Source organism: Klebsiella sp. JN_Kp121 (genome assembly GCF_040062145.1).
GTDB classification, from domain to species: domain Bacteria; phylum Pseudomonadota; class Gammaproteobacteria; order Enterobacterales; family Enterobacteriaceae; genus Klebsiella; species Klebsiella aerogenes.
The window spans coordinates 1-56300 of record NZ_JBEAHX010000037.1; the positions used below are offsets into that span (position 1 = coordinate 1).

Consider the following 56300-nt stretch of genomic DNA (forward strand, 5'->3'; position numbering starts at 1 on the left):
AGTACTCGGCTACGAACCGAGCGGTCGGAGGTTCGAATCCTCCCGGATGCACCATATTCTCCTCAGTAACAGCAATCTCGATTGTTGCATGGTATGCGAAATTATCGCGAGTACCAGGAAGGATAACGTTGCGTCAGCAACGGCCCGTAGGGCGAGGCGCAGCCGAGTAATCCTCCCGGATGCACCATCTTCTTTTCAATAAAACTCTCCAATTTTCATCCCATCAGTACGACGCATTTTATCTCCTCGATAATCAACACATTTCTTATTGGCAAGTCGCTCTTTCCACTATAATTTATCCCTGTAGATCTACCTGAACCGGGTGTGATGAATGCAAGGAGAGAAATCAATGAAATGGTTCAAAGCAATACCTGCCTTTTGCGCAACGCTTCTGGTCGCCGTATCTTTGGCAGGCTGTGCCGGATCGTCCACCAAAGAAAGCACCGGCGGTTATATTGACGATACCGTGGTAACCACCAAGGTAAAAAGCGCGCTGTTTAACGAAAAAGATATCAAATCCTCAGAAATTAGCGTGCAGACCTTTAAAGGCCGCGTACAGCTGAGCGGTTTCGTATCGTCGGCTGAGAGCGCTAAACGGGCGGTAGAGGTCACCCGTCGCGTGCAGGGCGTGCGCGTGGTTGAGAACGACCTGCGAATCAAATAATACCGTTTTCGCTATCCCGAGTTGATTAAGGCGCCTGCAGGCGCCTTTGCTGTCTCTGGCTCCCCCGCGACAAAACCCGCCTTTTGCGATACAGTAACGTTTCCTTATCCGGTTTGTGAGAACACGATGTACCAACGTTACGCAGGACTGATTTTCGATATGGATGGCACCATCCTCGATACCGAGCCGACGCATCGTAAGGCATGGCGTGAAGTACTGGGCCGTTACGGTATGCGTTTTGATGAGCAGGCCGTGGTCGCGCTCAACGGTTCTCCAACCTGGCGTATTGCCCAGGCGATTATCGAGCTGAATCAGGCTGATTTAGATCCGCATCGTCTGGCGCAGGAAAAGACCGTCGCCGTCAAAGCGATGCTGCTGGATAGCGTACGCCCGTTACCGCTGATAGAGGTGGTAAAAGAGTGGCATGGCCGTCGCCCGATGTCGGTCGGTACCGGTAGCGAAAGCGCTGTTGCCGAAGCGCTGCTGGCGCATCTTGGCCTGCGCCACTACTTCTCCGCGGTGGTGGCTGCCGATCACGTGGCGCAGCATAAGCCTGCGCCCGATACCTTCCTGCTGTGCGCGGAGCGCATGGGCGTCGCACCGGAAACCTGCGTGGTCTTCGAGGATGCCGACTTCGGTCTGGAGGCGGCGAAGCGCGCGGGTATGGATGCTGTGGATGTGCGTCTATTGTGAGCGACGCGCTGTCGCTCCTGTCGCTTTTTGCCAGCAGCTTTTTAAGCGCCACTTTACTGCCCGGTAACTCAGAAGTGGTGCTGGTTGCTATGCTTCTTACGGGGGCAAGTCAACCGTGGATGCTGGTATTAATAGCAACAATCGGCAATAGCCTTGGAGGGGTAACTAACGTTATTCTGGGGCGCCTGTTTCCGCTGCGCAAGCAATCGCGCTGGCAGGAGAGGGCAACCGGCTGGCTTAAACGCTATGGCGCGGTGACATTATTATTGAGCTGGGCGCCTGTTATAGGCGATTTGCTGTGTTTACTAGCGGGATGGATGCGCATTTCCTGGGGACCAGTGCTCTTTTTTTTATGCCTTGGTAAGGCGTTGCGTTATATCGTCATAGCGGCGGCAACCCTTCAGGGCATGACGTGGTGGCACTAATTGGACTGATTGTTCAACCATTACAATTATGCTAATTCAAACGATTTCGACAGGCGGGAGGTCAAATTGATCCCGGATGTATCACAGGCGCTGGCCTGGCTGGAAAAAAATCCGCAGGCGCTGCAAGGCATTAAACGTGGGCTTGAGCGTGAAACGCTGCGCGTTAACGCCGACGGCACGCTGGCCACGACCGGCCATCCTTTAGCTTTAGGTTCGGCGCTGACCCATAAATGGATTACTACTGATTTTGCCGAAGCCCTGTTGGAGTTTATTACTCCAGTGGATGGCGATGTCGATCATATGCTGACTTTCCTGCGCGATGTGCATCGCTTCACCGCCCGCCAGCTCGGCGACGAGCGGATGTGGCCGCTGAGCATGCCGTGCTATATCGCGCCGGGTCAGGATATTGAACTGGCGCAATACGGCACCTCTAACGTTGGCCGGCTGAAAACGTTGTATCGCGAAGGGCTGAAAAACCGCTACGGCGCGCTGATGCAAACCATTTCTGGCGTGCACTATAACTTCTCGCTGCCGATGGCGTTCTGGCAGGCCAAGTGCGGTGTGGAAGACGCGGAAAGCGGCAAAGAGGCGATCTCGGCCGGTTATTTCCGCTCGATTCGTAACTACTACCGTTTCGGTTGGGTAATTCCGTACCTGTTCGGCGCGTCGCCGGCGATTTGCTCCTCGTTCCTGCAAGGCAAACCGACGACTCTGCCGTTTGAAAAGGCCGGAAACGGCATGTATTACCTGCCATACGCCACTTCTCTGCGTCTTAGCGACCTCGGTTATACCAATAAGTCGCAAAGCAATCTCGGAATTACGTTTAACGATCTGCACGAGTATGTGGCAGGATTGAAGCGGGCGATTAAAACGCCATCGGAAGAGTACGCTAAAATCGGGCTTGAGAAAGACGGCAAACATCTGCAGATCAACAGCAATATTCTGCAGATTGAAAACGAGCTGTACGCGCCGATTCGTCCGAAACGGGTGACCCGTAGCGGTGAAACGCCGTCCGATGCGCTGCTGCGCGGCGGCATCGAGTACATCGAAGTGCGTTCGCTGGATATCAACCCGTTCTCGCCGATCGGCGTGGATGAGCAGCAGGTGCGCTTCCTCGATCTGTTTATGGTCTGGTGCGTGCTGGCCGATGCGCCGGAGATGAGCAGCAGCGAACTGCTGTGTACCCGCACTAACTGGAACCGGGTGATTCTTGAGGGCCGTAAACCGGGCCTGACGTTGGGGATTGGCTGTGAAAGCGCGCAGTTCCCGCTGGCGCAGGTGGGTAAAGATCTGTTCCGTGATTTACGTCGCGTGGCGCAAACGCTGGACAGCATCCACGGCGGCGAGGCCTATCAACAAGTGTGCGATGAGCTGCTGGCGTGCTTTGACGATCCGGAATTAACGTTCTCAGCGCGCATTCTGCGTTCTATGATTGAAGAAGGGATTGGCGGTACCGGGCGTAAGCTGGCTGATGAGTATCGTACGATGCTGCGCGATGAACCGCTGGAAATTTTAAGCGAAGAAGATTTTATCGCCGAACGTGATGCGTCGGTCGCGCGACAGAAGAAAGTGGAAGCGGAAGATAGCGAGCCGTTCGAGGCACTTTTAGCACGACACGCGTAGTAAAAAGCGCTACAAAAGAAAAAGGCCACATCACTGTGGCCAAACTTTCATCTCTGATTCAGGGATGATGATGATAATAAATGCGCGTCTTTCATATACTCAGACTCGCTGTTGAACGAAGAGTTCATTTTATTTTAAAAAAAATCACTATCGGAGGTGAAGAATGCCGTTGTTAGATAGTTTCACAGTCGACCATACCCGAATGGAAGCGCCTGCGGTGCGCGTCGCGAAGAAAATGAACACGCCGCACGGCGATCAAATCACCGTTTTCGATCTGCGATTCTGCGTACCGAACCAGGAAGTGATGCCGGAGCGCGGTATTCATACACTGGAGCACCTGTTTGCTGGTTTCATGCGCGATCACCTGAACGGTAATGGCGTGGAAATTATCGACATTTCTCCGATGGGCTGCCGTACCGGTTTCTACATGAGCCTGATTGGTACGCCGGAAGAGCAACGCGTGGCCGATGCCTGGAAAGCGGCGATGGCTGACGTGCTGAAAGTCAAAGATCAGAATCAGATCCCTGAGCTGAATGTCTACCAGTGCGGAACCTACACCATGCACTCGCTGGAGGAAGCGCAGGATATCGCCCGCCACATCATTGAGCGTGATGTTCGCATCAACAGCAACGATGAGCTGGCGCTGCCGAAAGAAAAACTGCAAGAACTGCACATCTAGTGCGCATGCGTCGGCCCGGCCATCGCGTCGGGCCGCTCTCCGCTTATCATGTCGACAACGCTCTCCTTTTCCTTCCAGCACCGCGCGCTGGTGCCATTTGCCCATGATTACGCCCACGGCGATAGCGAACCAATGCATTGCCACGACTGCGCTCAGTTATTGCATATTCTCAGCGGCGTGGTTCGGGTGGAAACGCCGGTCGGATTCTGGGTCGTGCCGCCGGGGCGCGGCGTCTGGCTACCGGCACATACGCCGCACGCGTTGCGCATAACTGGCAATGTGGCCGCACGGACGCTATTTATCGATCCGCTGGCCCGTGCCGATCTGCCCTCTACCTGCCAGATCGTGCAGATCTCACCGCTGCTGCGTGAGCTTATCGTCGCGTCGCTGGCGCTGGAAGAGCGCTATTTCCCCGGCACCCGCGATGAACGTATCTATGAGCTGATGCTGGATGAAATTCGCGGGATGTCGGTATTACCTTTCGGTTTGCCGGAACCGCATAGCGATAGCCTGCGTCGGTTATGCCAGCGGGTGCGCGAAGCGCCCGGTGAACCGTGGGGCAGCCGTGAGGCGGCGCAAGCAGGCGGAATGAGCGAGCGTACGCTGAACCGCCATTTTCAACAGCAGACCAGCCTGACGTGGAGCGAATGGGTGCGCCGGGCGAAGCTGATGGAGGCGCTGGTTCGCCTGGCGCAGGGGCAGTCGGTACTACGGGTAGCGCTGGATCTGGGTTACGGCAGTCACAGCGCTTTTAGCGCCATGTTCCGCCGGGTAATGGGGACCGCGCCCAGCGACTATTTTCGCCCGTTGGATTAATCCCTGGCGTGAACGGCATTACACAACGCCTGTAAAGACGCGCGGGCAACGTCATTATCAATGCCGACGCCCCATCGACTTTCGCCATTGGCAAAGACGCAGCGAATATAGGCAACGGAGCGGCTGTCGCTGCGCGCCCCGAGGGTATGCTCGTGGTAGTCCTTGATAACGAAATGACGTTTTAACAGCGCGCTCAGGCCGTTGGCGGCGGCGGATAACAAACCGTTACCACGTCCGTTCAAGCGGCGGGTTTCGCCATTCATCCGCAGCGCAGCCTGTAACGTCAGTTCGCCATCCTGCTGGCCGTCGCTCTGATAGTCGAGTAACGCCAGCGTCGGCTGCGCCAGCAGGCCGTAACGGCTGCGAAACAGCTGCCATAATGCGTTATGGGTCATTTCTTTACCATGGCTATCCGTTTCTTGCTGAACGTACTGGCTGAAGTCCTGCTGCAACGCCCGCGGCAGCTTAAGACCATGGTTCTGCTCAATCAGCCATGCGCTGCCGCTTTTACCTGACTGGCTGTTAACGCGGATCACCGCTTCATAGCTGCAACCGATATCCTGTGGATCGATAGGTAAATACGGCATTTGCCAGCGATCTCCCGGTTTACGGGCATCAAACCCTTTTTTAATGGCATCCTGATGTGAACCCGAAAAGGCGGTGTAGGCCAGACTGCCTGCCCATGGATGACGCGGATGTACCGGGAGCTGGTTGCAGTTCTCGACGATCTCTACCACCCGATTCATCTGCGTAAAGCGCAACTGCGGATCCACGCCCTGGCTATAGAGATTCATCGCCAGCGTGACCAGACAGACGTTGCCGGTACGCTCGCCATTGCCGAACAGACAGCCTTCAACGCGATCGGCGCCGGCCATCACCGCCAGCTCGGCGCTGGCGACGCCGGTACCGCGATCGTTATGCGGATGCACGCTGATACACACATCCTGGCGGCGCGAGAAGTGGCGGCAAAAATATTCAATCCGATCGGCGTAGACGTTTGGCGTGTTGACTTCGACCGTTGCCGGGAGATTAATAATCATTGGCCGTTCGCCACAGGGCTGCCAGATTTCCGCCACCGCTTCGCAGATTTCAAGGGCGAATTCCGGCTCGGTAAAACAGAAGGTTTCCGGTGAATATTCATATTGCCAACGGGTGTCCGGCTGCTGTTCGCAATGCAGACGAATAAGCCGGGTGGCGCGGGTGGCGAGCTCGATCACTTCGGCCTTTTCCATGCCGAAAACCAGCTCGCGAAACAGCGGCGCGGTGGCATTGTAGAGATGAATGGTCGCCTGTCTGGCGCCGCGCAGCGCTTCAAAGGTTCGTGCTATGAGTTCTTCCCGCGCCTGAGTCAATACTTGAATGGTGACATCTTCAGGGATGCGTTGCTCCTCAATCAGCTGGCGCACAAAGTTGAAATCGGTTTGCGAGGCGGAGGGGAAGGCGACCTCTATTTCTTTAAAACCGCACTCCAGCAACAGATCCCAGAACTGCAGCTTACGCGCGGCATCCATTGGTTCGGCCAGCGCCTGGTTGCCGTCGCGCAAATCGGTGGAAAGCCAGCGCGGCGCGGTAGTGATTTGCCGCTCGGGCCAGCGGCGATCGGGCAGGGTGATAGGTGGATAAGGGCTGTATTTTTCGCAAGGATTGGTCAGCATGGTGTTCTCCTGTAGTCGGAGCTTTATCCTGCATGACATAACCCATCGGCGGCTTTAGCGAAATGGACAGAAGCTAGCGCGAAATGGACAAGGTCCGGCAATAAAAAAGGGACCCGCAGATCCCTTTTGTTAATACTTAGTGTGCGCCCCCGCCACCGCCGCCGGCGCTGAACGGCGGCCTGGCGAACCACACCAGGCCTAGCAGAAGGATAAAGATCCCCGCCGAAACCCAGAAGATTTCGTTGGCGGAGATAATCAACCCCTGGTTGGTTATCTGCTGGGCAATCCAGCCGGAAGCCTGCTGCTGGGTCATTCCCATACCCTGTAGTTGATCGTACATCTGCTGGGCGTTGGGGTTGAACGGCGTCACCGACTCGGTGAGCTGCGCATGGTGCAACGCCTCGCGGTTGGTCCACATGGTGGTGGTAATTGAGGTACCGATGGAGCCGGCAAGGGTTCGGGTAAAGTTCGACAAGCTCGACGCCGCCGCCAGCCGCTCCGGCGGGAGGCCAGAGAGAGTGATGGTGGTCAGCGGCATGAAGAAACAGGCCACCGCAAAACCCTGGATAAACTGCGGCCAGGCCGATGCGCCGAAGTCCATTCCCGGTTCAAAGGTCCACGCGCGCCAGTAGAAGCACACCGCATACATAATAAAGCTGAAGGTCACCAGCCGCCGCATATCGAGCTTATGAGCAAAGCGGCCGATAATCGGCGACAGAATGACCGGGATCACTCCGACCGGCGCCGAAGCCAAACCGGCCCAGGTGGCGGTGTAGCCGTATACCTCCTGCAGAAGCTGCGGCAGCAATACAATGGCGCCGAAGTAGAGCATATAGGCCAGGCTGATACACAAACAGCCGATGGTAAAGTTACGCGACTTAAACAGCGACAGGTCGACTATCGGGTTATCGTCGGTCAGCTCCCAGACGATGAGGAAACTTATCGCCACCACCGCCACGATGGTCAGGATGATAATCTCGTTGGAAGCGAACCAGTCGAGCTCTTTACCGCGGTCGAGCATCACCTGCAGGCTACCGATCCCGATAATCAGCAACGCCAGCCCGACGCCGTCGATACGCCGCTGCTCGGTGCGGGTTTCACGGCCGCGCAGGGTCTGCAGCGTCATGAGAACCACCGCCACGCCAATCGGCACGTTGATGAAGAAGATCCAGCCCCAGTGGTAGTTATCGCTGATATAGCCGCCGAGAATCGGGCCGCAAATCGGCGCGACGATGACCGTCATCGACCACAGCGCCAGCGCGATTGAGCGTTTCGCTGGCGGGTAGTTGCTGAGCAGTAGACTCTGCGATAGCGGGATCAGCGGACCGGCGACGATCCCCTGAATCACGCGGAAGAAAATCAGCATCGTCAGGCTGTTCGACACCCCGCAGGCCCAGGAGGCGATAGCGAATGCCACCGTCGACCAGACGAAGAGTTTCACTTCGCCGACGCGCTTCGCCAGCCAGCCGGTAATTGGGATGGAGATAGCGTTCGCCACCCCAAACGAGGTGATGACCCAGGTCCCCTGACTTAGCGACGAGCCAAGGTTACCGGCAATGGTCGGAATAGCCACGTTGGCGATAGTGGAGTCCAGCACCTGCATGAAAGTCGCCAGCGACAGCGCAATGGTCATGATGACCAGTTGCGCGCCTTCGAGCGGTTTTTGCTGTTGCATTACGCTCACCCCGAATTATCCGGCGTTGGCCTGGATGATACCGTCGATCAGTTTATTCACCGGCTCAAGGCCGATTTCACGGGCATTACTTTCATAGACCGGCGAGCTTCGTACCTGGCTTGCCAGCATCTCGCCTTCGCGATTACTGGTGTCTACTTCAACCAGCGTCGACAGGCCGATGCGCAGCGGATGTTGCGCCAGCTGTTTAGCATCTATCTCGATACGAACCGGCAGACGCTGGACGACTTTGATCCAGTTACCGGTGGCGTTTTGCGCCGGCAGCAGGGAGAAGGCGCTGCCGGTACCCATATCCAGGCCGACCACTTTACCGGTGTACTTCACGTCATCGCCGTAGATATCGCTGACGATGGTCGCCGGCTGGCCGATACGCATATGGGCGAGCTGGGTCTCTTTAAAGTTGGCGTCAACCCACAGGTTGGTGGCTGGAACCACCGCCATCAGCGGGGTAGTGGTACCGATCTGCGCGCCAGGCTGCACCGAGCGGCGGGAAACGTAGCCGCTAATCGGGCTGACGATTTGCGTACGCTGCAGCGCCAGCCAGGCGTTGCGGACTTCGGTCGCCGCCTGCAGCACCGCCGGCTGCTGTTCCAGTTTGGTGCCCAGTACGATTGCCTGATTGGCGTTGTACTGTTGAATGGCGACGTCGAGTTCGGCCTGCGCGCTGGCGACGGTGTCACGTGCGTGCTGTAGCTCTTCGCGGCCAATCAGGTTCGCGGCGCCCAGCGGGATACGACGATTAAGGTCTGCCTGCGCCTGGGCGAGGGCGGTTTTTTTGACGTCAATATTCGCCTGCAGCTGCTTGCTGTTGATCATCTGCTGGCGAGTCTGGCGCACGCTTGCCGCCAGCTGGGTTTTGGCTTTTTCAAACGCCTGCTGGGCGTCGGTCTGGTCGAGGGTGACCAGCGGATCGCCTTGTTGCACAAAGTCGGTGTTGTCGGCCCAGACCTTAGTCACGCTGCCGGAAACCTGCGCCATGATCTGTACCTGGTTCCCTGCCACATAAGCGTCATCGGTCTCTTCATAATGACGCAGGACTAAAAACCAATAAATGCCGTAGGCTACGGCCACAATAACAAAGAGCAAGGTCAGGAGCAGAAGGGCGCCTTTGCGTTTCCCTTTCTTGCTGCCTGATTGCTGCGGAGTTTGGCTCGCCGCATTTTCGCTCATCTGATTCTCCACAATTTTACATTCTTATTATTTCACATCGGCTGAGCCGACCTGTTTACCAGAAAGGCCAGCAGAAGATCTGCTGGCCTGACCGTGTTCCTTGCAACTCAAAATATTGTGCGGCTCCGTGCTTAGCGCAGGGATCCCGCCAGCGCGCCGTCTTCTTCCATTTGGTCGAGGCGGCCAAGCAGTTTACGGGTGATGTGCTCCAGCTGGTCTTTTTCCGCGGTGCTCAAAGAAGACCACAGCTGATGTAGACAGTTGTGCTGCGGAGGTAATACCTCGCGCAAGAATTGATGACCCTTGTCGGTCAGCTGCAGGTGCAGGCAGCGACGATCGTTATCGCTTTCACGACGTTCGATCCAGCCGCGTTTTTCCAGTTCGTCGGCGATGCGGGTGGCATTAGTGCGTGACGAACCCAGCGCGCAGCTCAGCTCGGAAGGTTGAATGCTGTGATTTTCCTGAGACTCAAGCGTTATCAGCGCCATAAATAATGTCTCGTTAATCCCTTGCGCTTTCAGCATTTTGTTACGGTTTTCCAGCAGCTTACCCTGCATGTGCATACAGAGACGGGTGAGGAGAATCTCCTGGAAAGGGAAATCTTCATGGCGGCTGGCGCGGAATTTGAGCATCTGCTCAATGGGAGTAAACGAACTATCCATTTGGGTATAACCTCATTAATTACAGCCGATATAATAACTATTGTGACAAATAAAGCAAATGAATTATTGGTCACTATTAATACTTAAAATCTCCGGCGAGTCGCCGATTTTCCATGCCAAACCATAGGCTAAAGCGCTGAGTTGCGTAGGGATAATAATGCTGTTCGCCACCTGTAAGCTCAACCTGAACGCGACGAAACCTACCCGTGTTGGTAGTCACGGGGGCTGACGTCAGGGAGCAGGAGTTTCCATATTGGTGACTTATTGATAACGTTGGTGAAAATTACGCCTGGAAAGAGTTATTCACCTTAGCAGACGGCGTGATGGCTTCACAATCGCTAAAATGGGAAATCAGAAAATACGCATTTTTATGCATATTCGTTTCATGTTGGTACAGGGGAAGGCAGTCCCCACGGCGATAAAACGCCGCGGGGAGAGGGAGAGATTACTTCTGCGCCGCCAGCGCTTCTTTCACCCAGCCATCGAACAACTGCTGGTGGGCTTTAATCCAACCATCAACGTGGCCGTTGATGTCGGCTTCTGAAGCATGGCCGGCATGCATCATCGCGTTTTCGGCGTTGATATCGGCAATTGGCAGCTTCATCAGGCTAAACAGCTTCGCCGCCGCCGGGTTTTTTTCGGCCCAGGCTTTGTTGGCGACGATATGCATGGTGTTCACCGGGAAACCGTAGTTGACGCCGTTCGGCAGCTTGGTGTCGATATCTTTCTGTTCTCCCGGCAGGGAGGAGAACGGTACCTGCAGCCAGACCACATCTTTACCCGGTTTCAGCACGTCGCTGACCCAGTACGGCGTCCAGGTGTAATAAAGAATCGGTTTCCCTTCTTTATAACGGGCGATGGTATCGGCCATCATCGCCGCATAGTTACCCTGGTTATGGACCACTTTATTGTTCAGCCCATAGGCATCAATCTGATGGTTGATGACCGCTTCGCAGCCCCAGCCGGGGGTACAGCCGGTGAGATCGGCTTTGCCATCGCCGTTGGTATCAAACAGTTTGGCGATCTTAGGATCTTTCAACTGGTCGATGGATTTAATGTGGTACTGCTCGGCGGTTTTCTTGTCGATCAGATAGCCCTGCGCCGCGCCGGTGACGAAGGTTCCTTCCCGATAGAATTTTTTATCGCCGCCCGCCGCCGCGTACATATCATCGTGCAGCGGTTGCCAGTTGGTGGCAATAAAGGTGGCATCGCCAGAGGCGATGGAGGTGTAGGCGACGTTATAGTCGACCTCGCTCGGCTTTTCGACGTTATAGCCCAGTTTCTCCAGCGCGCGGCTGACCAGCAGCGTCTGGAAGGTTTCTTCGGAAATAGTACTCTGCGCCGGTTTCACGGTGATGCCTTTACCCGGCAGCTCGGCAGCAAACGCGCTGGTCGTGACGAGGGCGGTAAACGCTGTGGCAAGGAGAGTTGTATGTCGCATCGTTATTCCTTCTCTTATTTACAGAAAGGGCGGGTAATCAGCCCCAGAGGTCCGGTGGTGTACCAGCGGCGGTTACCGCGGCTACGGGAATCGCGGCCGACGGCCTGCGTCAGGCGGTCAAGGATAATCGCGAGGATAACGATCCCGACACCGCCGACGCTCGCCAGCCCCATATCCAGTCGGCCAATACCGCGCAGCACCATTTGACCGAGGCCGCCGACGGCGATCATCGAGGCAATAACGACCATCGACAGGGCCAGCATCAGCGTCTGGTTGACGCCAGCCATGATGGTCGGCATCGCCAGCGGCAGCTGGACTTTGAACAGCAGCTGGCGCGGGCTGGCGCCGAAGGAGCGTGAAGCCTCAATGAGGTCTGCCGGCACCTGGTTAATCCCAAGGATCGTCAGGCGGACAATTGGCGGCAGGGCGAAGATAATGGTCACCACCACGCCCGGAACGTTGCCGATACCGAACAGCATGACGATCGGTACCAGGTAGACGAACGCCGGCGTGGTCTGCATCGCATCGAGTAACGGGCGGATGATTTTCGCCGCCCGCGGGCTACGCGCCAGCCAGATCCCCAGCGGCAGGCCGATTATCATGCAGAACAGCAGCGCGGTCAGCACCAGCGCCAGGGTGACCATCGCCTGCGACCATGCGCCGATAGCGCCGATGGCTACCAGCGAGATCAGGGTGGCGATACCCATGCCGACGCTGGAGATCTGCCAGGCGATCAGCGCGAAGAGAATAATCGCCACCGGCGCCGGCATCCCCAGCAACAGTTGCTGGAAGGCGCTGAGAATATAATCCACCGGCACGCGGATCCCCTGGAACAGGGGACGGAAGTGCAGCACGATCCAGTCGATGGCGTGGGTAACCCAGCTATCGAGCGGGATCAGCGTTTTATGGAACGGATCCATAATATTGAAATGTTCTGGCTGCGGCGCAGGCGCGCTGTTAAGCCAGTCGGCGCCGCCGCCGTCAGCGGGCGCCGGTGTTGGATTGCCCCAGGCGTCGGCGGACTGCGCTGCGTTATCCGCTGGCGCTGCGGTATCCCATGGGTTTGATTGATCAGCCATTGTTTGCCCCCTCGCGATCTAAAGCCTGTAGCAGCATGCGTTTTGAAATAATGCCGAGATACTGGTGTCCTTCATCCACCACCGGGACGGCGCACGGCGCCTGGCCAACGTGGGAGAGCAGGTCGCTGAGCGGCGTTTGTGCCTCCACCGCCTGCGGGGAGTCAATTAACGCCGCATCGAGCCCCTGATTTTCGCTCAGCGCGCTTTTCAGAGAGTCGATGGAGACAATGCCGACAAACTTATTACCGCGTTCAATGACGTAGCCATATTCACGGTCTTCATCCTGCAATAATTTCAGCGCCGAACGCGGGCCGAAACCGGGAGTTTTACGAATCAGGCCAACCGGGCTACGGCGGGCAATATCTTTAGCGCTAAATACCTGGCTAATATCGACGCCGCGGAAGAAAGTACGAACGTAATCATTCGCCGGGTTATTCAGAATTTCGTCAGGCGTGCCAATTTGCACCACTTCGCCATTTTGCATAATGGCAATACGATCGCCAATACGCATAGCTTCATCAAGGTCGTGGGAAATAAAGACAATGGTACGTTGATGCTTTGCCTGTAATTTGGTGAGCTCATCCTGCATTTCGGTACGAATTAACGGATCAAGCGCTGAGAAGGCCTCATCCATGAGCAGAATATCGGGGTTGATCGCTAATGCGCGGGCTAAGCCGACGCGCTGGCGCATCCCGCCGGAAAGTTCGTCGGGATAGGCGTGGGCGTAATTTTCCAGCCCCACCTGACGTAGCGCATCCAGCGCTTTCTGCTGGCGCTCTTCGGCGGAAACGCCGGCCAGTTCCATACCGAACGCGGTGTTATTCAACACGTTCATATGCGGCATCAGGGCGAATGACTGGAAAACCATCGCAATCTTTTTCCTGCGCACCTCGCGAAGCTCGGCATCTGAGATTTTGGCGATATCGACGCCGTCAATCAGCACCTGTCCGCGGGTGGGTTCAATCAGGCGATTGAGAAGGCGAACCATGGTGGATTTTCCTGAACCGGAAAGTCCCATGATGACGAATATCTCGCCTTCTTCAATGGCCAGACTGGCGTCTTTAACGCCAAGCGATAGCCCCGTTTTTTCCAGTATTTGCTCTTTGGTAAGTCCTTTTTCAATATATTTGAACGCGCGTTGCGGGTGCTCGCCAAATATCTTATAGAGATTCTTGATTTCTAATTTAATTGCCATGCAATAAATGATTTCCTGTCTTTAATTATATCGATATCGTACCTGGTGAAGATTATTATCTTTTTACACCCTAACATACTGAGATTCTGTGACAACCCTCGATGTGAATAGCTAGCCAAAATCTGAATAGGGATCTCTGGCTGAATTGCCCGTGATATAAGGGCTGAGCCATCATATACGGCTGGTGATATTTTTTGATTATGCATGAATAATGAATGGGAAAATTGGTGTAAATGAAGGAAATATGACACGAAAATGGCCAGAGGGTTATTTGTGTGATAATAGGAAATAATGTGAAATAGATCACTGGAGAATGTATTGATATATTCCCCAGCGATCGCGAGATTAAAAGTCCCAATCGTCGTCGGCGGTCGCTTCAGTTTTACCCATGACGTAAGAAGAACCGGAACCGGAGAAAAAGTCGTGGTTTTCATCGGCGTTTGGCGACAGCGCCGCAAGAATTGCCGGGTTCACGGCGGCCATTTCCGCCGGGAATAGCGCCTCATAGCCAAGGTTCATCAATGCTTTATTGGCGTTGTAACAGAGGAACGCGTTGACGTCGTCAAGCCACGGGCTGTCGGCATACAGTTCGCGGGTATAAGCCAGTTCGTTATCGTATAGATCCATCAGCAGATCAAAGGCGAAATTTTTCAACTCCTCACGCTTCGCGGCGCTGACGATTTCCAGCCCTTTTTGATATTTATAGCCAATATAGTAACCGTGCACCGCTTCGTCGCGAATAATCAGGCGAATTAAATCGGCGGTATTGGTCAGCTTGCCGCGGCTGGAAAAATGCATCGGCAACCAGAACCCCGAATAGAAGAGGAAAGATTCCAGGAACACGCTGGCGATTTTTTTCTTCAGCGGTTCATCGGCCTGGTAGTAATTGAGCATCAACTGCGCTTTGCGCTGTAGCGGAGCGTTCTCCTCGCTCCAGGCGTAGGCGGCATCGACATCTTTGCTCTGGCACAGGGTCGAGAATATCGAACTATAGGAGCGGGCATGCACCGCTTCCATAAAGCTAATGTTCGACAGCACCGCCTCTTCATGTGGAGTGAGAGCGTCGGTCATCAACGCCGGGGCGCCGACGGTATTCTGGATGGTGTCGAGCAGCGTCAGCCCGGTAAAGACGCGGATGGTCAACTGCTGCTCCTGAGTCGTCAGGGTCTGCCAGTGCGGAATGTCGTTGGACAGCGGCACTTTCTCCGGCAACCAGAAATTACTGGTCAGCCGGTTCCACACTTCGAGGTCTTTATCATCCTCGATTTTATTCCAGTTAACGGCGCTGATGCGCGATAAATGGGTCATCCTGTTCTCCTTACAGCGCGCAGGACACGCAGCCTTCGATTTCGGTACCTTCCAGCGCCAGCTGGCGCAGGCGAATGTAATACAGCGTCTTGATACCTTTCTTCCACGCGTAAATTTGCGCTTTGTTGATATCGCGCGTGGTGGCGGTATCCGGGAAGAACAGCGTCAGCGACAGCCCTTGATCGACATGTCGCGTGGCTTCAGCATAGGTATCGATAATTTTTTGCGGGCCAATTTCCCAGGCATCCTGATACAGCGCCAGATTGTCGTTAGTCATAAACGGCGCCGGATAGTACACGCGGCCGGTTTTACCTTCTTTGCGGATCTCGATTTTCGCCACAATCGGATGAATGCTGGAGGTGGCATGATTGATGTAAGAGATCGAACCGGTCGGCGGGATCGCCTGCAAATTGCGGTTATAAATGCCGTAGCGCATCACGTCGTCGCGTAGCTGGCGCCACATCTCACGATCGGGCAGGGTAATCCCCGCACGGGCGAACAGTTCGCGCACCGTGGCGGTTTTCGGCTGCCAGTCACCCTGCAAATACTGCTGGAAATAGTCGCCGCTGGCGTAACGCGACTGCTCAAACCCGGCAAAACGCACGCCACGCTCGCGCGCCATTGCCATAGAGGTGCGCAGGGCGTGCCAGGTGACGGTGTAGAAATAGAGATTAGTGAAGTCCAGCCCCTCCGGGCTGCCGTAGGCGATCCCCTCGCGGGCCAGATAGCCGTGCAAGTTCATCTGGCCAAGGCCGATGGCGTGCGATGCGGCATTACCCGCCGCCACCGATGGCACCGAGCGGATATCGCTCATATCGGAGACCGCCGTCAGGCCGCGAACCGCTACTTCGACGGTGCGGGCGAAGTCCGGCGAATCCATAGTGTGGGCGATATTCAGCGAGCCGAGATTGCAGGAAATGTCCTCGCCAACGGTAGCGTAATCGAGATTTTCGTCAAAGGTGGAGGCGCTATTGACCTGCAGGATCTCCGAGCAGAGGTTGCTCATATTAATGCGCCCGGCGATCGGATTGGCGCGGTTCACCGTATCCTCGAACATGATGTACGGATAGCCGGATTCAAACTGAATTTCCGCCAGCCGCTGGAACAGATCGCGGGCGCGGATCCAGCGTTTACGAACGCGGTCGTCGGCCACCAGTTGCGCATACATCTCGCTGACGGCGATATCGCCAAAGGCTTTGCCGTACAGTCGCTCAACGTCATAGGGCGAGAACAGCGCCATCTGCGCGTCTTCTTTCGCCAGCTGGAAGGTGATATCCGGAATGACTACCCCCAGCGACAGGGTTTTAATGCGGATCTTCTCATCCGCGTTTTCCCGCTTGGTATCGAGGAAGCGCAAAATATCGGGGTGATGGGCGTGAAGGTAAACCGCGCCGGCTCCCTGACGCGCTCCCAGCTGGTTGGCGTATGAGAAGGCGTCTTCCAGCATTTTCATCACCGGTACCACCCCGGAGGATTGGTTTTCGATACGTTTAATCGGCGCGCCCGCTTCGCGCAGGTTGGAGAGCAGGAACGCCACGCCGCCGCCGCGTTTTGACAGCTGCAGGGCGGAGTTCACCGCCCGACCGATCGACTCCATATTATCTTCGATACGCAGCAGGAAGCAGGAGACCAGCTCGCCGCGCTGCTGTTTACCGGCGTTGAGGAAGGTCGGCGTCGCTGGCTGAAAGCGCCCGGCGAGGATCTCATCGGCCAGCTGTCGCGCCAGGGTTTCATCACCCTGGGCCAGGGTTAGCGCCACCATGCAGGCGCGGTCGGCGAAATGCTCCAGGTAGCGTTTGCCGTCGAAAGTGCGTAAGGCATAGCTGGTGTAGAACTTCCACGCGCCGAGGAAAGTACGGAAGCGAAAACCGTGTTGATGCGCGTGGGCGAAGAGGGCCAGCACGAAACGTCGCTCATAGCGGGCCAGCACTGCCGGATCGTAATAACCTTCGTCGCTCAGCCATTGCAGTTTCTCCTCCAGCCCGGCGAACGGTACGCTGTTGGGGCGCACGTGATTATGGATAAATGCTTCGACCGCCTGTTGGTCCTTTTCCAGGGGAATACGGCCGTTGCTGTCGTATAAATTCAGCATCGCATTGAGGGCGTGGAAATCAGACGCCCCGGCGGTTACACGTTCTGCGGTTGTCGTTGCCAAAATTCGCTTACTCCTTTACGCACGTTGTCGACATCTTGCTGGGTACCCATCAGCTCAAAACGATACAGGTACGGTACGCCGCATTTCTGCGCGATGACCTCTCCCGCCCGGCCATAGGCCTCGCCGAAGTTACGGTTACCGGCGGCGATCACGCCGCGAATCAGCCGGCGATTATGCGGGTCGTTTAAAAAGCGGATCGCCTGGCGCGGCACGGCGCCTGCCGTCCCGCCGCCGCCGTAGCTGGGGACGATGAGAATATAGGGTTCGTCTACCTGAATTCGCTCACGCTCGTTGAGCGGGATGCGCACGGCAGGCAGCGCCAGACGCTGCACAAAGCGATGCGTATTTTCCGAGCTGCTGGAGAAGTAGACGATGAGGCTCATAGGCTGGCCGTAGCCGCGACGGGACGCAGGCGATTAATCATATCCGGGCGGAAGCCGGACCAGCGGGTTTCCCCGGCCATCACCACCGGTAATTGCTGGAATCCCTGCTCGCGCAGCATGTCGATGGCTTCAGGGTGTTGGTCGATGTTGACCATATCGAAGGCGAAACCGCGGCTCTCCATCGCGCGTTTGGTGGCATGGCATTGCACGCAGTCATTTCGAGTGTAAATAATAATGCGCATGATTCGTATTTCCATTTAAGATAACAAGACGGCGTAAAAAATCGTGCCGAACGTTATGGGCTTACTGTTCAGGAAATACTAGATGTAGTTATTTAAAACTTCAACCACGCAATATATAGAGTTTTTCGATAAGTTATCCCCCACCGACTAGCCTGGCGGGGGAGGGAAGTCGATACCCGAAAATTACATCCGCATCGCGACCGCAAGTCGGTTGAAGGCGTTCATCAGGCTGATGGCGAAGGTTAAATCGCTAATCTGGCGGGGGGTAAAATGCTCTTCTAAAGGCAGGTACACCTCATCTTCAGCGTGGCTGGCTGCGATATCAGTAACCGATTCCGCCCATGCCAGGGCCGCGCGTTCCGCGGCGCTGAAGTGGGCGCTTACGCGCCAGCCTGCCAGCGCATCCAGCTTGTCCTGGGCAACGCCGGCTTTGCGTAACGCTTTGCTATGCATCTCAAGGCAAAAAGCGCAGCCGTTAATTTGCGACACCCGCAAATAGACCAGCTCCACCATCGTGCTGCCCAATTCGCTTTTTTCCAGCGCTATGCTGGCCTGAACCAACCCCTTATAGATTTCCGGGCTCAGTTCGCTGTACGGCTGACGTAATGTGGTCATCTTGCAGTTCTCCTCTCTAAGACCCGGGCAAAATAGCACTATAATGGACTGCATAAGATAGCCATATTGTGATGAAAAAAGCAGACCATGATGGAAGCCAAAAAAGTGCCGCACTACCAGCGTATCGCCCGACAGCTGAAATCAGCGATTGAGAATGGCGAGCTGGCCCCGGGAAGCCGCCTGCCCGCGAGCCGGGTTTATGCGCAGGAGCTTGGCGTGTCGCGGGCGACGATTGAAAATGCCTGGGGCGAGCTGGTGGCCCAGGGTTGGCTGGAGCGCCGCGGCCAGGCGGGTACCTTTGTCAGCGAGCGCCTAAGCCCGCGGCAGGTCACGGCTCAGCGCCCGACGGCAGGCCAGGGATCCTCCGCGCCGCAGCCTTTTCAAATGGGGCTACCGGCACTGGATCTTTTCCCGCGCGGGGTGTGGGCGCGGGTGATGGGGCGGCGGCTACGGACGCAATCGCGCTTCGACCTCACGCCCGGCGATCCCTGCGGCGAACCGGTTCTCCGTCAGGCGATTGTCGACTATTTACGTCTGTCGCGCAGCATCGAGTGCCAGCCGGAGCAGGTTGTGATTAGCGGCAACTATGCGGCCTCAATGGCGCTAATTTTGCGTACCCTCGCGCAACCGGGGCAGCATATGTGGATGGAGGATCCGGGATATCCGTTCATTCGCCCGGTGGTTAGCGCGGCGGGGGTCAATATCGATCCGGTACCGATTGACCAACAGGGAATGGATATCGACTGGGCGCAGGCACACTCTCCGCAGGCGCGCTTTGCGCTGTTGACTCCAGCGCATCAAAGCCCGCTCGGCGTGGCCCTATCGCTGGAGAGGCGCCGCCAGGTACTGCAGTGGGCGGCGCAGCGCGATAGCTGGATTATTGAAGATGATTACGACAGTGAATTTCGCTATCAGGGGAAACCGTTACCGCCGCTGAAAAGCCTCGATGCGCCACAGCGGGTACTGTACGCCGGGTCATTTAGTAAATCGATGTTTCCAGCGCTGCGCGTCGCGTGGCTGGTGGTACCTCTGCCGTTGGCGGCGCGGTTTCGCCGTCAGGCTGAATTGAGCCACTGTAATGTACCGACCTTATGGCAGCAAACGTTAGCGGACTTCATCAATGAGGGGCATTTCTGGCGCCATCTGAAAAAAATGCGCGCCAGCTACGCGTTGCGCAGGCAGTGGCTGGAGTCGGCGCTGCAGGCGCAGGGTTTTCAGGTAGTACCGCAGTCCGGCGGGATCCAACTGGTGATGGCGGTGAAGGGAGACGATCGCGAGCAGGCACGGCGCTGCCAACGAGCCGGGCTGGCGGTGCAGGCGTTGAGCGATTGGCGCATGCTTAGCCGCGGTGAGGGCGGGCTATTGATGAGTTTTACGAATATAACGTCGGCGGTGATGGCGCATGAAGTGGTAGGCGAATTAAAGCAAGCGCTGGCCAGCGGGGAATAACAAAAAACCCTGCGTACCATTGGGACGCAGGGTCAGACGCGTATTTGTTATCTTCACATGTAGTCTATCAATACTATTATCGACGCAAATTAAGCAAAACGCCAATAAATACCCCAACGGCGGCGGCCGCGCCAACGCTCTGCCAGGGTTTATCGCGCACGTAGCTGTCGGCGCAGCCGGCGGCATCCCGGGCGCGTTCAACGGTATCATAGGCCGCCTGGCGCAGGCGGGTATTGCCGTTCAGGCGGGCACGCGTCTCTTTCAGCAGCGACTGCGCTTTTTTGCGCGCATTCTCAGCTTCATCTTTCGCATCGCTGCCCCATGATTTCAGCACTTCTTCCAGCGTATCCGCTAATTGGCTGACTTCGTTATGAATATCCTCGGCGCTTTCATCAATGTCGTTGCGGTTCACACGGTTAGCCATTGGTTTCTCCCTTTGTTCCATTCGAGTTATTAAGTGTAGGACATGATTTTGCATTATGCTTTTGCGGGAGTTTATGGAATTTTCTGAAAGCGCTGCTATTCGTGAATAAGGTAAGGTAAATGTGCGGTAAAAGATAACGAGGAATCAGTATGTATTTAAGACCCGATGAGGTGGCGCGTGTTCTTGAAAAAGCCGGCTTCACCATGGATGTTGTGACGCAAAAAGCGTATGGATATCGCCGTGGCGATAATTATGTTTATGTGAACCGCGAAGCGCGCATGGGGCGTACCGCTTTAGTTATTCATCCGGCGCTCAAAGAGCGCAGTAATTCACTGGCTGAACCTGCCAGCGAGATTAAAACTTGCGACCATTATGAACAGTTTCCGCTCTATTTGGCGGGGGATGCGCAGCAGCATTACGGCATTCCCCACGGTTTTAGTTCGCGGATGGCGCTTGAGCGTTTTCTGAATGGGCTGTTTGGCGAAGCTCAGCCGCAGATGTCTCACGGCTAAATAGTCAAATGCGGGTTGGTTGAAAGCGGGCGACTGGCAGCGGCCAGTCGCTGAATGACAAGGATCAGGCTTTAGCTTGCTGATAAGGGCTGACGCGGAACAGGCGACGGCAGAAGTCGAGAAAGTAGCCGTACACTGCGCCCATCATCATTGATACCAGAATGTTTGAACTGACCGCGGCGGCAATTTGATGCCAGTCTGCGCCTACCGACAGCAGAATCAATACATACACCGGTGACTGGAAAGTCACATATGCGACGACGTCAGCAATGTTTTTCATCCATCCCGAGGTGCTGATTCGGCGCGCCTGACGCATGGCGAAGTCGCGATAGAAGCCATAAGGCACCGCAATAATAATGTTGACCGGGATCGCGACCAGGCGTGAAGATAACGACTGCTCAAAGGTCATTCCGGAGAGGAAAATTTCGATCATCATATTGACAACGGTGCAGTAGACCACCATTGCAAAGGTGTCTGCTACCGCATGACGCAAGCGGGATTGAGCAGAGAACATCGGTATGCTCCTCGAAAAATTAAGTCAATAACGCCGAAAAGTGCGCATGGTGTAGCGGTTTTGGGCTGCCTGTTTTGATGTGTGTAGAGTATATCTCTGTTTAGTAAGTGACAACTAGCTATAAATTTTTATTTATCGCCTTTTTGTCGATAAAACACTCTGTGAACTGGCGTTTTGCTCAGCTTGCGCTACTTTTGTTCATTTTTTTGATTATGTTGTTTAATATCAAATAGATATGATTTTGTTTTGTAAGGTGACGAGTAAGCATGACAGGGGAAGGGAGGTTGATAAGGCGGGCGCCTGATTACGTAATGTGATACTGGTCACTATTGGCGTTATTTACTGGATGAATGCCTTTTTATCAGCATTTGATGCTGTATGTAAATAATGGGTTTTATTCTGATTATGTGAATTTAAATTCATTGTCGTAAAGCTATTGGCATTCCCCACGGCGGGCGATGATTTTATAACTCACTGAAGTGGCTATAAATATAACATTATGAATATTATCATGTCGCACTATGCATTATTCATCTGCGCTAGGCTGTATTTATGTTCTATTTCGCTATTACCCGCCAATAAATTTCAGCGCGTTCATAGGTGTAATCCTGTACATATTTATTTGAATAAGCTAAGGCTGGAAATAAATATACATATCTATTAAACTGAACAGGTAATTCTTGTTTTATTTTTTCGATTTGGGATTTTTGATCTTTATGTCTTTTATGTTACAAAAACTGAATAATATTCGCTCACTGCGTGCTATGGCGCGTGAATTCTCCACTGACGTGCTTGAAGAGATGCTGGAAAAGCTCAGGATCGTCACTGAAGAAAAACGCGCTGAGCAGCAGAAGACGCAACAGCAGCAGGCAGAATATCAGGAGAAAATTAATACCTGGCTGGAATTAATGGTTGCTGATGGTATTTCACCTGATGAATTAGTGCTGCATGAAATGGCCCCGGCGAAAAGCAGTAAAAAGCGTAAGCCGCGTCCCGCTAAATATCGTTATACCGACCATACCGGCGCAGAAAAAACCTGGACCGGGCAGGGACGTATGCCGAAGCCGATCGCTTTAGCCGTCGCGCAAGGGAAATCGCTTGAGAGCTTCCTGATTTAAATCGAGCGTAGGTTAAAACGGTGGGATTCCCCACCGTTTTACTTAGCAGACGCCGAAATCGCCTTCTTCGGTATAAGGCGTAACATCAACCGCTTTCAGGGTAAACTTTTCACCCTGCTCGTTACTTGCCTGAACGACGACCAGACTATCGCCATTCACTTCCACTACCTTCAATTTTGGCCCGCCGACGCGCGGTTGTACCAGATCGCCTGTTGCAAACATGGTGTTTCTCCTGTGCATTGGTCACAACTAAGAACCTAAACGATAGCTCAACGACGCTGACGGATTCAATGATCGTGCTGTTTTTTGTTAAAACAATGTGGGGTGGATGTATTATCTTTGTTAATAGTTTTGACGGCGCTGCGGTGAAGGCAACTAACGCTGCCAGCGAGGAATGATTAAAAACAGAACATGGTCAGATAAGCGAATATGAAGTATATCATTTTACTTATTATTATAATTGCTGTGCTCTACGTCCATTATCGCGGAAAGGTTCGCTATCGTTTCTGGCGGCAGCTTTCCGATCATTCAACTTTTACCGCGCCGCTTAATGGCTTTATGTACCTTTTTTCTCGCGTGCCAAATACGCCGTATCTACGCCCGGAGACTTTTCCAGAGTTGGCGATATTACAAAAGAACTGGCTGGTTATTCGTGAAGAGGGGATTAATCTGCAGCGTCTGGAGCAAATAAAAGCGGCGGAAAAATATAATGATGCCGGATTTAACTCATTTTTTAAAACCGGTTGGAAACGGTTTTACCTGAAATGGTATGAAGACGCGCATCCCTCCGCCAGCCAGCTATGTCCAAAAACGACCGAGCTGCTGCGTGGGATTCCTTCGGTTAAAGCGGCAATGTTCGCCACGCTACCCGATGGTAGCCGTTTGCCTCGCCACCGCGATCCTTACGCCGGGTCGCTGCGTTTTCATCTCGGGCTGGCGACGCCGAATGATGACCGCTGTTTTATTGAAGTGGACGGCGAACGCTACAGCTGGCGCGATGGTGAGGGTGTGCTGTTTGACGAAACCTATATTCACTATGCGGAAAATACCAGCGGTGAGAATCGGCTGATTCTTTTTTGCGATATCGAACGGCCCATGCGTTACCGCTGGGCGCAGAAGGTGAACCACTGGCTGGGGCGAAATTTAATGAGCGCCGCCGCCGCGCCGAACGACGTCGGCGACCGCACCGGCGGAATTAATCGCAGCTTCCGCTACATTTATCAAATCCGCATTGTCGGCAAGCGTTTAAAAAAATGGAATAAAACGGTTTACTACATCGTCAAATGGCTACTTTTCGGCGGCATTGCGCTACTCATCTGGCAGGCGTTTTAACGCCGGTTCCACGGCATGACCGCCAGCAGGCGCGCCATGCCGCAGAAACCGGTGAGACCAGCGAAAGTGAGCCCCGCGCCAACGAAACCACTCAGCAAGAAAAAGCCGCTGTTGACGGCGTATCCCAGCACTACGCCCAGCAAAATCAGCGCGCCTGCGGCGATTTGCACCTGGCGCATTAGCGGCAGCGGCTGGGATTTATCTTCGACTATCGGCAACCCCGCCGCCCGCCACGCCTGAATACCGCCAGCCAGCAGCTTAACCTGCGCGGGCGCGGCGGCGGCGGCCAGAAAACTGGCGTTATTTTGCGTGCGCGAGCCGGCCTGGCAGTGAAAAATGATGGTGTCGCCCGGCTGCGCATTGAGCGCCGCGCCGTGAGTTAATTGTTCTAATGGCAGCAGTGTCGCCTCCGGAATATGCTCGCGGGCGTATTCGTCGGCAGCGCGGATATCAATTAACCGCGCCCCCTGGGCGATAAGCGCCTGGGCTTCGTTGGCTGTGACGGTGGCGATAGTCATAAGGACTCCTTACGGGCAGTAAATGGTTTTCAGCGTGGCGATGACCTGCTGAACGGCGGGATGGGTAATGAAATAGCGCAGGCGCTGGGCGTCGCGTTCGCTGTCGATAAGCCCCTCATCGCGCATCCGCGCGAGATGCTGAGAGGTGGCGGAAGGGCTCAGGCCGGTGATTTGCGCCAGTTCTCCTGCGGTTGTACGCGGGGCTTCGCAAAGCATGCACAGAATCAGTAGCCGGTGGGGATTACTCATCGCTTTCAGCAGGACAGCGGCTTCCCCGGCGCTGGCCTGCAGTTGTTGTGCTGTGGTCATTTTATTTTAGTCTTTTCTAAATTTAGATTATTCTAAAATAAAAGCTGACCCTTTACCAGCCCACAGAAGCAGCGGATCTCACGCCAACTGAGCGGCCCTGGCAATATGCTGGCGGGCGTGGGCAATGCCCGCGTCGCGGCCGTGCGGGCGAATATCCATCCCTTCGGCGTAGATAAATTCGACGTCGCTAATCCCCATCAATCCCAGCACCGCGCGCAGGTAAGGGGTGACCGCATCGCTGGGTTGCCCGTCATGGACGCCGCCGCGCGAACTAATGACCACCGCACGCACGCCTTCCACTAGTCCCTGAGGCCAGGTCTCGGTGTAGCGGAAGGTTTCCCGCGCCCGCGCCACCAGATCGAACCAGTTTTTGAGATCGGTTGGCACGTTGAGGTTATACATCGGCGCGCCGATCACCAGCAGATCGCTGGCCTTTAACTCGCCGATGAGTGAATCAGAGAGGGCAACCCCTTGCTGAATCGCCGGGCGCGGGTCTTGCGCGCCGCGCAGCGCAGCAAACAGCGCGCCGTCGAGTTTCGGCAAGGCGAGGGTGGTCAGATCGTGTTCGACGACCGAATCCTGATGACCGGCCTCGAGGCGGGTCTGCATATATTCATCTATTAGCTGGTTGGTTAGCGACGCCGGGCCGTTGATGCTGGATTTTAAAATCAAAACGTTACTCATGACGGACTCCTCATAAAGTTGATGGTCCGCAGGGTAACACTGTCTTTTTTTCTCCAGTAGTGACATTATTTTTTATCATTGTATCCATTCAGGAACCAATCAATGCGCAGTGATTTAAATGCGATCCCAGTATTTGTCGCCGTCGTCGAATGCGGCAACTTTGCGCAAGCCGCGGAGAAGCTGAACGTGACGCGATCCGCTGTCGGCAAGAGCATTTCCCGTCTGGAACAGCGGCTCGGCGTCGCGCTGTTCCAGCGCACCACTCGCCGGCAGGCATTGACCGAAGAAGGCGAGGTCTTTTATCTGCAATCCCGCCGGGCGCTGGATAACCTGCGGGATGCGGAAAATGAAATTCAGCGTGGAAAAACCCTGGTGCAAGGGCGGCTGCGAATTAGCCTGCCGGTGCTGTTTGGCCAACGCTGCGTGGCGCCGATCTTGTTTCCTCTTAGCCAACGTTATCCGGAGCTTAAGCTCGAGCTGTCGTTTAGCGACCGTCAGGTCAATCTGTTTGAAGAAGGGTTCGATATGGCGATACGTATCGGCGCGTTGAGCGATTCCAGCTTTCTTAAGGCCCGGCGTTTAGGCCAGCACGGCATGATTCTCTGCGCATCGCCGTTATATCTGCATAATCAACCAGCGCCGCAGACGGCGGAAGAACTGCACGAGCATCTTACCATCGGCTATCTCTACGCCGGGCAGATGCAGAAATGGCATTTGCGCGATACGCAGGGAGCGGCGCTCGCGTTTCGCCCTCAGCCCGGACTGGCGATGGATGATTTCGCCGCCATCGCCGCGGCGGCAAAAAGCGGGCTGGGTATCGCCTGGCTGCCGGATTGGCTGGTGGCGGACGAGATAGCGCGGGGAGAACTCCAGCAAATATTGCCGTCGTCCGTCAGCGGCAGTTTTGCGATCAGCGCCGTCTGGCCGGAAGCGGTATGGGTGCCGCAGAAAATTCGCGTGGTGGTAGATGAACTGCTGGCGCGGCTGCCGCAGCAGTTAGCCGGTGGAGAAAACCAGGAGGATTCTTCAGCGTCAGGTTAATCCGGGCTTAAGGTATGCCGGCGATAATGACAGCATGATGACTGTGACGAGAACTCGCCATGAACCTGTTAGAAACGTTTAACCAGAACGCCTTCCTTACGCTGAATGCCGGGCCAGGTACGCCGGACAGCCTATTGCTACTGGCTCAATTCTCCGCCAGCTGGCTTATTCTCATTGTGCCGGCGATATTGCTGGGATTATGGTTCCTTGGCGGTCGTCAGGGGCATCGACAGGCGCTGTTTTGCGCCATGACGATTTTGATAGCGTTAGGGCTGGGGGTTGCCTGTGGAACCCTGTGGTTCCATCCGCGGCCGTTTATGATGCCGCTGGGCCATACCTGGATAAGCCACCCGGCGGATAACTCTTTTCCAAGCGATCACGGCACCGTAATGTTCAGCTCCGCCTTCGCGCTGCTGTCATTACGCCTGCGCGGCATTGGGCTGCTGGTGCTGGCGGCGGCGCTGCCGGTAGCATGGGCGCGTATTTTTCTCGGCGTCCATTTCCCGCTGGATATGCTGGGCGCGGCGCTGATTTCAGCACTGAGCCTCTGCGTAGCAAAAGTGGTCTGGCAACGGCTGGGGCAGACGCTGGTGGCGCTGTGCGAAGCGCTGAGCCGCCGTCTCTTCTCCTGGCTGCCGGCGCGCTTTACGCCGTAGTCACTTCCTTTGTACGCGCGCGGCCCGTCGATACAGCGTGCTGCGCGCGACGCCTAACGCCTGCGCCGCTTTACTCACATTGCCGTTAAAGCGGACCAGCGTATCGGCAATCAGTTTTGCATCATGTTGTTGAAGCCCGCCCGGAGCGCTGGTTTGCTGCGCGCTTTGATACTCCTCCGGCAGCGCCGCGACGCCCAGGCATTCGCCATCGTCCGCCAGCGCCAACAGGACTTTGAGCAGGCTTTGCAACTGACGCACGTTACCCGGCCAACGACATAATGTCAGTTGATGAATCAGCGCGTCAGAGAGGGTTATATGGCGTTCTGCCGCGCCAAGCGAGCGCCACAACGCTGGAATAAACTGCTTGAGTTCAGGCCATTGGCGTAGCGGCGGGATGGTAAAAGCATACTCGCGCAGGCGGTAGAGCAGGTCCTCGCGAAATGCGCCTTCGCCGACACGCTGCGCGAGATGACGGTGGGTGGCGCAAATCAAGGCGAAGTTCACCGGCGCGCTGCGATTCCCACCCAGCGGCATGACCTCTTTTTCCTGCAATACCCGCAGCAGACGGGTTTGCAGAGCCAGCGGCATATCGCCGATTTCATCGAGGAACAGCACCCCACCATCGGCTTCGCGAATTTTGCCGATATAGCCGTTTTTATTCGCGCCGGTAAAAGCCCCCGCCTGATAGCCGAAAAGCTCCGATTCAATCAGCGATTCCGGAATGGCCGCGCAGTTGATGGCGACGAATTTACCGCTGCGCCAGCGGCTATGCGCATGCAGTTCACGGCTGAGGAACTCTTTGCCGCAGCCGGTTTCGCCTTCGATACACAACGCGATACCGGCGTTGAGCAGGCGGACCATTTTCTCGCCTTCGCCGGACGCGCAAAACGGCAGGTTAAGTGCTGGTTGTGCGGGAACGGCGACGCTGGCGCGGGTTGGCGCGCGCAGACGGTAGTAGTAGCCACGTTGCTGGAAGGTCATCGGTAGCGGCACGCTGACCGCCGTTTGCGTCAGGCGGGGGAACAACTGCTGGAAGGTCATCTGTCCGATCTGTCCGGCCTGCAGGCCCAGTTCGCGGATGGCCAGGCGATTGGCCGCGGTCAGCAGGTTATCGGAGAAAACCAGCAGCAGCTCTTCGGCGCTATCGAGCTTCTGTACCCGCGAGTGCAGGCTCATTAACCACTGTTGCGGATGCAGACTCTGTTTTACCCACAGATATTCAATCTGTTTGGCGGCCTCTTTAATCCACGCCAGAGAGTGGGGATGCGGGATATGCGCCGGGCCGGAAATATCCAGCGCCCCGGCAATCTGGCCATCGGGGCTTTGTAGGGGAACCGCCGCGCAGTACAAATCCTGATTACGGGTTAAATAGTGTTGGCGGCCTTCGACTTCGCAGCTGTCGTCAATCGCCAGCGCGGTACCGATAGCGTTGGTGCCGCGACCGCTTTCGCTCCAGATATTGCCAGGCTCCAGAGCGAAGCTTTGCGCTTTTTCCATCGCTGCGCTATTGCCGAAGGTTCGGAGTACCAGCCCGCTGGCATCGGAAAGAATCACTACCGATTGCAGCCCGGCGGCACGTTGCGCCAGCAGCGTCGCCACCGGTTGCGCCAGCCGTTGTAGGCTGCGGTTGCTTTCCAGCACGTCGGCCAGTTCGCCGCCGCGCAGGCGCGGAAATTCGTCGCTCGTTGGCTGCAGGCCATAACGCTGGCTGCGTTGCCAGGAGTCGCTCAGCAGCGTGCTGGACTGCGCCTCGGGGGTGATAGTGAACGGATTTCCTTGCACGGCGCACCTCGTGGTCGGCTGGTTTGTGTTGCAATATTGTAGCAATTTGGTTTTCTTGGTGTTGCGATTCGCAACACAGAAGCGGGATCCTGTGCGACAAAGAGGACGCGAATCGGCAGAAGGATATAGGTAATTATTTGGAAATTATGAATTTTATGTGAAGTACGCAAACCTGGCATAACCCCTGCTACAGGAGAAACCGTGCAGCGGACAATAGCAAAAACCACCACGCCGCTGCGCCTTAACCCTACAGAAGGAGATTGCGATGCGTTATGTTCATCCTGGCAAACCGGGCGCTTTGGTTTCATTCAAATCGGCCTACGGCAACTTCATAGACGGTAAATTCGTCGAGCCGTTAAGCGGCGAATATTTCATGAATACTTCTCCCGTCGATGGGAGCAACATTGCGCAGTTTCCCCGTTCCGACGCCAAAGATATCGATTTGGCCCTTGATGCGGCACACCGGGCGGCGGACGCCTGGGGGCGAACCTCGGTACAGCAGCGTTCTCATCTTCTGCTGCAGGTCGCCGACCGCATTCAGGAGAATCTGGAGTATCTGGCGGTAGCGGAGAGCTGGGATAACGGCAAACCAATCCGCGAAACCCTGAACGCCGACCTGCCGCTGGCGGTCGATCATTTCCGCTATTTCGCCGGTTGTCTGCGCGCGCAGGAAGGCAGTACCGCCGAAATTGACGACACCACCGTGGCTTATCATTTCCACGAACCGTTAGGCGTGGTTGGGCAAATTATTCCGTGGAACTTCCCGCTGCTGATGGCGGCATGGAAACTGGCGCCCGCGCTGGCGGCAGGCAACTGCGTGGTCTTAAAACCGGCGGAGCAGACGCCGCTGAGTATTACTTTGCTGATGGAAATTATCGGCGATCTCTTCCCGGCAGGGGTGTTGAACGTGGTGCAGGGCTTTGGCAAAGAGGCCGGCGAAGCGCTGGCCACCAGCAAGCGGATCGCTAAAATCGCCTTTACCGGCTCGACGCCGGTAGGCCGTCATATTATGGCCTGCGCGGCGGAGAATATTATTCCCTGCACCGTTGAGCTGGGCGGCAAATCGCCGAATATCTATTTTGCCGACGTAATGGATGGCGAGGAGGAGTTTATCGAGAAGGCGGTGGAAGGGCTGGTACTGGGCTTCTTCAATCAGGGAGAAGTCTGTACTTGTCCGTCGCGCGCGTTGATCCACGAATCGATCTACGAGCCGTTTATGGAGCGGGTAATGGCGAAAGTGATGCAGATCCGTCGCGGCGATCCGTTTGATACCGAAACGATGATCGGCGCCCAGGCATCACGCCAGCAGTTCGATAAGATCCTGTCATATATCAAGATCGCTCGTGATGAAGGCGGGCAGATCCTCACCGGCGGCGATCGGGCGAGCATTACCGCTGAGCTGGATAGCGGCTTCTATATTCAGCCGACGCTGATTAAAGGGCACAACGAGATGCGCAGCTTCCAGGAGGAGATCTTTGGCCCGGTCATCGGAGTGACCACCTTTAAGGACGAGGCGGAGGCGCTGGCGATCGCGAACCAGACGCAGTTTGGTTTAGGGGCCGGGGTGTGGACGCGGGATACTAACCTGGCGTACCGCATGGGGCGCGGCATCAAGGCCGGACGAGTGTGGACCAACTGCTATCACGTTTACCCGGCGCATGCCGCGTTTGGCGGCTATAAGCAGTCCGGCGTCGGGCGGGAAACCCACAAGATGGCGCTGGAAGCCTATCAACAGACTAAAAACCTGCTGGTGAGCTACGGCACTGCGCCGTTGGGGCTGTTCTGATTCATTTATAACGGCTGACCCGGGGGCGGCGTAAGCGCCTTCCCCGGGCTACCTATGGCTCTGGGCCACCCATTGCACTGGATCTGTAGTCCCGCGCAAGCGCAGCGCCGCCGGGCAATATCCGCGGATAAGGCGCCGCTTTTGCGCCGGATAGCGGCTTCGCCTTATCCGGCCTACGGTCTGTGCGCTCCCTGCGCCATGAGAGCCATAACGCAGAAGAAATATCGGGAGCGCAATGTGCTCTGAATTAACACAAAGCACATGTTTTCCGTACACAAAACCGTTGCAAACCGATAACAGTAGCACCGGGCGGCGCCCGGTCTCATCTTATTGTTTGTGCTTTCCAGCAGCGGACCTGCGCGCCATTCGCTTGCGCCTCCAGCGGCTGCGGCCGTTCGCAGCCCTGGCTGGCGTAAGGACAGCGTTCCCGAAAGAAGCATCCCGTCGGTAGCCGGCGGTTGCCCGGTAGTTCGGTATTGCGCACGCCTTCGCCTAATGGCGAACCGATGCGCGGTACCGACTCCATCAATAGCCGGGTATAAGGATGCGCAGGATTATCCAGCACCTGCCGCGTCTCCCCCATCTCAACGATTTGCCCGAGATACATCACCGCCACCCGATCGCTCATATGGCGTATCACCGAGACGTTATGCGAAATCAGCACGTAGGTGAGATTCTGCCGCTGCTGGAGTTCGACCAGCAGATTGAGGATTTGCGCCTGCACCGAGATGTCCAGCGCCGAAGTCGGCTCATCAAGCACGATTATCTCCGGCTGCGACGAGAGCGCGCGGGCGATGGCGATACGCTGGCGCTGGCCGCCGGAAAAAGCGTGCGGCAGCCGATCGAGATATTCGCTACGGATCCCCACCTGTAGCGCCAGCTGCTCGGCGAGATCGCGACGCGCCTTTTCAGGCATGCGCGACTGGATCCACACCGGTTCGGTGATGGTGCGCCAGACCGGTAGCCGCGGATCCAGCGATGAGAGCGGATCCTGAAACACCATCTGCATGCGTCCGCTCTGGTTTTCGCCGCGCGCCGGCGCGCGGGTGAAGTGGCCGGAAGAGGGCTTTAACATGCCCATCAGCAGCTTCGCCAGGGTGCTTTTCCCACATCCGGATTCGCCAACGATCCCTAAGGTTTCGCCGCGCCTGGCCGTCATATCCAGCCCGTTTAGCGCATAGACGCGTTCGATGACTTTCCCGCGCCAGTTTTTCTGCGCGGCAAAGGTCAGGTGCACATCATTGAGGGTTAATAGCGTCTCAAACATGGGCGTTCTCCCGTTGCGGGTACCAGCAGGCAGCCTGTCTATCGGCGGCGTTATCATGAGCCTGCAGCGTGGGGGTGATACCGCAGGCTTCACCCGCGGCGAAGCAGCGTTCGCGGAAGGCGCAGCCGGCGGGAAGACGCGCCAGATTCGGCACGGTGCCGGGAATAGAACGTAGCGGCGTGCGCGGTTCGCCATTGTCGGGGGCGCTGTTTAACAGGCCAATAGAGTAGGGATGCTGCGGCTGCTGCAGCACTTCTCCGGTGTTGCCGCTTTCAATGACCGCGCCGGCGTACATGACGTACAGCCGATCGCACACCTGAGAGACCACTGCCATATCATGGCTGATAAACAGCACCGCTGTGCCGGTCGCCTGGGCCTTTTGCTTTAACAGGCGCAGTACCTGACGCTGCACGGTGACGTCCAGCGCGGTGGTCGGTTCGTCGGCAATCAGCAGGTCGGGTTCGCAGGAGAAGGCGATAGCGATCATCACCCGCTGGCGCATGCCGCCGGAGAGTTCGAAGGGATAGCGCTTGAGCACGCTTTGCGGATCGGCAATTTGCATATCCGCCAGCAGCTCGACGGCGCGGGCGCGCGCTTCACGCAACGACATGGGACGGTGCTGGCGGATGACGTCTGCCATCTGCTTACCGATGCGTCGGGTGGGGTTAAGCGCGGTCATCGGCTCCTGAAAAATCATCGCGACCTTGCTGCCGCGAATATCGCGTAGCGTTTTTTCCGTCAGGTTGAGCATATCGTGACCCATCAGGGTGATAGCGCCGCTATGAATATGATAGCTGCCGGCGGGAAGCAACCGCATCGCCAGCATCGCGGTCACCGATTTACCAGAACCCGACTCGCCCACCACGCCGACGATTTCACCGCGATCGATGTGCAGCGAGATATTATTCAGCACGTTGACCTGGCCCTGATAGACCGGGAAACTCAGGCGAACGTTATCGATAGTTAAGACCCGATTTTCCATTAGTTGCGCCCTCCGGCTTTGGGATCCAGTAGATCCTGGATGCCATCGCCAAACAGGTTAAAGCCGACGGCGGTGATCAGGATCGCCGCGCCGGGGAAGGCGCAGTACCACCACTGATCGAGCACGTAGTTGCGGCCGTTAGCGACCATCGCGCCCCATTCCGCGGTGGGCTGCTGGGCGCCGAGGCCAATAAAACCGAGCGTGGCGGCCATCAGGATCGCGCTGCCGATATCCAACGAGGCCTGCACCACCAGCGGCGGCAGGGCGTTACGCAGAATATGCCAGCTGATCAGATGCCAGCGCGAGGCGCCAAACGTCACCGAGGCCTCGACGAAAGTATGCTGACGAACCACCAGCGTCTGGCCGCGCGCCAGGCGCACGTAAAATGGAATACGCACGATGGCGATCGCCAGCATCGCGTTGAACAGGCTCGGGCCTAACGCCGCCGCCAGCGCCATGGTCAACACCAGCGACGGAATCGACAGCATAATGTCCATCAGACGCATAATCAGCGCGTCGCTGCGCCCGCCAAGCACCCCGGAGAGACAGCCCAGCAGCGAGCCGCTGATCCCGGCGATCAATACCACCGCCAGCCCGGCGGCCACCGACTGCTGGCTGCCGATCAGTACGCGGCTGAACAGATCGCGGCCGACCTCGTCGGTACCAAACCAGTGATCGAACGACGGCGCCTGCAGACGCGCGGCAAGGTTGATAGCGTTAGGATCGTGCGGCGTCAGCCACGGCGAGAAGATCATTAAAAACAGCATGATCAGCATGATCGCTGCGCCAATCAGCGTTAGCGGGCTCTGGCGGATCAACCACCAACGACGCTTCCAGTGGCCGCTTTTTTCAGCCTTTGGCCGTGGAAGCGGTTGTTCCTGAGTCATCATCACTTAGCTTTCTCCCCGACCCATGCGCGGGTCGATCCATAAATAGAGCAGGTCGACTACCAGGTTGACCAGTACGTAAGCAAAGGAGACCACGATGGCGAAGCCCATCACGGCGGGGAAATCGAGCGCCTGAATCGAAGACACCACGTAAGCGCCCATTCCAGGCCAGGCGAACACCGTTTCCGTGAGCACCGCGCCGTACAGCAGATCGCCCAGCGCCAGCCCGAGCACGGTGATGGAGGGAATCAGCGCGTTGGGTAGCGCATAGCGCACCACAATGGTGAATTTCGGCAGGCCGCTGGCTAACGCGGTCCGAATGTAATCCTCATTGAGCTGCTCGAGCATTGCCGAGCGGATCTGCCTGGCGACGATGCCAAGATGAACGAAGGCAAGGGTGGCCGCCGGCAAAATGAGGTGCTGCAGGGCATTGAAGAAGACTTCAATATTGCCTTCCAGCAGTGAATCCAGCAGATAAAAACCGCTGACGCGGGTGGGCGGATCGAACCAGTCATCGAGCCTGCCGCTGCCGGGTAGCCAATCGAGCTTGCCGTAAAACAAGACGATTACCCCGAGACCGAGCCAGAATGCCGGAGTCGAGATGCCGGTCAGCGCCATCAGGCGCACCAGGTGATCGGTCCAGCGATTGCGGTAAACCGCCGACAGCACGCCGAGCGGGATGCCGACCAGTAGGGCAATCAGCAGCGCGCAAAAGGCCAGTTCCAGCGTCGCCGGGAAGAAGGTTTTTAAATCTTCCAGTACCGGGCGGCCGGTGCGAATCGAGGTGCCGAGATCGCCGTGGAGCAGGGCGTCAACGTAGCGGGCAAACTGCTGCCAGAGCGGTAAATCCAGCCCCAGCTGCTGGCGAATATGGCGGACGATTTCATCGCTGGCGCGATCGCCCGCCAGCAGCCGCGCCGGGTCGCCGGGAATCAGGTGCGAAATAATAAACGTAATCACGCAGACGCCGGCGACGACTAATATCAGCCCCCAACAGCGCTGTCGTATTAAACCCCAGAAACTCATGATGACGCTCCTCGGCCGGGCCTGTGACGGCCCGACCCGACAAGATGGAGAGACGGCCCGCTACTTGTGCATGTCGGCGATATTGTAAATCTGCTCAAGCATCGGGTTGAAAACGAAGCCTTTCACCTCCTTGTTCATGGCGACCTGATAGTTCTTCTGGAACAGGTAGACGTAGGCGGCGTCATCAATGACGGTTTTTTGCGCCTGCTGATAATCTTTGGTCCGCGCCGCCTGATCGGTGGTGGCAACCGCCTGTTTCAACAACGCATCAACCTGTGGGTTATCGTAGAACGCGCGGTTTCCCGGCAGCCCTTTTTTGTCCGACTCGAACCAGTAGTTCATAAACATATAGGGATCGGCGAAATCCGGGCTCCAGTTACCGATAGCGATGTCGTAATCACCTTTACCCACGCGCTCGCGCATGGTGGCGTTGGCCAGTTTCTCCAGCTTGACCTGGATACCCAGCGCCTGCAGGTTGGCCTGAGTGGAGAGCGCAATCGGCTCCCAGTTCGGATCGTTATCGGAGTAGAGGAACGTCAGCGTTTTCGGCTTATCCGCTACCTTGCCCAGCGCCGCTTTGGCTTTGTCGAGATCTAATGAATACTGCATGGCGCTGGCGTCGTAACCCCACATGCCATCGGGGATCGGCCCGCGCATCTGCTTACCGTTACCGCCGAGAATGCCGTCGACCATGCCTTTATAGTCCGTTGCCCACGACACCGCGCGGCGCAGATCCGCCTGGTTCATCGGTGCTTTGCTGTTGTTGAGATACAGATAGGTGACGCGCAGCGCCGGATAGTCGTAGACCGTCACCTTGTCCTCTTTCTTCAATGCCGCAAACTGATCGACCGGCAGGGCGTCGGCGATATCCAAATCGCCCTTGGTCAACTGCAGACGACGGGCGGCGCTTTCGCCGATGATTTTCACCGTGACGCGCTTAAAGGCCGGCTTATTGCCGCTGAAGTGCGGGTTGGGCACCAGCACCAACTGTTGGCCTTTCTGCCAGCGCTGCAGGCTATACGCGCCGGAGCCCGCGGTGTGCTCGGCCAAATAGGCGCGGGCGTCATCGGCGGCGTTGGCTTTCAGCACCGCCGGGTTAATGATGGAGGCGCCGTCATTGGCGAGGGTATGCAGGAACGGCGCGAAAGATTCCGGCAGCGTGAAACGTACGGTGGCCGGATCGACGACATCCACCTTCAGCCCGCTGGGAAACGCCTCCGATGGCCCCTGTTTAATGCGCATCAGGCGTTCAAAAGAGAGTTTGACCGCCTCTGCCGTCACCGGCGAGCCGTCGGCAAACTGCGCGCCTTTGCGCAGAGTGAAGGTCCAGGTTTTGCCGTCGTCGGAGGCCTGCCAGTTTTCGGCGAGATCGCCTTCGACATCGGTTGAACCTTTGCCATTATCGGTTTTGTATTTGACCAGCCGCTGGTAGGCCGGATAGGTCACCGTCCAGTCGTTGTTATCGATGGTGACGGCCGGGTCGAGCGTTTGCGGGTCGGCGGCTTTGCCGATCACCAGCATATCTTTCGGCACCGCGGCAAAGGCGGAAGGGATGGCGGCGCAGAGCGCGGCGGCTAATAGTAACGGGCGAAAACCTACGGATGCTGGGCGAGTCATGTTCATGGTGAAACTCCGTCAATCTGAGCGGGGGAGAAACAGGCGAAAACATCATCGAGTAGCGGATAACCGGCCGCGTCCGGTAGTTCGAAGTGCCACCATTCCGTGGTAATACCTTTAAAGCCGCCGCCGAACATAATGGCGTTCAGCAACAGGCGATTGCGCTGGGCCTCCTGCGCTACCGCCGGGTGGTAGGGATGCGAGCGATCGTCCATTTCGTCAAAGGCGGTGCCCATGTCGAGTAGGTTGTTGTGTTCATCGAGTAGCGTTACGTCGATGGCGGTGCCGCGGCTGTGGTTGGAGCCGATATTGGCCGGTACGACATAATCCTGGTTCGGGCAGGCATTCCACAGCAGTTGCTGGGCGCGCTGTGGACGATAGGCGTCAAGTACCAGCAGGCGATAGCCCGCCAGCGCGGCGATGGCGATAGATTTCTCCAGCGCGACGGCCGCGTCGGGGTGCAGCAGGCAGCGGGCTTCGCGGTAAATCGGTTGGCCGGTAATGTTATCGGCGGTAGCGTATTTCAGGTCGACAGGCAGCGTGGGAAAACGCGCGGCGATATCCACCAGGGAAAGATGGCTCATCGAAAATTTCCTTAACGTTCAAACTGACCAAATTCCTGCTGCAGCGCGCGGTTCGCGGCAAGGCGGCTGGAGAGGCTCGGCCCCAGCCGTTCCACCACCGCGGAGAGCAGCAGATTAAAAAGGCAACCGATCGGCGCCAGCGAATCCCAGAAGTGGCCGGTATCGGTTTTTACCTGTAGTAAATCAACCGGATAGTCGCGCGCCCACGGACACCAGATATCGGTGACCAGCGCGGTGGCAACCCCGCGTTCGCAGGCGACCCGGCAAAACTGGCGCGCGGCGACGGAGTAAGCGCGGGTATCGGTCAGCACCACATAGGGGCGCTGGTATTCAGAATTCAATGATTCCAGCCAGCTACCGGAACTGCCGTCGGCGTAGGTCACGCGCGGGCGCAGGTATTCCAGATGGCTGAAGAATGTGTTGGCGATGCCGCGGGTCGACTGAATGCCAATGATGATAACCGCGTCGGCCTCGGCGATGCGTTGACTGACGCGGGCGAAGGTCGGTTCCTGCGCCAGTTGATAGACATAGCGAATGGCATCCAGCTCCATCTGCAACGACAGGCTGGCGCGATCCGGCTGCGCCTGCTGCTGTGACCAGGAGTCAAGCCGGTCGATCACTCCCCACTGGCGGTAGGGCGTTGAAGCGGGCTCCTTCAGGCTGTGCTTCACGTCATCGAGATTGCGATAGCCCAGCTTGCGCAGATAGCGGCCTACGGTTATCCCGCTGGTGCCGGTGGCCTGCGCAATGCTGTCGGCGGTCTCAAACGGGATATGCTCCCGATGGCTTAACAGCCAGCTGCCAATACGCTTTTCGCTCGGCGTGAGCTGGCTGAAAGTGGATTCAATAATGTGAAACAAGCCGTTGCTATCGTTCATCTCTGCCCTTAATGATAGTTCGCTCTCATTTAACAGAATTCTGATACTCAATTAACAAAGCACGATGTGTGCCAGCTATTGCGGGAAATAGTATTTCCCGCAATAACGCTAATCTATTGGGAAGTGTGCGGATCCTGAGCGTAGGATTTGGTTATTCATTGCACAAATAAGGTGCAATGAATCCTGGTTGTGCATCACAAAACAAAAACATTTCATTAACATTTTGTGATGTGGATAAAGCATGGATGCTATCAATAGGAGGTGTGCTGGCTGGGTGACGACATTACGCTGGACAGGAAAGGGTGAAAAATGAAAATCGCATTTGGCGAAATAAGATCGTTATTACAAAGTCAGCGTATTTTCCTCGGCGGGCAGAGGCTGGTTTGCGACCATCCGTTTTATCGTGATGAGCAACCAATTGAAGTACCAGAAAATTTATGCACTGAACCGTATACCACCTATTGGGGGCGCTGTGGCGAGCGGTTGGCTTCGCTGGGGGCTTTCAGTTACACCCGTACGTTGTTGCCGGCGTTTATTCAGGTTGGGCGCTACACCTCAATCGCTGATAGATTACAGGTATTAGGCGATCGTCATCCCTTAGAGTGGGCAAGCTCCAGCCCGGTTTTTTACGCCCGTCATTCAGCGCTAATGGCAACCCTGGCAGCGGATAACGGACGGGAAAACCATTTTTACGCTTTTGAAAAACAGACGCGCCCCATCGTGATTGGCAATGATGTCTGGATTGGACAAAACGTGACGTTGGCGCAGGGGATTACCATTGGCGATGGCGCGGTTATCGCCGCCAACGCGCTGGTGGTGAAAGATGTTGCCCCGTATACCATGGTTGGCGGGAACCCGGCGAAGCTCATCAAATACCGTTTTGCCGAACCGATTGTTGAGCAGCTGTTAGCGCTGCGCTGGTGGCAATATTCTGCACAGGATATTGCTATGTTTCCGGTGAACGAGGTGGCGCGCTTTTGTGAATTACTGCGCCATGCGCAGGAGCAAGGTGAACTCACGCCGCTTGCGCTACCAAAGCTGACGGCAACGGTGGTGAAAACCGTGGTCGCTGGCGGCATGAAGATGAAATCATAAGGAATTTAAGATGAAGTTAAAGTTGGGTGTGGCCCTGATGGCGACGGTGATAGCCTGCGGCGTCCAGGCGCGCGATATGCAGTCGATTCAACAAAGCGGCGAGTTAAAAGTCGGCGTGCCGGGGGACTACGCGCCGTTGGCCTTTCATAACGGCGCTGGTGAACTTATCGGCTATGACGTCGATATGGCGCACGATCTGGGTAAAACGCTGGGAGTGAAGGTGACGTTTATTATCACCAGTTGGCCAACGTTATCGACTGATTTAAAAGCCGATAAGTTTGATATCGCTATGGGAGGCGTAACGGAGACGGCGGCACGGGCAAAAGATTTCTCCCTGAGCCATCCGGTGGTGGCCAATGGTAAAATCGCCCTGGCGAACTGCAGCGCCGCGCCAGCGCTCGGCAGCCTTGAAAAAATCGACCAGCCGAATGTGAAGGTGATTGTGAACCCCGGCGGTACCAACCAAAGTTTCGTTGATGAGCATATCAAGCATGCGCAGATCATCCGTGTGCAGAACAATGTCGATAATCTGCAGGCGCTGCGGCAAAAAACGGCCGATATGATGGTGACCGACCTGATAGAAGGGGATTACTACCAGAGCAAGGAGCCTGGCGTGTTCTGCGTGGCGAATGAGACGCCGTTCCCCGGCACCGCCAGCTATAAGGTCTATATGATGAATAAGGATAATCCGGCGCTGCTTGAGAAAGTGAACCACTGGCTGGATAGCCAGGACAAAAATGTGCTCAAGCGGAAGTGGAAAATTCAGGGGTAATTCATGATTCGCGCTGCCGCCAGAATGCGACATTCTGGCGGCGCAGTGGATTAGCTTTTCTGCCGCGCCTGATAGCGGAAGTAGCAGTAGTAGCCAATCGAGGCGGTTAGGCAAAGCATGTAGCCGAACGACTCGCTACCCTCTTCAACGGTGTTTTTCACCACCCGCGCGTAGTTCTCATCGAGTACGGCATACCATAAGCCATGCATGCCGAACAGCCGTGAGAAGACCAGAATCGCCAGCAGGCCGCTTATCATCATGCCGTAGTAAGGCGTGCGGGTGTATTGCGCCAGTTGCGACAGCGTTTGACGAGCGTGGCGCAGCGGAGCGATTAGCGCGGCTATCGTCGTTGCCAGCGCGAACCACACCCAGCTGCCGTGACTAATAAGATCAAACAGCGCATCCAGTTCGCGGATCAGCATAGCCAGGAAGAAGCCGCCAACGAGGATATTACAGTAGCGCAGGAGCTCATATTTTTTCGCCAGCAGGAAGTGCATCAGCACGATTATCGCCAGCACGCCCTCCTGCACTACCTCGGTAAGCGAAATCTCCGGGATATCGTTGCCAAACACCCGGATATCCATCCATAGACAAAGTACCGCGATGGCGGAAGCCGCCGCTGCGCCGAGAAAGAAAAGTAAGCTTCTGATGACAGACATTAACACCACTATTTATGTTCAAAACAGCAATGATAAGTATCGTGAATGTGACTTCCTGTTCACTTTGTGCGACATCGCGGCGTGTTTTAAACCTTTTGAGCTATTTAGCGCTAAATAGCGCAACTGCAGGTGAGAAAGGGGAGCTTTGCTCCCCTGCTTAGCGGGGTAATTCAGACTATATCATCGACTACGCCGCCATCGACCCGCAGCGCGGCGCCGGAGGTGGCGGATGCCTGCGGCGAACAGACGTAGACCACCATATTGGCCACCTCGTCCACCGAGGCCGCGCGCTGAATAACCGAAGCGGGGCGCTGCGCCATAACAAACTCTTTCGCCAGTTGTTCCAGCGGCTTACCGGTTCGCGTGACCTCATCTTTCATCATTTCGGCAAAACCGTCAGAAAGGGTCGGGCCGGGCAGCACGCTGTTTACGGTGACGCCGCTGCCGGCGACGTATTTCGCCAGTCCGCGCGCCAGCGACAGTTGCGCGGTTTTGGTTACGCCGTAGTGGATCATGTCGGCGGGAATATTGCGTGCCGATTCGGATGAGATAAAGACCACCCGACCCCAGCCTCTACGCACCATGGCGGGCAACAGCGCGCGTGACAGGCGAACGCCGGACATCACGTTGGTTTGCCAGTAGTTTTCCCAGGTGGCGTCATCGGTGGCGTAAAAATCCTGCGGGCCGTAAATACCGGCGTTATTCACCAGGATATCGACTTCATTCACCGCCTGCAGCAGTTGGCTGACGCCCGCGGCGTCACTGAGATCGGCCACCGCGGGATAGGGCCGGAATCCCGGCACCTCCTGTTGCAGCCGCGCCATCGCCGCATTAACGCTATGTTCGCTGCGGCCGTTGATAATCACTTCCGCGCCGCTGGCCGCCAGCCCTTTGGCAATGGCATAACCGATGCCGGCCGTGGATGCCGTCACCAGCGCGACTTTCCCCGATAAATCAATATTCATGGTTGAGCCTTTTTTATGGAATGGAGTAGTAAGCGTAGCAGGTGGGGGAAGGGGGCTTCGGTCAGTGGCAATCAACAATATCGATGGTGATATCGAAATTATCCGTTAGAGCATAGCGGTGAGAGCCTCTAATAATGGAGGCTGTTTTTGGCGATTACACTGATACTGATGAGTAAACGATGAATACTACTTTTCCCAGTAAAGTCCTCGGTGATATGCGCGTTACTGCCGTAAGCGATGGCTATTTGCAGGTAGGTTTTGGCCTGTTAACCAAAATTGATGAAGACGAGTGCAGAAACATCCAGGCAAACGCCCGTATAGCACAACCGAATACGGTCAACATAAACACCTTTCTGGTACAACAAGCCGGGATGAATATCCTGATCGATAGCGGCGCTGGCGGCGTTAAGGGGTGGGGAGGCCAACTGATCAATAATCTGGCTAAACTTGGCGTCAAACCAGAGGATATTGACGCTGTACTGTTGACCCATGCGCATCCCGATCACATCGGTGGTTTAATTAATTCGCAGCAAGACGCGGTATTTCCTCGTGCTGAATTGATAATACCTCAAGATGAATTCAGTTATCTCGAAGATGACCGTAATTTGGTTACGGCCAGTGAACGCGTTAAAGGTAATGTTATGTTCGCGCGCAGCGTGTTTAAACCATATCAGCATCGTTTACGGCTGATTGATGAAGGCGAGGTGTTTGCTGGTATCAGTGCCCTGGCATTAAAAGGACATACGCCAGGCCATACGGGGTATCTCCTCTCTGGAAGCATAGAACGCGTATTAGTGTGGGGGGATATTGTGCATTTTCCCCATATTCAGTTATTAGACCCCGAGGTCACGATAGCCTTCGACTTCGACCCGCTTTTGGCGCAGGAGACGCGCATTCGCCTTCTTGAAAAGGTCTGCGCTGAACAGATACTGGTTGCCGGGATGCATTTTGATACAGCAGGTTTCGCCAGGATTAAAAAATGCTCGTCCGGCTATCAAATTATCCCGGCGGACGGAATTAATAGCCAGTCTCACGCAGCCGTGGATCCTGAAATACGGATGCCACCATGAGGTTCAACTGCTGCAAATCGAAATGGACGCCCTCAGGGCGGCAGAGCAGCTCAATTCCGAAATCATTAAACTCACCTGTTAATGGATGGATTTTTATTTTTTGCTGGATCTCATCGCTGATTGAGCAACGCAGCACCAGCGAGACCCCTTTGCCATCGGCGATATTTGAGAACAGCACCGGGTAAGAGCCGCACTCCACGACGCGCCTGGGAGTAATGTTGCCTTCACGGAATAACATATCCAGATTGCGCATTGAAGTTGCGCATTTTTTACTACTCAATAAAAAGACATTGTCATCCAGAGCGGAGGTCGCGGTGATGGCTGGATGATCTTTCGCGGTGATAATCACTAACTCACTGGTGAGCAACATAGCGCGCGTATGCTGTGGGGAGGAGAAGCCCGCGCCAATAATGACCGCATCATATTCGTGTCTATCGAAAGCATTAAGTAAACTGCTGGTATTGCCGATTGAAACATCAATATCCCAGCCTAAGTCATGGCCTGAATCAATCAATGCGCTGATAACATAGGGCGGCAAACATTCAATGATGCCGATTTTAATCGTTAATCGGCGTCTTTTTGAAAGGGTAATGTTGTGTTTGCAATCATCCGCCAGGTTAAGCATTTTGAGGGCATATTCATACAAAATCTTTCCCTGCTCGGTTGGGATGCACCCCTCGTTCTTCCTGTCTAATAGCGTGGCATCCAGGCTACTTTCCAGGCTGCGTATCCGATGGGAAATACTGGATTGCACTCGATTCAGACGTTCTGCCGCCAGGGTGATATTCCCCGTTTCCACAACAGTAACGAACGCCAGAAGTTCATTAAGCTTCATCTTAAACCTTATATGAGCGTTATTTTCTAACCGCCAGCATATTTATAAATTTTGGTGACTACTTTGTCATCAGATTTTTAATTATTGACGAATATAGCGATGATTATCGCGGTGACGAACGGCCATCGATTTTTTCGCTAATAATCTCGATTTTATTCTCTGGTTTTTCCCTCTGGCGACATTCATAACAATAAAACCATTTGATCTGTTTTGATAAGGACCTGCGGATATGTCGCTGGTAAGTAGTTGTTCACTTGATCAAGGTTTTGAGGCGCCGAGGCGCTATTTAGCCGCCGCGGCCATATTAATTGGCGTGCTAATGGCGGCGCTGGATAGTTCCATTGTCAATGTCGCCTTGCCTTCGATTGCCAATGCGTTACGGGTCGATTCGGCGTCCGGTATCTGGATCACCAACGGCTATCAGGTAGCCAGCGCGGCGACGATGCTGATTTGCGCGTCGCTGGGCAGCAGAATCGGTGAGAAGCGTTTTTATACGGCGGGAATGGTGTTATTTACGCTCTCTTCGATGGGCTGTAGCCTTGCGCCGACCTTGGGCGTACTGGTTACCATGCGGATACTGCAAGGGGTAAGCTATGCGGTTATGATAAGCGTGGGGCTGGGCTTGTACCGGGTTATTTTCCCACCCCGCGCGCTAGGAACGATTTTCGGGCTGAATGCGCTGGCCTTCGCGGTTGGCACGGCAATCGGTCCGGCGCTGGGCGGGTTTATCATCTCGTCGCTCTCCTGGCCGTGGCTTTTCTATATCAATATCCTGCCTGGCGTCGCTGCGATTGTTTTCTCCTTGATTTCATTAGGGGAGGATAACGAAAAGGAGCAGGGCTTTGATTGGGCCGGGGCCGTGAGTTCAGCGGCGGCATTGGGCTTGATGGTGGTGGCGGTCGATCAAATTGGCCGCTGGGAGAGCCTGACGCTTATCTATTGCGCGGCGGCGTCAGTGACGTTATTTGCTTTCTTTATTATCGTCCAGACGAGAGCGAAGCATCCACTATTGCCGCTTGATATATTTCGCTCACGCCAATATACCCTGGCGGTGATCTCGTCCAGCTCTTTGTTCATCGCTCAGGGAATGGCATTGGTCGGTTTACCGTTTGTATTGCAACATACCTACCATTACTCAGTACTGGAATCGGCGTTTATCTTTACGCCGTGGCCGGTGGCTGTCGCCTTCTGCGCCCCGGTAGCGGGAAGACTGTCAAACCGTTTTAATCCGACGCAGATTTCAACTGTCGGGGTGGTTATCTTTTGTCTTGGCTTAGGCTCGCTGGCACTGTTGCCGGGCGCTGCAACGGTGAATGATTTTCTGTGGCGGACCGCCGTTTGCGGGGTGGGGTATGGCTTATTCCTGCCGCCAAACAATAAGGAGATGTTTGCTAATGTCTCAGCAAATCGCACGGCAACGGCCTCCGGGGTATTATCCACCGCCAGGACGACTGGGCTGTCCATCGGTGCGGCGCTGGTGGCGATGGTTATTGCGCTGTTGAACGGCTTAACCGGCCCAGGCGGCGCACAGTTTGCCGTTTATGTGTTTGGCCTCGCCTGCGCTATTGCGGCGATATCCTCTATTGCCAGTACCTTACGCTTGCATCGCTAAAGAAAGGAATGCCGGTAGTGGTGAAAATGCAACCGCTACTGGCACGTTCGATTATGAGTTTTTAGCATTTTTACCCGTTTAGCGCGGGTTCAAAATTTTTAATATATTCAGCAAAACAGATTGTTTTCTTTCGTTATAATAAGGCACTTGAATGCGCTGACCCCCGGACTGGACCTGCTTTCTGATGCTGGAAATAAAAAATATCGCCTGCCTGCGGGATGAACGAACCCTTTTTACCCACCTATCGTTTGCGGTACAACCCTGCGAGATTATTCAAATTTCAGGCCCCAACGGCGCGGGAAAAACCTCGTTATTACACCTCCTGACCGGGTTATCGACGCCAGAAGAAGGGGAAATTCTCTGGCAGGGCAAACCGCTGCGGCGTACTCGCGATAGCTGGCACGCGCAGCTCTTGTGGCTCGGTCATCAGGTGGGGGTTAAAGGGGCGCTAACGGCGGACGAAAATCTGCGCTTTTACCATCCTGAGGCGACCATTGAGGCGCGCTGGCAGGCGCTGGCGCAGGTTGAGCTGGTGGGCTTTGAAGATGTTCCCGTAGCGCAACTCTCTGCCGGGCAACAGCGGCGCGTCGCGCTGGCGAGACTATGGCTCAGCCGCGCGACGTTCTGGATTTTAGATGAACCCTTCACCGCGCTCGATGCGGCTGGCGTGCAAACGCTGACCACCCGAATGGAGCAGCACGTCGGCCAGGGCGGTGCGGTCATCCTGACCACCCATCAACCTCTGCGCCCGCTCTGCGTTCCTTTACGCACGATTATGCTGAGCGACGATGAGGCGGTCGCGGCATGATCAAGCAGATATTCTGGCGCGACCTGCGCCTCGCCTTTCGCAATTACGCCGAAATTATCAACCCGCTGTGGTTTTTCCTGATTATTATCACTCTGTTCCCCCTCAGTATCGGCCCTGAACCGCAGCTGCTCCGGCAGATTGCGCCGGGCATTGTCTGGGTGGCCGCGTTACTCTCTTCGCTGCTGGCAATGGACCGGCTGTTTCGCGATGACTGGCTGGATGGCTCGCTGCAGCAACTGATGCTGATGCCGGTGCCGCTGTCGCTGGTGGTGCTGGCAAAAATCGCGGCGCATTGGGTGGTCTCCGGGCTGCCGCTGCTGATAATCTCTCCGCTGATCGCTATGTTATTCGGACTTTCGACCGCGGAGTGGCAGGTGCTGGCCCTGACGCTATTGATGGGCACGCCAACGCTGAGCTTTATTGGCGCCATCGGCGTGGGGCTGACCGTCGGCCTGCGGCGCGGCGGCGTATTGCTGAGCCTGCTGGTGCTGCCGCTGATGATTCCGTTACTGATTTTCGCCACCGCCGCCGTGGGCGCGGCGCAGATGCAGTTGCCGGTTGACGGCTATATGGCCATTCTTGGCGCCTTTCTGGCGGGAAGCGCCACCTTAAGTCCGTTTGCTACCGCGGCGGCACTCAGAATTAGCGTGCAATAATTCCCGTTCCCTCGGGGCAATGAGGCAAAAAAAATGTGGAAAGTGTTACATCAACTCGCCATTCCAGAGCGCCTGTATAGCGTATGCGGACGATTCATTCCGCTGATGGCTATCCTCAGCGCGCTGTTTCTGGTGGTGGGCTGCGTTTGGGGATTTGTCTACGCCCCGGCAGATTATCAACAGGGTGAAAGCTATCGCATCATGTATCTGCACGTCCCGGCGGCGATGTGGTCGATGGGGATTTACGGCTCAATGGCCGTGACCGCTTTTGTCGGCCTGGTCTGGCAGATGAAAATGGCGGATAAAGCGGTGATTGCGATGGCGCTGCCAGGCGCGGTTTACACCTTTATTGCGCTGGTGACCGGTTCCGCGTGGGGAAAACCGATGTGGGGAACCTGGTGGGTCTGGGATGCGCGTCTGACTTCCGAACTGGTCCTGCTGTTTTTATACGTCGGGGTGATTGGCCTGTATCACGCTTTTGACGATCGCCGGCTGGCCGGGCGCGCCGCCGGGATACTGGTGCTGGTCGGGGTGGTCAACCTGCCGATTATTCATTATTCCGTGGAGTGGTGGAACACCCTGCATCAGGGCTCGACCAATATGCAGAAAACCATCGATCCGTCGATGCGCATGCCGTTGCGTTTAACCATTTTCGGTTTCTTATTCCTCTTTATTACTCTGACATTAATGCGTATGCGTAATTTAATTCTGTTGCAGGAGCGCCGCCGTCCGTGGGTCGTGGCGCTGGCTGGCGCTAGTAAGCGCGAGGAGAACTCATGACCAGCGCTTTTCACTCCTGGAGCGATTTCTGGCAGATGGGCGGCTACGCCTTTTATGTCTGGCTGGCGGTTGCAGTGACGGTCATCGCGCTGCTGATTTTGTTCATCCATACCCGCTGGCAGCGCCGGGCGTTGCTGGCGGATGTACGCCGGCAGATGGCGCGCGAGCGGCGGGTATCGGCGGCGCGTAAGCAAAGCACAATGAAGGGAGATGCGTTGTGAATCCTCGGCGTAAAGTTCGTCTCTGGCTCGCCTGCGGAGTGATTGGGGGGCTGGCGCTGACCGTTGGTCTGGTGATGTATGCATTAAGCTCCAATATCGATCTCTTCTATACCCCAGGCGAAGTGATATACGGCAAACGGGAAAATGGCCAGAAGCCAGAGCCGGGGCAGCGTCTACGTATCGGCGGCATGGTGATGCCCGGCAGCGTGAAGCGTGACGATAAAACCCTCGATGTGACCTTCAAACTTTATGATGCCCGCGGCGTCGTCGAGGTGAGCTATACCGGGATCCTGCCGGCGTTGTTCCGCGAAGGGCAGGGGGTTGTAGCCCAGGGGACGCTGCAGGACGGGACGCATATCCGCGCGAAGGAAGTGCTGGCGAAACACGATGAAAATTACACCCCTCCGGAAGTGAAAGAAGCGATGGAAGAGAATCATCATCCGGCTGAGAAGCCACAGGGAGCCGCGCAATGATCCCTGAAATCGGCCTCTTCCTGCTGTGCCTGGCGCTGGGCATTTCCTGCCTGCTGGCGCTATTTCCCTCCTGGGGCGCGATGCGGCAGGATGCGCGGATGATGGCGCTGGCGAAGCCGCTGTCGGTAGCGATGTTTGCCGCCATCCTCGGGGCGTTTCTCATTCTGGTGTACGCCTTTGTGGTGAATGACTTCACCGTTCTGTATGTCGTCAGTAACTCGAATACGCTGCTGCCGGTGTGGTATCGCGTAGCGGCGACCTGGGGGGCCCACGAGGGATCGTTACTGCTGTGGGTATTGCTGATGAGCGGCTGGACCTGCGCGGTCGCGGCCCTGAGCCGTAATATTCCGCTGGAAGCCTCTTCGCGGGTGCTGGCGGTAATGGGGATGATCTCCTTCTGCTTCCTGGCGTTCATCCTGCTGACCTCAAATCCGTTCGTGCGCACGCTACCTGATTTCCCCATCGAGGGGCGCGATCTGAACCCGATGCTGCAGGATATCGGGCTGATCTTCCACCCGCCGATGCTGTACATGGGCTATGTGGGCTTCTCCGTGGCCTTCGCTTTCGCCATTGCGTCGCTGATGACCGGGCGCCTTGATAGCGCGTGGGCGCGCTGGTCACGCCCGTGGACGCTGGCGGCGTGGAGCTTTCTGACGGTCGGTATCGTGCTGGGGTCGGCGTGGGCCTATTATGAGCTCGGCTGGGGCGGCTGGTGGTTCTGGGATCCGGTAGAAAACGCCTCCCTGATGCCGTGGCTGGCGGGAACGGCGCTGATTCACTCGCTATCGGTCACCGAAAAGCGCGGCAGCTTTAAATCCTGGACCGTACTGCTGGCGATTCTGGCGTTCTCGCTGTGCCTGCTGGGCACTTTCCTGGTGCGTTCCGGGGTACTGATTTCCGTACACTCCTTCGCTTCCGATCCTACGCGCGGCATGTTTATTCTGGCGCTGTTGGTGATCACTATCGGCGGTTCGCTGCTGTTATTCGCCATCAAAGGCGGCAAGGTACGTTCCCGGGTGCGTCACGAACTGTGGTCGCGCGAGTCGCTGTTGCTGGGCAACAATGTGCTGCTGATTGCCGCCATGCTGGTGGTACTGCTGGGGACGCTGCTGCCGCTGATACACAAGCTACTGGGGCTAGGCAGCATTTCTATCGGCGAGCCGTTCTTTAATTCCCTCTTTATTGCGCTGATGATCCCGTTCTCGTTGCTGCTTGGGATCGGGCCGCTGGTGCGCTGGCGTCGCGATGAATTCCACAAGCTGCGTAAGCGGCTGCTGATTGCCGCGGTGGTTGCCGTCGTACTGGCCATCGCACTGCCGTGGCTGATGCAGGATCGTATTAAAGCCATGACCGTAGTTGGCCTGCTGATGTCGCTGTGGGCATTCGTGCTTACCGTGATGGAAGTGGTGGAGCGCGCCACCGACCGCCACCCCTTCTGGCGCGGGCTGACCCGCCTCGGACGCAGCCACTGGGGAATGGTCGCCGGCCATGTGGGGCTGGTGGTCACCGTCATTGGCATCGCCTTCAGTCAGAATTACAGCATCGAACGCGACGTGAGAATGAAGCCGGGCGATAGCGTCGATATCCACCAGTATCACTTTGTGTTCCGTGACGTGCGGGATATCACCGGGCCGAACTACTTTGGCGGTGAAGGGGTGATCGAAGTTTCGCAGAATGGCCGTCACGTGAGTACGCTGCGGGCGGAGAAACGCATTTACAGCAGCAGCCGGATGGAGATGACCGAAGCCGCCATCGACGGTGGGCTGGCGCGCGACCTGTACGCTGCGCTGGGTGAAGAGCTGGCCGACGGTAGCTGGGCGGTGCGCTTGTACTATAAACCTTTTGTTCGCTGGATCTGGTTCGGCGGGATGTTAATGGCGTTTGGCGGCGTGCTGTGCATTCTGGACCCACGTTATCGCTTACGTAAATCACTGCCGGAGAACGCGTGATGAACCGCAAAGTCTTATATTTACCGCTGGCTATCTTCCTGATTCTGGCGGCAGCGCTGATGTGGCAACTGATGCGCAATAGTGACGGCGACGATCCTACCGTGCTTGAATCAGCGCTGGTGGGTAAGCCTCTGCCGGATTTCCGCCTGGCGTCGCTGGAAAAACCGGATGTCATGCTGGATCCCTCTAACATTATCAATGGTAAACCGGTGCTGATTAACGTCTGGGCCACCTGGTGCCCCACCTGTCGGGCGGAGCATCAGTATTTGCGCTCCCTGGCGGCGCAGGGCATTCGCATCGTTGGCATCAACTATAAAGACGATCGCCAGAAAGCGGTGAACTGGCTGCACGAATTGGGCAACCCGTATGCGCTGGGAGTGTTTGACGGCGACGGTATGCTGGGGCTGGATCTTGGCGTGTATGGCGCGCCGGAAACTTTCCTCATCGACGGCAAAGGCATTATCCGCTACCGCCATGCCGGCGATGTGAACGAGCGGGTCTGGCAGCAGGAGATTCTGCCGCTGTGGAATAAATACAGCCAGCAGGGGGGCGCGTGAAATATCTGCTCATCACTTTACTGACGGCGCTGTTCTCGTTTCAGGCGCTGGCGGCGATTGATACCTATCCATTTAAAGATGAGGCTCAGGAGCAGCAGTTCCGCCAGTTGACCGAACAGCTGCGCTGCCCGAAATGCCAGAACAACAGTATTGCCGATTCGAACTCGATGATTGCCGCCGACATGCGCAAAAAGGTCTGGCAATTGATGGAGCAGGGACAAAGCAATCAGCAAATCACCGATTACATGGTGGCGCGCTACGGCAACTTCGTGACCTACGAACCGCCGGTGACCCCCGCGACGATTATCCTCTGGCTGCTGCCGGCTTGTTTCGTTGTGGGCGGCGCGCTGGTGATTTTCCGTTTAAGCCGTCGCTCACGGGCTGAACGCGTCAGCGAGCTGAGCGCGCAGGAACAGGAACGCTTAAAGGCGCTGCTTGATGACAATAAAAGGACCCTGAAATGATTGTCGCTTTGCTCATCATGTTGGTGTTACTGCTGGGAACCGCGGCGCTGCTGTTTATTCCGTGGAGCGGCAGGCAGCGCGTTGACCGCAATACCATGAACCATATGATTTATCGGGCGCGCCTGCAGGAGCTTGATGAAGATCTTTCAGCGGTGAATGCGGCGCAGCAACAGCAGCTGGTTGACGATTTACGCTTGAATTTATTGGAAGATTTGCCCGAATCTGCCGAAACGAATCACAAAAATAGTAGTTATTGGGTGTATATTCTTGGGGTTATTATACTAACCTCTTTATGCGTAGGGGTTTTTATCCGAACGAGTTACATGACTCGCGTGGTTGAGTGGCAGCAAGTTGTCCAGCAAACGCCGCAGCTGATGCAGCGGGTGATGGATCCACAGGGTAAACCGTTGTCGGAAGAAGAGCTGTTTCGACTGGCGCTGGGGCTACGCACCCGCCTGCAGCAATACCCGGCCGACCAGCTGAGCTGGACGATGCTCGGCAGGCTGCAACTGGTGCTCAATAATCCAGGCGCCGCGTTACAGGCGTTTGATAAGGCGCGACAGCTGGCGCCAGGCAACGCCGATGCGCAACTGGGATATACCGAAGCGTTACTTCACTCTACGGATCCCAACGATAGCCGTGAAGCCCAGCAACTGCTCGATACGTTGCTGAAGAATAACCATAACGATGTACGGGTGCTTAGCCTGGCGGCGTTTAACGCCTTTGAGCACCAGCAGTATGACAAAGCGATCGCGGCGTGGCAGCTGATGCTGCAACTGTTACCGGCGGATGATGCTCAGCGAGAAATTATCATTCGTAGTATTGACCGGGCTAAAAAAGAACAAGCCGCTACACTGCAATAATTAAAATAACGTGAGTATTGCTCGAAGGCATATTGGATTTGCAATGGGTTATCGCTCTGAAATCACAGGATAATCATCCCCGGCTGATTATCCTGGCTCCGAAAATTTCCAAAAATTTAGTTGGATTAGAAGGTGAGAGCAATCGTTATAGATTTATTTATATAACGATTGCCATCTGGCAGGGACTTTTGCGTCTTTCATTTAGGAAAAGGGTTAAATAATAAGATGAGTAAACTTTCACTGGAACGCTCTGGTAGGCGAAAAATTATATTTATCGCCTTGCTGGTTGGGATCATTATTGGCGTGGTATTGCTGGCTGGTACCGCGACTATTATGCATAAAACCAGCGATACCGAATTTTGTGTGTCATGTCATACCATGCAGCAGCCTCTGGCGGAATATCAGGGCAGTGTGCATTTCCAGAACGATAAAGGTATTCGCGCCGAGTGCGCCGATTGCCACGTTCCTCATCAGCCGATCGATTATATGCTGACCAAAATTGGCGCCCTGAAAGATGTCTGGGGTGAAATGACCGGCAAAATCGACACCCCGGAAAAATACGAGGCGCATAAACTGGCGATGGCCCAGAGCGTCTGGGATGGGTTGAAGAAGAGCGATTCGGCGACCTGCCGTTCCTGCCACGACTATAAAGCGATGGATATTCTGGCGCAAACCCCTGAAGCCCGTAAGCAGCACCCGGTGGCGATCAAAGAGGGCGAAACCTGTATCGACTGCCATAAAGGCGTGGCGCATATTCTGCCGAACATGAGCGGCCTGGCGGCGGCAGGGGCCAGCGAGCTCGCTAACGCGGCGGCGAAAACCCCGGCGACCGCGACCACCCTTTACACCATTCAGACCCAGCCGTTCTGGCTGAGCGAGAAAGCGGGCGACCATAACGACGGTAACCTGATGGCCTCCACTGAAGTGAAAGTGGTGAAACGTGAAGGCGACATGGTGCTGGCGGATGTTCATGGCTGGCAACAGGATGGCGTCACCGAAGCCTTCTACGCCGCGCGCGGCAAACGCATTATGAGCGCGCTGCTGGGCGAAGAAGCTCGCAAAGCGTTAAAAGTCTCTGGTTCCGTTACCGATGAAGAGACCAAACAGGTCTGGCATGAAGTCGATCTGCAGGTCTGGCTGCCGGCGAAAAATCTGATTGGCGATCAACAAAAAATCTGGAGTTACGCTTCTGAATTAATGGCTAACAACTGTACCGGCTGTCATGGCCTGACCGAGTTGAATCGCTTTAACGCCAACCAGTGGATTGGGGTGGTTAAAGGTATGTCCGGCCGTACTTCACTGACTCAGGAACAGGTTCGTCTCCTGACCCAGTACGTACAAAAACATGCGAGCGACATGCCAGCAGCGGCCAAACAGGACAAACAATAAGGAGCCATGATGAAAAAGAATAACGATTATGACATGGCGGATCAGAGCCAGGAACCCGGTATGAATCTGACGCGTCGCCGTTTTCTGGCTGGCGCCAGCGCCCTGATGGCGGCGCCGCTGCTGGCGGGGTTATGGCCGCGTTCGGCGCTGGCGGAGGCCATCAGCCAGGCGATGCCGCAGTTTATTGCATTGCGCCAGGCGGAAAGCGGGATTCTCACCGGCGCCCACTGGGGCGCGTTTGAAGCCATCGTCCGCGACGGCAAAATGGTGGACGTACGCCCGATTAAAGACGATCCGTATCCCAACGAACTGATTACCATGGCGCCGTATCAGGTTCACGCCGAAAACCGGATTAAATATCCGATGGTGCGTAAAAGCTGGTTAGAAGGCGGGGCGAAAAACGGTAAGCCGGAGCTGCGCGGCCGCGATGAGTGGGTCCGCGTCAGCTGGGATAAAGCCCTGCATCTGGTGGCGGGTGAAATCAGCCGTCTGCAAAAAGAGCATGGCCCATCATCTATTTATGCCGGTTCTTACGGCTGGAAAAGCGTCGGGATGTTCCACAACCCAAGAACGCTGCTGCAGCGCATGATGAACCTGGCGGGCGGCTTTGTCGGCTATTCCGGTGACTACTCCACCGGCGCGGCGCAGGTGATTATGCCGCACGTGGTCGGTTCCGTTGAGGTTTACGAACAGCAGACCGCGTGGCCAAACGTGATTGATAACAGCGAGCTGGTGGTGATGATCGGTTGTAACCCAATGATCACGCTGAAAAACAGCTGGAACCTGCCGGACCACGTCGGCCAGACAGGCTTTGAAGCGCTGAAGAAAAAGGGCACCCGGATGATCTGTATCGACCCGGTGCGCAGCGACAGCGCGCGTGAGTTAGGCGCCGAGTGGATCGCCCCGCGCAGCTACACCGACTGCGCGCTGATGGCGGGGGTGGCCCATACGCTGCTGGCTGAAAATCTGCATAACCCTGATTTCCTGAAAACCTACACCGTAGGGTTCGATAAATTTGAAGCCTACCTGAACGGTAAAGAAGATGGCGTCGTCAAGGATGCCGACTGGGCTGCGGATATCAGCGGCGTTGATGCTGAGACCATCAAGCAGCTGGCGCGAGATATGGCGAAGCATCGCACCATGATCATGGGCGGCTGGGGCATCCAGCGTCAGCATCATGGCGAACAGGCCCACTGGATGATGGTGACGCTGGCGGCGATGCTGGGGCAGATTGGCCTGCCCGGCGGCGGTTTCGGCTTTAGTTATCACTACTCTTCCGGCGGTAGCCCAACCGCGCGCGGCGGCATTCTGGCGGGGATCTCCGCCGGTAGCCCAACGTCGCCGGCGGCGAAAGATATTACGCCGTTCCCGGTGGCGCGCATCGCCGATGCGCTGGCGAACCCAGGCAAGACCATCGACTATAACGGCACGAAAGTCACCTATCCGGATATTAAAATGGTGTACGTGGCGGGCGGTAACACCTTCCACCAGCATCAGGATACCAACAACCTGGTGAAAGCCTGGCAGCATCCGGAAACCGTGGTGGTGAACGAACCATACTGGACGGCGACGGCAAAACATGCCGACATCGTACTGCCGGTGACCACCACCTACGAGCGCAACGACATGGATATGGGCGGTGACTATTCGCAGCTTTATGTCTTCCCGCTGCGCCAGTGCGTACCGCCGCAGAACGAAGCGAAAAACGACTTTGATGTCTTTGCGGGGATTTCCGAGATCCTTGGGGTGCACGAGGCCTTTACCGAAGGCAAAGATGAGATGCTGTGGTTGAAGGGCATGTATGACGAGATGAAAGCCCAGGCGCGCAACGCTCGCGTGGCTCTGCCGCCGTTTGATATGTTCTGGGCTTCCAATAACTACATTCGCTTCCCGATCCCGCAAGAGAACACCCAGTGGGTGCGTTTCGCCGATTTCCGCGAGAACCCGCTGCTCAACCCTCTGGGGACGCCGTCAGGGAAGATCGAGATCTACTCTGACGCCATCGCCAAAATGGGCTACGAGGACTGTAAAGCGATTCCAACCTGGATGCCGCCGCACGAGTGGTATCGCGGGCCGGAAGCCGAGAAATATCCGCTGTCGCTCAATACCGGTCACCCGATTAACCGTCTGCACTCTCAGCTCGATAATACGCCGCTGCGCAAGAAATACGCGGTAGCCGATCGCGAAGCCATCTGGATCCATCCGAAAGATGCGAGCGCGCGCGGCATCAGCGAAGGCGATCTGGTTCGCGCCTTTAACGATCGCGGGCAGATCCTGGTCGGAGCGGTGATTACCGATAACGTTCGCGAAGGCGTGGTGCGCATCAGCGAAGGGGCATGGTTTGACCCGGCCGATCCGTCACAGCCGGGATCGCTGTGTAAAAACGGTAACGTCAACTGTCTGACCTTTGACGTCGGCTCCTCCAGCCTGGCGCAGGGGAACTGTGGCCAGATGTCGCAGCTGCAGATCGAGAAGTACACCGGACCGGCGTTGAAAAACACCGCGCACGATGTGCCGGTAGGCGCGTAACCCGCAGCTAACGTTTGAAAGACAAAACGGACACTTCCGTGAGGGAGTGTCCGTTTATCAGGTGAAAGTGAATATATTCACGGCATCTTTAATTTCACAACGTCTTATTTCCTGTACTGCATGAGCCTGGCTTTTGGGTGTATACCTAAACGTATGCCAATTGCCTCGCTTAAAACTCTTTCAGGAGCACTTACCCAGCTCATTGGAAAGCTTGTTGAGTTCATCCTGAATGTGTTTACGTCGCTGTTTCAGCAGTAAGTGGGTTGGAATGATGCGCTCGATAATTGTCGGCTTCTTATATACATACTCTGTCACGAGCTGTTTAATATCTTCCTCTGACCAACCGTCCATCACCGGCGTTGGGTTGTAGAGAAGATTTGACTGGAGGGCAGGGGCAACTTCCTCATCCAGAATCATAAAGATCTCTTCCCGGCTTAAACCAGAGTCCTTTAACTTCTGCGCCATCCATCGGTAGTCGTAGTCCTGGAGTTCGCGCCCGGTAAACAGCTCCGATAATGCGTGCCAGACAGGAACGCGGGTCATCAGTTGAGCTTCTGTTAGTTGCATATTAGTTTCTCCCCTGTGGTGAAACATATAAGGTTCCAAACAGAAGGTCTGTTCCGACTGATGCGAGAATTCCGCCCACTAATGCAGCAACACCAATACAAACAGGCGCAGTTGCCGCACAAACACCTGTTGTAGTGGCACAGTAATATTGGCCACGGTTTTACAGTAAGAA

At 55.9% G+C, this 56300-nt stretch carries 58 protein-coding genes and 1 pseudogene (1 of these 59 running past the window's edge); 28 read left to right on the forward strand and 31 right to left on the reverse strand.

What is annotated here, in order from left to right:
* The first annotated feature begins 349 nt into the window (after nt 1-349).
* From ABLU86_RS23715 to ABLU86_RS23740, 6 genes are all read left to right on the forward strand, one after another.
* On the forward strand, nt 350-664 hold the full coding sequence (locus ABLU86_RS23715; RefSeq protein WP_015370060.1) for a BON domain-containing protein: 315 nt from the start codon (nt 350-352) through the stop codon (nt 662-664).
* A 126-nt stretch (nt 665-790) separates the two neighbouring features.
* Nucleotides 791-1357, forward strand: a complete 567-nt coding sequence (gene yqaB / locus ABLU86_RS23720) for a fructose-1-phosphate/6-phosphogluconate phosphatase (RefSeq protein ID WP_020078121.1) — start codon at nt 791-793, stop codon at nt 1355-1357.
* The gene (locus ABLU86_RS23725; protein ID WP_015370062.1) at nt 1354-1782 is read left to right on the forward strand and encodes a YqaA family protein; all 429 of its coding nucleotides are present in this window, start codon (nt 1354-1356) and stop codon (nt 1780-1782) included. Before yqaB ends, ABLU86_RS23725 begins: the two co-directional genes overlap by 4 nt.
* Nucleotides 1783-1848: 66 nt before the next feature.
* Nucleotides 1849-3405, forward strand: a complete 1557-nt coding sequence (gene gshA, locus ABLU86_RS23730; protein WP_015370063.1) for a glutamate--cysteine ligase — start codon at nt 1849-1851, stop codon at nt 3403-3405.
* Between the two features lie 163 nt (nt 3406-3568).
* The gene (gene luxS, locus ABLU86_RS23735; protein WP_015370064.1) at nt 3569-4084 is read left to right on the forward strand and encodes an S-ribosylhomocysteine lyase; all 516 of its coding nucleotides are present in this window, start codon (nt 3569-3571) and stop codon (nt 4082-4084) included.
* Nucleotides 4085-4132: 48 nt separating this feature from the next.
* The gene (locus ABLU86_RS23740) at nt 4133-4900 is read left to right on the forward strand and encodes a helix-turn-helix transcriptional regulator (RefSeq protein WP_015370065.1); all 768 of its coding nucleotides are present in this window, start codon (nt 4133-4135) and stop codon (nt 4898-4900) included.
* Here ABLU86_RS23740 and leuA read toward each other — a convergent pair.
* From leuA to ABLU86_RS23800, 12 genes are all read right to left on the reverse strand, one after another.
* Complete coding sequence (gene leuA, locus ABLU86_RS23745; protein WP_032715676.1) at nt 4897-6555, reverse strand: 2-isopropylmalate synthase; 1659 nt, start codon at nt 6553-6555, stop codon at nt 4897-4899. The genes ABLU86_RS23740 and leuA overlap by 4 nt on opposite strands.
* Nucleotides 6556-6691: 136 nt before the next feature.
* Nucleotides 6692-8230 (reverse strand): multidrug efflux MFS transporter permease subunit EmrB, encoded by a 1539-nt coding sequence (emrB, locus tag ABLU86_RS23750; RefSeq protein WP_020078123.1) that lies wholly within the window; start codon nt 8228-8230, stop codon nt 6692-6694.
* Nucleotides 8231-8245: 15 nt separating this feature from the next.
* Nucleotides 8246-9418, reverse strand: a complete 1173-nt coding sequence (emrA, locus tag ABLU86_RS23755; RefSeq protein ID WP_015370068.1) for a multidrug efflux MFS transporter periplasmic adaptor subunit EmrA — start codon at nt 9416-9418, stop codon at nt 8246-8248.
* Between the two features lie 131 nt (nt 9419-9549).
* Nucleotides 9550-10080, reverse strand: coding sequence for a transcriptional repressor MprA (mprA, locus tag ABLU86_RS23760; protein WP_015370069.1), 531 nt, complete (start codon nt 10078-10080; stop codon nt 9550-9552).
* A 445-nt stretch (nt 10081-10525) separates the two neighbouring features.
* Complete coding sequence (gene proX, locus ABLU86_RS23765; protein WP_015370071.1) at nt 10526-11521, reverse strand: glycine betaine/L-proline ABC transporter substrate-binding protein ProX; 996 nt, start codon at nt 11519-11521, stop codon at nt 10526-10528.
* A 14-nt stretch (nt 11522-11535) separates the two neighbouring features.
* Nucleotides 11536-12600 carry a glycine betaine/L-proline ABC transporter permease ProW gene (proW, locus tag ABLU86_RS23770; protein WP_015370072.1) on the reverse strand — a complete coding sequence of 355 codons (1065 nt, stop codon included), beginning with the start codon at nt 12598-12600 and terminating at the stop codon, nt 11536-11538.
* Nucleotides 12593-13795: a glycine betaine/L-proline ABC transporter ATP-binding protein ProV gene (gene proV / locus ABLU86_RS23775; RefSeq protein ID WP_015370073.1), complete on the reverse strand. Its 1203-nt coding sequence runs from the start codon at nt 13793-13795 to the stop codon at nt 12593-12595. Before proV ends, proW begins: the two co-directional genes overlap by 8 nt.
* Before the next feature lie 345 nt (nt 13796-14140).
* The gene (gene nrdF / locus ABLU86_RS23780) at nt 14141-15103 is read right to left on the reverse strand and encodes a class 1b ribonucleoside-diphosphate reductase subunit beta (protein ID WP_047077140.1); all 963 of its coding nucleotides are present in this window, start codon (nt 15101-15103) and stop codon (nt 14141-14143) included.
* A gap of 10 nt (nt 15104-15113) precedes the next feature.
* Nucleotides 15114-17258, reverse strand: coding sequence for a class 1b ribonucleoside-diphosphate reductase subunit alpha (gene nrdE, locus ABLU86_RS23785; RefSeq protein WP_047077141.1), 2145 nt, complete (start codon nt 17256-17258; stop codon nt 15114-15116).
* The gene (gene nrdI, locus ABLU86_RS23790; protein WP_015370076.1) at nt 17231-17641 is read right to left on the reverse strand and encodes a class Ib ribonucleoside-diphosphate reductase assembly flavoprotein NrdI; all 411 of its coding nucleotides are present in this window, start codon (nt 17639-17641) and stop codon (nt 17231-17233) included. Before nrdI ends, nrdE begins: the two co-directional genes overlap by 28 nt.
* The gene (gene nrdH, locus ABLU86_RS23795) at nt 17638-17883 is read right to left on the reverse strand and encodes a glutaredoxin-like protein NrdH (RefSeq protein ID WP_020078126.1); all 246 of its coding nucleotides are present in this window, start codon (nt 17881-17883) and stop codon (nt 17638-17640) included. Before nrdH ends, nrdI begins: the two co-directional genes overlap by 4 nt.
* 183 nt (nt 17884-18066) lie before the next feature.
* A complete protein-coding gene (locus tag ABLU86_RS23800) occupies nt 18067-18498 on the reverse strand; it encodes a carboxymuconolactone decarboxylase family protein (protein WP_015703232.1) in 432 nt (143 codons plus the stop codon).
* Nucleotides 18499-18588: 90 nt separating this feature from the next.
* Here ABLU86_RS23800 and ABLU86_RS23805 point away from each other — a divergent pair, with 90 nt between their 5' ends.
* Nucleotides 18589-19947, forward strand: a complete 1359-nt coding sequence (locus tag ABLU86_RS23805; RefSeq protein ID WP_348796346.1) for a PLP-dependent aminotransferase family protein — start codon at nt 18589-18591, stop codon at nt 19945-19947.
* Between the two features lie 76 nt (nt 19948-20023).
* Here the strand turns inward: ABLU86_RS23805 and ABLU86_RS23810 are convergent, their stop codons facing one another.
* Nucleotides 20024-20371 (reverse strand): DUF883 family protein, encoded by a 348-nt coding sequence (locus tag ABLU86_RS23810; protein ID WP_015370080.1) that lies wholly within the window; start codon nt 20369-20371, stop codon nt 20024-20026.
* Between the two features lie 149 nt (nt 20372-20520).
* Here ABLU86_RS23810 and ABLU86_RS23815 point away from each other — a divergent pair, with 149 nt between their 5' ends.
* Nucleotides 20521-20883: a DUF2002 family protein gene (locus ABLU86_RS23815; protein WP_015370081.1), complete on the forward strand. Its 363-nt coding sequence runs from the start codon at nt 20521-20523 to the stop codon at nt 20881-20883.
* A 64-nt stretch (nt 20884-20947) separates the two neighbouring features.
* Here the strand turns inward: ABLU86_RS23815 and alaE are convergent, their stop codons facing one another.
* A complete protein-coding gene (alaE, locus tag ABLU86_RS23820) occupies nt 20948-21397 on the reverse strand; it encodes an L-alanine exporter AlaE (protein ID WP_015370082.1) in 450 nt (149 codons plus the stop codon).
* 716 nt (nt 21398-22113) lie between these two features.
* Between alaE and stpA the strand changes: the two genes are divergently transcribed.
* On the forward strand, nt 22114-22515 hold the full coding sequence (gene stpA / locus ABLU86_RS23825) for a DNA-binding protein StpA (protein ID WP_032706443.1): 402 nt from the start codon (nt 22114-22116) through the stop codon (nt 22513-22515).
* A 42-nt stretch (nt 22516-22557) separates the two neighbouring features.
* Here the strand turns inward: stpA and ABLU86_RS23830 are convergent, their stop codons facing one another.
* Nucleotides 22558-22737 (reverse strand): hypothetical protein, encoded by a 180-nt coding sequence (locus ABLU86_RS23830; RefSeq protein WP_015370085.1) that lies wholly within the window; start codon nt 22735-22737, stop codon nt 22558-22560.
* A 207-nt stretch (nt 22738-22944) separates the two neighbouring features.
* Here ABLU86_RS23830 and lpxO point away from each other — a divergent pair, with 207 nt between their 5' ends.
* Nucleotides 22945-23847, forward strand: a complete 903-nt coding sequence (gene lpxO / locus ABLU86_RS23835; protein WP_348796345.1) for a lipid A hydroxylase LpxO — start codon at nt 22945-22947, stop codon at nt 23845-23847.
* Here the strand turns inward: lpxO and ABLU86_RS23840 are convergent.
* The 3 genes from ABLU86_RS23840 to ABLU86_RS23850 form a co-directional block, all read right to left on the reverse strand.
* Complete coding sequence (locus ABLU86_RS23840; RefSeq protein ID WP_348796344.1) at nt 23844-24365, reverse strand: rhodanese family protein; 522 nt, start codon at nt 24363-24365, stop codon at nt 23844-23846. The two genes, lpxO and ABLU86_RS23840, sit on opposite strands and share 4 nt — an antisense overlap.
* Nucleotides 24366-24374: 9 nt before the next feature.
* Nucleotides 24375-24674 carry a metalloregulator ArsR/SmtB family transcription factor gene (locus ABLU86_RS23845; protein ID WP_045395188.1) on the reverse strand — a complete coding sequence of 100 codons (300 nt, stop codon included), beginning with the start codon at nt 24672-24674 and terminating at the stop codon, nt 24375-24377.
* A 78-nt stretch (nt 24675-24752) separates the two neighbouring features.
* Nucleotides 24753-25358 (reverse strand): NAD(P)H-dependent oxidoreductase, encoded by a 606-nt coding sequence (locus ABLU86_RS23850; protein ID WP_047740391.1) that lies wholly within the window; start codon nt 25356-25358, stop codon nt 24753-24755.
* Between the two features lie 102 nt (nt 25359-25460).
* Here ABLU86_RS23850 and ABLU86_RS23855 point away from each other — a divergent pair, with 102 nt between their 5' ends.
* Entirely contained in the window at nt 25461-26399 is a 939-nt protein-coding gene (locus tag ABLU86_RS23855) for a LysR family transcriptional regulator (RefSeq protein WP_020078131.1), read from the forward strand.
* A 59-nt stretch (nt 26400-26458) separates the two neighbouring features.
* Complete coding sequence (locus ABLU86_RS23860; protein WP_348796343.1) at nt 26459-27055, forward strand: undecaprenyl-diphosphatase; 597 nt, start codon at nt 26459-26461, stop codon at nt 27053-27055.
* Here ABLU86_RS23860 and ABLU86_RS23865 read toward each other — a convergent pair whose 3' ends face one another.
* A complete protein-coding gene (locus ABLU86_RS23865) occupies nt 27056-28837 on the reverse strand; it encodes a sigma-54-dependent Fis family transcriptional regulator (RefSeq protein WP_348796342.1) in 1782 nt (593 codons plus the stop codon).
* A gap of 265 nt (nt 28838-29102) precedes the next feature.
* Here ABLU86_RS23865 and ABLU86_RS23870 point away from each other — a divergent pair, with 265 nt between their 5' ends.
* Nucleotides 29103-30623: an aldehyde dehydrogenase family protein gene (locus tag ABLU86_RS23870; RefSeq protein WP_015703226.1), complete on the forward strand. Its 1521-nt coding sequence runs from the start codon at nt 29103-29105 to the stop codon at nt 30621-30623.
* A gap of 322 nt (nt 30624-30945) precedes the next feature.
* Here ABLU86_RS23870 and ABLU86_RS23875 read toward each other — a convergent pair whose 3' ends face one another.
* From ABLU86_RS23875 to ABLU86_RS23905, 7 genes are read right to left on the reverse strand one after another with little or no spacing between them, the layout of a single operon-like run.
* Nucleotides 30946-31890 (reverse strand): ABC transporter ATP-binding protein, encoded by a 945-nt coding sequence (locus tag ABLU86_RS23875; protein ID WP_348796341.1) that lies wholly within the window; start codon nt 31888-31890, stop codon nt 30946-30948.
* The gene (locus ABLU86_RS23880; RefSeq protein WP_032712361.1) at nt 31883-32872 is read right to left on the reverse strand and encodes an ABC transporter ATP-binding protein; all 990 of its coding nucleotides are present in this window, start codon (nt 32870-32872) and stop codon (nt 31883-31885) included. The genes ABLU86_RS23875 and ABLU86_RS23880 overlap by 8 nt, the downstream gene beginning before the upstream one ends.
* A complete protein-coding gene (gene ddpC / locus ABLU86_RS23885) occupies nt 32872-33762 on the reverse strand; it encodes a D,D-dipeptide ABC transporter permease (RefSeq protein ID WP_015370097.1) in 891 nt (296 codons plus the stop codon). Before ddpC ends, ABLU86_RS23880 begins: the two co-directional genes overlap by 1 nt.
* A gap of 3 nt (nt 33763-33765) precedes the next feature.
* On the reverse strand, nt 33766-34785 hold the full coding sequence (locus ABLU86_RS23890; RefSeq protein ID WP_015370098.1) for an ABC transporter permease: 1020 nt from the start codon (nt 34783-34785) through the stop codon (nt 33766-33768).
* A 60-nt stretch (nt 34786-34845) separates the two neighbouring features.
* A complete protein-coding gene (locus tag ABLU86_RS23895; protein ID WP_348796340.1) occupies nt 34846-36408 on the reverse strand; it encodes an ABC transporter substrate-binding protein in 1563 nt (520 codons plus the stop codon).
* Entirely contained in the window at nt 36405-36986 is a 582-nt protein-coding gene (gene ddpX, locus ABLU86_RS23900) for a D-alanyl-D-alanine dipeptidase (protein ID WP_015370100.1), read from the reverse strand. Before ddpX ends, ABLU86_RS23895 begins: the two co-directional genes overlap by 4 nt.
* A gap of 11 nt (nt 36987-36997) precedes the next feature.
* Nucleotides 36998-37864: a MurR/RpiR family transcriptional regulator gene (locus tag ABLU86_RS23905; RefSeq protein WP_015370101.1), complete on the reverse strand. Its 867-nt coding sequence runs from the start codon at nt 37862-37864 to the stop codon at nt 36998-37000.
* Between the two features lie 309 nt (nt 37865-38173).
* Between ABLU86_RS23905 and ABLU86_RS23910 the strand changes: the two genes are divergently transcribed.
* The gene (locus ABLU86_RS23910; RefSeq protein ID WP_032722579.1) at nt 38174-38959 is read left to right on the forward strand and encodes a CatB-related O-acetyltransferase; all 786 of its coding nucleotides are present in this window, start codon (nt 38174-38176) and stop codon (nt 38957-38959) included.
* A 10-nt stretch (nt 38960-38969) separates the two neighbouring features.
* Nucleotides 38970-39731 carry a transporter substrate-binding domain-containing protein gene (locus ABLU86_RS23915; protein ID WP_042893169.1) on the forward strand — a complete coding sequence of 254 codons (762 nt, stop codon included), beginning with the start codon at nt 38970-38972 and terminating at the stop codon, nt 39729-39731.
* Nucleotides 39732-39781: 50 nt separating this feature from the next.
* On the opposite strand, the gene ABLU86_RS23920 is transcribed toward ABLU86_RS23915, so the two are convergent.
* Both ABLU86_RS23920 and ABLU86_RS23925 read right to left on the reverse strand, forming a co-directional pair.
* Complete coding sequence (locus tag ABLU86_RS23920; protein WP_032723241.1) at nt 39782-40390, reverse strand: hypothetical protein; 609 nt, start codon at nt 40388-40390, stop codon at nt 39782-39784.
* A gap of 170 nt (nt 40391-40560) precedes the next feature.
* Entirely contained in the window at nt 40561-41355 is a 795-nt protein-coding gene (locus ABLU86_RS23925; protein WP_059304848.1) for an SDR family oxidoreductase, read from the reverse strand.
* 179 nt (nt 41356-41534) lie between these two features.
* Between ABLU86_RS23925 and ABLU86_RS23930 the strand changes: the two genes are divergently transcribed.
* Nucleotides 41535-42425, forward strand: a complete 891-nt coding sequence (locus ABLU86_RS23930; RefSeq protein WP_163366380.1) for an MBL fold metallo-hydrolase — start codon at nt 41535-41537, stop codon at nt 42423-42425.
* Here the strand turns inward: ABLU86_RS23930 and ABLU86_RS23935 are convergent.
* Nucleotides 42373-43260 carry a LysR family transcriptional regulator gene (locus tag ABLU86_RS23935; RefSeq protein WP_048231282.1) on the reverse strand — a complete coding sequence of 296 codons (888 nt, stop codon included), beginning with the start codon at nt 43258-43260 and terminating at the stop codon, nt 42373-42375. The genes ABLU86_RS23930 and ABLU86_RS23935 overlap by 53 nt on opposite strands.
* Nucleotides 43261-43489: 229 nt before the next feature.
* On the opposite strand from ABLU86_RS23935, the gene ABLU86_RS23940 reads away from it, so the two are divergent.
* The 12 genes from ABLU86_RS23940 to torA all read left to right on the forward strand — a co-directional run bounded on the left by ABLU86_RS23940 (nt 43490) and on the right by torA (nt 55561).
* Nucleotides 43490-44872: a DHA2 family efflux MFS transporter permease subunit gene (locus ABLU86_RS23940; RefSeq protein ID WP_348796339.1), complete on the forward strand. Its 1383-nt coding sequence runs from the start codon at nt 43490-43492 to the stop codon at nt 44870-44872.
* Between the two features lie 184 nt (nt 44873-45056).
* Entirely contained in the window at nt 45057-45680 is a 624-nt protein-coding gene (gene ccmA / locus ABLU86_RS23945) for a cytochrome c biogenesis heme-transporting ATPase CcmA (protein WP_348796338.1), read from the forward strand.
* Nucleotides 45677-46336: a heme exporter protein CcmB gene (ccmB, locus tag ABLU86_RS23950; protein ID WP_015370111.1), complete on the forward strand. Its 660-nt coding sequence runs from the start codon at nt 45677-45679 to the stop codon at nt 46334-46336. The genes ccmA and ccmB overlap by 4 nt, the downstream gene beginning before the upstream one ends.
* Nucleotides 46337-46369: 33 nt before the next feature.
* On the forward strand, nt 46370-47116 hold the full coding sequence (locus ABLU86_RS23955) for a heme ABC transporter permease (protein WP_006798169.1): 747 nt from the start codon (nt 46370-46372) through the stop codon (nt 47114-47116).
* A complete protein-coding gene (gene ccmD, locus ABLU86_RS23960; RefSeq protein WP_006798167.1) occupies nt 47113-47337 on the forward strand; it encodes a heme exporter protein CcmD in 225 nt (74 codons plus the stop codon). The genes ABLU86_RS23955 and ccmD overlap by 4 nt, the downstream gene beginning before the upstream one ends.
* Nucleotides 47334-47810, forward strand: a complete 477-nt coding sequence (gene ccmE, locus ABLU86_RS23965; RefSeq protein WP_015703212.1) for a cytochrome c maturation protein CcmE — start codon at nt 47334-47336, stop codon at nt 47808-47810. Before ccmD ends, ccmE begins: the two co-directional genes overlap by 4 nt.
* Nucleotides 47807-49759 (forward strand): heme lyase CcmF/NrfE family subunit, encoded by a 1953-nt coding sequence (locus ABLU86_RS23970; RefSeq protein WP_045413272.1) that lies wholly within the window; start codon nt 47807-47809, stop codon nt 49757-49759. Before ccmE ends, ABLU86_RS23970 begins: the two co-directional genes overlap by 4 nt.
* A complete protein-coding gene (locus ABLU86_RS23975) occupies nt 49759-50316 on the forward strand; it encodes a DsbE family thiol:disulfide interchange protein (protein ID WP_015370115.1) in 558 nt (185 codons plus the stop codon). The genes ABLU86_RS23970 and ABLU86_RS23975 overlap by 1 nt, the downstream gene beginning before the upstream one ends.
* On the forward strand, nt 50313-50780 hold the full coding sequence (locus ABLU86_RS23980) for a cytochrome c-type biogenesis protein (RefSeq protein ID WP_032708925.1): 468 nt from the start codon (nt 50313-50315) through the stop codon (nt 50778-50780). The genes ABLU86_RS23975 and ABLU86_RS23980 overlap by 4 nt, the downstream gene beginning before the upstream one ends.
* Nucleotides 50777-51643, forward strand: a complete 867-nt coding sequence (ccmI, locus tag ABLU86_RS23985; RefSeq protein ID WP_032712347.1) for a c-type cytochrome biogenesis protein CcmI — start codon at nt 50777-50779, stop codon at nt 51641-51643. The genes ABLU86_RS23980 and ccmI overlap by 4 nt, the downstream gene beginning before the upstream one ends.
* Before the next feature lie 225 nt (nt 51644-51868).
* Nucleotides 51869-53032 carry a NapC/NirT family cytochrome c gene (locus ABLU86_RS23990; protein WP_348796337.1) on the forward strand — a complete coding sequence of 388 codons (1164 nt, stop codon included), beginning with the start codon at nt 51869-51871 and terminating at the stop codon, nt 53030-53032.
* A gap of 6 nt (nt 53033-53038) precedes the next feature.
* On the forward strand, nt 53039-55561 hold the full coding sequence (gene torA / locus ABLU86_RS23995; protein ID WP_045368627.1) for a trimethylamine-N-oxide reductase TorA: 2523 nt from the start codon (nt 53039-53041) through the stop codon (nt 55559-55561).
* 180 nt (nt 55562-55741) lie between these two features.
* On the opposite strand, the gene ABLU86_RS24000 is transcribed toward torA, so the two are convergent.
* On the reverse strand, nt 55742-56128 hold the full coding sequence (locus ABLU86_RS24000) for a hypothetical protein (RefSeq protein ID WP_063411182.1): 387 nt from the start codon (nt 56126-56128) through the stop codon (nt 55742-55744).
* Nucleotides 56129-56269: 141 nt separating this feature from the next.
* Nucleotides 56270-56300, reverse strand: a pseudogene (locus tag ABLU86_RS24005) (IS3 family transposase); its annotated part runs 1144 nt beyond the window's last position; the annotation flags it as partial.

Excerpts from the sequence above, each read along its gene's own strand:
- ABLU86_RS23840 (WP_348796344.1), bottom strand. The coding sequence starts at position 24,365 with ATGACTATCGCCACCGTCACAGCCAACGAAGCCCAGGCGCTTATCGCC.
- ABLU86_RS23975 (WP_015370115.1), top strand. The coding sequence starts at position 49,759 with ATGAACCGCAAAGTCTTATATTTACCGCTGGCTATCTTCCTGATTCTG.
- proV (WP_015370073.1), bottom strand. The coding sequence starts at position 13,795 with ATGGCAATTAAATTAGAAATCAAGAATCTCTATAAGATATTTGGCGAG.
- ABLU86_RS23910 (WP_032722579.1), top strand. The coding sequence starts at position 38,174 with ATGAAAATCGCATTTGGCGAAATAAGATCGTTATTACAAAGTCAGCGT.
- ABLU86_RS23870 (WP_015703226.1), top strand. The coding sequence starts at position 29,103 with ATGCGTTATGTTCATCCTGGCAAACCGGGCGCTTTGGTTTCATTCAAA.
- ABLU86_RS23895 (WP_348796340.1), bottom strand. The coding sequence starts at position 36,408 with ATGAACATGACTCGCCCAGCATCCGTAGGTTTTCGCCCGTTACTATTA.
- ABLU86_RS23970 (WP_045413272.1), top strand. The coding sequence starts at position 47,807 with ATGATCCCTGAAATCGGCCTCTTCCTGCTGTGCCTGGCGCTGGGCATT.
- nrdF (WP_047077140.1), bottom strand. The coding sequence starts at position 15,103 with ATGACCCATTTATCGCGCATCAGCGCCGTTAACTGGAATAAAATCGAG.
- yqaB (WP_020078121.1), top strand. The coding sequence starts at position 791 with ATGTACCAACGTTACGCAGGACTGATTTTCGATATGGATGGCACCATC.
- luxS (WP_015370064.1), top strand. The coding sequence starts at position 3,569 with ATGCCGTTGTTAGATAGTTTCACAGTCGACCATACCCGAATGGAAGCG.
- ABLU86_RS24000 (WP_063411182.1), bottom strand. The coding sequence starts at position 56,128 with ATGCAACTAACAGAAGCTCAACTGATGACCCGCGTTCCTGTCTGGCAC.
- nrdI (WP_015370076.1), bottom strand. The coding sequence starts at position 17,641 with ATGAGCCTCATCGTCTACTTCTCCAGCAGCTCGGAAAATACGCATCGC.
- ABLU86_RS23925 (WP_059304848.1), bottom strand. The coding sequence starts at position 41,355 with ATGAATATTGATTTATCGGGGAAAGTCGCGCTGGTGACGGCATCCACG.
- ABLU86_RS23815 (WP_015370081.1), top strand. The coding sequence starts at position 20,521 with ATGTATTTAAGACCCGATGAGGTGGCGCGTGTTCTTGAAAAAGCCGGC.
- ABLU86_RS23810 (WP_015370080.1), bottom strand. The coding sequence starts at position 20,371 with ATGGCTAACCGTGTGAACCGCAACGACATTGATGAAAGCGCCGAGGAT.
- nrdH (WP_020078126.1), bottom strand. The coding sequence starts at position 17,883 with ATGCGCATTATTATTTACACTCGAAATGACTGCGTGCAATGCCATGCC.
- proW (WP_015370072.1), bottom strand. The coding sequence starts at position 12,600 with ATGGCTGATCAATCAAACCCATGGGATACCGCAGCGCCAGCGGATAAC.
- mprA (WP_015370069.1), bottom strand. The coding sequence starts at position 10,080 with ATGGATAGTTCGTTTACTCCCATTGAGCAGATGCTCAAATTCCGCGCC.
- stpA (WP_032706443.1), top strand. The coding sequence starts at position 22,114 with ATGTCTTTTATGTTACAAAAACTGAATAATATTCGCTCACTGCGTGCT.
- ABLU86_RS23920 (WP_032723241.1), bottom strand. The coding sequence starts at position 40,390 with ATGTCTGTCATCAGAAGCTTACTTTTCTTTCTCGGCGCAGCGGCGGCT.
- lpxO (WP_348796345.1), top strand. The coding sequence starts at position 22,945 with ATGAAGTATATCATTTTACTTATTATTATAATTGCTGTGCTCTACGTC.
- ABLU86_RS23905 (WP_015370101.1), bottom strand. The coding sequence starts at position 37,864 with ATGAACGATAGCAACGGCTTGTTTCACATTATTGAATCCACTTTCAGC.
- ABLU86_RS23860 (WP_348796343.1), top strand. The coding sequence starts at position 26,459 with ATGAACCTGTTAGAAACGTTTAACCAGAACGCCTTCCTTACGCTGAAT.
- ABLU86_RS23890 (WP_015370098.1), bottom strand. The coding sequence starts at position 34,785 with ATGAGTTTCTGGGGTTTAATACGACAGCGCTGTTGGGGGCTGATATTA.
- ccmA (WP_348796338.1), top strand. The coding sequence starts at position 45,057 with ATGCTGGAAATAAAAAATATCGCCTGCCTGCGGGATGAACGAACCCTT.
- ccmD (WP_006798167.1), top strand. The coding sequence starts at position 47,113 with ATGACCAGCGCTTTTCACTCCTGGAGCGATTTCTGGCAGATGGGCGGC.
- ABLU86_RS23935 (WP_048231282.1), bottom strand. The coding sequence starts at position 43,260 with ATGAAGCTTAATGAACTTCTGGCGTTCGTTACTGTTGTGGAAACGGGG.
- ddpC (WP_015370097.1), bottom strand. The coding sequence starts at position 33,762 with ATGATGACTCAGGAACAACCGCTTCCACGGCCAAAGGCTGAAAAAAGC.
- ABLU86_RS23940 (WP_348796339.1), top strand. The coding sequence starts at position 43,490 with ATGTCGCTGGTAAGTAGTTGTTCACTTGATCAAGGTTTTGAGGCGCCG.
- ABLU86_RS23850 (WP_047740391.1), bottom strand. The coding sequence starts at position 25,358 with ATGAGTAACGTTTTGATTTTAAAATCCAGCATCAACGGCCCGGCGTCG.
- ABLU86_RS23805 (WP_348796346.1), top strand. The coding sequence starts at position 18,589 with ATGGAAGCCAAAAAAGTGCCGCACTACCAGCGTATCGCCCGACAGCTG.
- ABLU86_RS23990 (WP_348796337.1), top strand. The coding sequence starts at position 51,869 with ATGAGTAAACTTTCACTGGAACGCTCTGGTAGGCGAAAAATTATATTT.
- ABLU86_RS23740 (WP_015370065.1), top strand. The coding sequence starts at position 4,133 with ATGTCGACAACGCTCTCCTTTTCCTTCCAGCACCGCGCGCTGGTGCCA.
- ABLU86_RS23715 (WP_015370060.1), top strand. The coding sequence starts at position 350 with ATGAAATGGTTCAAAGCAATACCTGCCTTTTGCGCAACGCTTCTGGTC.
- ABLU86_RS23930 (WP_163366380.1), top strand. The coding sequence starts at position 41,535 with ATGAATACTACTTTTCCCAGTAAAGTCCTCGGTGATATGCGCGTTACT.
- ABLU86_RS23880 (WP_032712361.1), bottom strand. The coding sequence starts at position 32,872 with ATGGAAAATCGGGTCTTAACTATCGATAACGTTCGCCTGAGTTTCCCG.
- ABLU86_RS23845 (WP_045395188.1), bottom strand. The coding sequence starts at position 24,674 with ATGACCACAGCACAACAACTGCAGGCCAGCGCCGGGGAAGCCGCTGTC.
- emrA (WP_015370068.1), bottom strand. The coding sequence starts at position 9,418 with ATGAGCGAAAATGCGGCGAGCCAAACTCCGCAGCAATCAGGCAGCAAG.
- alaE (WP_015370082.1), bottom strand. The coding sequence starts at position 21,397 with ATGTTCTCTGCTCAATCCCGCTTGCGTCATGCGGTAGCAGACACCTTT.
- ddpX (WP_015370100.1), bottom strand. The coding sequence starts at position 36,986 with ATGAGCCATCTTTCCCTGGTGGATATCGCCGCGCGTTTTCCCACGCTG.
- proX (WP_015370071.1), bottom strand. The coding sequence starts at position 11,521 with ATGCGACATACAACTCTCCTTGCCACAGCGTTTACCGCCCTCGTCACG.
- ccmI (WP_032712347.1), top strand. The coding sequence starts at position 50,777 with ATGATTGTCGCTTTGCTCATCATGTTGGTGTTACTGCTGGGAACCGCG.
- ABLU86_RS23875 (WP_348796341.1), bottom strand. The coding sequence starts at position 31,890 with ATGTTTGAGACGCTATTAACCCTCAATGATGTGCACCTGACCTTTGCC.
- ABLU86_RS23830 (WP_015370085.1), bottom strand. The coding sequence starts at position 22,737 with ATGTTTGCAACAGGCGATCTGGTACAACCGCGCGTCGGCGGGCCAAAA.
- ABLU86_RS23855 (WP_020078131.1), top strand. The coding sequence starts at position 25,461 with ATGCGCAGTGATTTAAATGCGATCCCAGTATTTGTCGCCGTCGTCGAA.
- torA (WP_045368627.1), top strand. The coding sequence starts at position 53,039 with ATGATGAAAAAGAATAACGATTATGACATGGCGGATCAGAGCCAGGAA.
- emrB (WP_020078123.1), bottom strand. The coding sequence starts at position 8,230 with ATGCAACAGCAAAAACCGCTCGAAGGCGCGCAACTGGTCATCATGACC.
- ABLU86_RS23800 (WP_015703232.1), bottom strand. The coding sequence starts at position 18,498 with ATGACCACATTACGTCAGCCGTACAGCGAACTGAGCCCGGAAATCTAT.
- ABLU86_RS23955 (WP_006798169.1), top strand. The coding sequence starts at position 46,370 with ATGTGGAAAGTGTTACATCAACTCGCCATTCCAGAGCGCCTGTATAGC.
- ccmB (WP_015370111.1), top strand. The coding sequence starts at position 45,677 with ATGATCAAGCAGATATTCTGGCGCGACCTGCGCCTCGCCTTTCGCAAT.
- leuA (WP_032715676.1), bottom strand. The coding sequence starts at position 6,555 with ATGCTGACCAATCCTTGCGAAAAATACAGCCCTTATCCACCTATCACC.
- ABLU86_RS23915 (WP_042893169.1), top strand. The coding sequence starts at position 38,970 with ATGAAGTTAAAGTTGGGTGTGGCCCTGATGGCGACGGTGATAGCCTGC.